The 49,526-nt window shown below is 44.5% G+C and carries 41 protein-coding genes and 3 tRNA genes; 15 read left to right on the top strand and 29 right to left on the bottom strand.

The window, feature by feature from the left end; genetic code table 11:
- Window positions 1-199 precede the first annotated feature (199 nt).
- Window positions 200-1,240, top strand: coding sequence for an acyltransferase family protein (locus VPNCDNU1_RS23360; protein ID WP_104402577.1), 1,041 nt, complete (start codon window positions 200-202; stop codon window positions 1,238-1,240).
- Between the two features lie 241 nt (window positions 1,241-1,481).
- The gene (locus tag VPNCDNU1_RS23355) at window positions 1,482-1,958 is read left to right on the top strand and encodes a helix-turn-helix domain-containing protein (protein ID WP_104402576.1); all 477 of its coding nucleotides are present in this window, start codon (window positions 1,482-1,484) and stop codon (window positions 1,956-1,958) included.
- A gap of 88 nt (window positions 1,959-2,046) precedes the next feature.
- On the opposite strand, the gene VPNCDNU1_RS23350 is transcribed toward VPNCDNU1_RS23355, so the two are convergent.
- The 8 genes from VPNCDNU1_RS23350 to VPNCDNU1_RS28885 all read right to left on the bottom strand — a co-directional run bounded on the left by VPNCDNU1_RS23350 (window position 2,047) and on the right by VPNCDNU1_RS28885 (window position 10,630).
- Window positions 2,047-3,306 carry a dicarboxylate/amino acid:cation symporter gene (locus VPNCDNU1_RS23350; RefSeq protein ID WP_104402575.1) on the bottom strand — a complete coding sequence of 420 codons (1,260 nt, stop codon included), beginning with the start codon at window positions 3,304-3,306 and terminating at the stop codon, window positions 2,047-2,049.
- A 350-nt stretch (window positions 3,307-3,656) separates the two neighbouring features.
- Window positions 3,657-4,463 carry a tryptophan synthase subunit alpha gene (trpA, locus tag VPNCDNU1_RS23345; protein WP_104402574.1) on the bottom strand — a complete coding sequence of 269 codons (807 nt, stop codon included), beginning with the start codon at window positions 4,461-4,463 and terminating at the stop codon, window positions 3,657-3,659.
- Complete coding sequence (gene trpB, locus VPNCDNU1_RS23340; protein ID WP_104402573.1) at window positions 4,463-5,653, bottom strand: tryptophan synthase subunit beta; 1,191 nt, start codon at window positions 5,651-5,653, stop codon at window positions 4,463-4,465. Before trpB ends, trpA begins: the two co-directional genes overlap by 1 nt.
- Before the next feature lie 38 nt (window positions 5,654-5,691).
- Complete coding sequence (trpCF, locus tag VPNCDNU1_RS23335) at window positions 5,692-7,089, bottom strand: bifunctional indole-3-glycerol-phosphate synthase TrpC/phosphoribosylanthranilate isomerase TrpF (protein WP_104402572.1); 1,398 nt, start codon at window positions 7,087-7,089, stop codon at window positions 5,692-5,694.
- 5 nt (window positions 7,090-7,094) lie between these two features.
- Window positions 7,095-8,093 carry an anthranilate phosphoribosyltransferase gene (gene trpD, locus VPNCDNU1_RS23330; RefSeq protein WP_104402571.1) on the bottom strand — a complete coding sequence of 333 codons (999 nt, stop codon included), beginning with the start codon at window positions 8,091-8,093 and terminating at the stop codon, window positions 7,095-7,097.
- Window positions 8,094-8,162: 69 nt separating this feature from the next.
- A complete protein-coding gene (locus VPNCDNU1_RS23325) occupies window positions 8,163-8,741 on the bottom strand; it encodes an aminodeoxychorismate/anthranilate synthase component II (RefSeq protein WP_104402570.1) in 579 nt (192 codons plus the stop codon).
- A 5-nt stretch (window positions 8,742-8,746) separates the two neighbouring features.
- The gene (locus tag VPNCDNU1_RS23320; RefSeq protein WP_104402569.1) at window positions 8,747-10,312 is read right to left on the bottom strand and encodes an anthranilate synthase component 1; all 1,566 of its coding nucleotides are present in this window, start codon (window positions 10,310-10,312) and stop codon (window positions 8,747-8,749) included.
- A 174-nt stretch (window positions 10,313-10,486) separates the two neighbouring features.
- Window positions 10,487-10,630 (bottom strand): hypothetical protein, encoded by a 144-nt coding sequence (locus VPNCDNU1_RS28885; RefSeq protein ID WP_167404870.1) that lies wholly within the window; start codon window positions 10,628-10,630, stop codon window positions 10,487-10,489.
- A 72-nt stretch (window positions 10,631-10,702) separates the two neighbouring features.
- On the opposite strand from VPNCDNU1_RS28885, the gene rnm reads away from it, so the two are divergent.
- The 3 genes from rnm to rluB all read left to right on the top strand — a co-directional run bounded on the left by rnm (window position 10,703) and on the right by rluB (window position 13,253).
- Window positions 10,703-11,578, top strand: coding sequence for an RNase RNM (gene rnm, locus VPNCDNU1_RS23315; RefSeq protein WP_104402568.1), 876 nt, complete (start codon window positions 10,703-10,705; stop codon window positions 11,576-11,578).
- Window positions 11,578-12,198 (top strand): L-threonylcarbamoyladenylate synthase, encoded by a 621-nt coding sequence (locus VPNCDNU1_RS23310; protein WP_104402567.1) that lies wholly within the window; start codon window positions 11,578-11,580, stop codon window positions 12,196-12,198. Before rnm ends, VPNCDNU1_RS23310 begins: the two co-directional genes overlap by 1 nt.
- 128 nt (window positions 12,199-12,326) lie before the next feature.
- Complete coding sequence (gene rluB / locus VPNCDNU1_RS23305) at window positions 12,327-13,253, top strand: 23S rRNA pseudouridine(2605) synthase RluB (RefSeq protein WP_104402566.1); 927 nt, start codon at window positions 12,327-12,329, stop codon at window positions 13,251-13,253.
- A gap of 59 nt (window positions 13,254-13,312) precedes the next feature.
- On the opposite strand, the gene VPNCDNU1_RS23300 is transcribed toward rluB, so the two are convergent.
- From VPNCDNU1_RS23300 to VPNCDNU1_RS23265, 8 genes are all read right to left on the bottom strand, one after another.
- Window positions 13,313-14,020, bottom strand: coding sequence for a FadR/GntR family transcriptional regulator (locus tag VPNCDNU1_RS23300; RefSeq protein WP_104402565.1), 708 nt, complete (start codon window positions 14,018-14,020; stop codon window positions 13,313-13,315).
- Window positions 14,021-14,032: 12 nt separating this feature from the next.
- Entirely contained in the window at window positions 14,033-14,776 is a 744-nt protein-coding gene (locus VPNCDNU1_RS23295; RefSeq protein WP_104402564.1) for an SDR family NAD(P)-dependent oxidoreductase, read from the bottom strand.
- A complete protein-coding gene (locus tag VPNCDNU1_RS23290; protein ID WP_104402563.1) occupies window positions 14,773-16,383 on the bottom strand; it encodes a GMC family oxidoreductase in 1,611 nt (536 codons plus the stop codon). The genes VPNCDNU1_RS23295 and VPNCDNU1_RS23290 overlap by 4 nt, the downstream gene beginning before the upstream one ends.
- A 9-nt stretch (window positions 16,384-16,392) precedes the next feature.
- On the bottom strand, window positions 16,393-18,105 hold the full coding sequence (locus tag VPNCDNU1_RS23285) for an IlvD/Edd family dehydratase (protein WP_104402562.1): 1,713 nt from the start codon (window positions 18,103-18,105) through the stop codon (window positions 16,393-16,395).
- The gene (locus VPNCDNU1_RS23280; protein WP_104402561.1) at window positions 18,102-19,187 is read right to left on the bottom strand and encodes an ABC transporter ATP-binding protein; all 1,086 of its coding nucleotides are present in this window, start codon (window positions 19,185-19,187) and stop codon (window positions 18,102-18,104) included. The genes VPNCDNU1_RS23285 and VPNCDNU1_RS23280 overlap by 4 nt, the downstream gene beginning before the upstream one ends.
- A 17-nt stretch (window positions 19,188-19,204) precedes the next feature.
- Entirely contained in the window at window positions 19,205-20,059 is an 855-nt protein-coding gene (locus tag VPNCDNU1_RS23275) for a carbohydrate ABC transporter permease (RefSeq protein WP_104402560.1), read from the bottom strand.
- The gene (locus VPNCDNU1_RS23270; RefSeq protein WP_104402559.1) at window positions 20,056-21,003 is read right to left on the bottom strand and encodes a carbohydrate ABC transporter permease; all 948 of its coding nucleotides are present in this window, start codon (window positions 21,001-21,003) and stop codon (window positions 20,056-20,058) included. Before VPNCDNU1_RS23270 ends, VPNCDNU1_RS23275 begins: the two co-directional genes overlap by 4 nt.
- 62 nt (window positions 21,004-21,065) lie before the next feature.
- A complete protein-coding gene (locus VPNCDNU1_RS23265; RefSeq protein WP_104402558.1) occupies window positions 21,066-22,445 on the bottom strand; it encodes an ABC transporter substrate-binding protein in 1,380 nt (459 codons plus the stop codon).
- An 889-nt stretch (window positions 22,446-23,334) separates the two neighbouring features.
- Between VPNCDNU1_RS23265 and VPNCDNU1_RS23260 the strand changes: the two genes are divergently transcribed.
- Entirely contained in the window at window positions 23,335-25,644 is a 2,310-nt protein-coding gene (locus VPNCDNU1_RS23260; RefSeq protein WP_104402557.1) for an immune inhibitor A domain-containing protein, read from the top strand.
- A gap of 111 nt (window positions 25,645-25,755) precedes the next feature.
- Here VPNCDNU1_RS23260 and VPNCDNU1_RS23255 read toward each other — a convergent pair whose 3' ends face one another.
- Together VPNCDNU1_RS23255 and efpL are read right to left on the bottom strand one after the other, a co-directional pair.
- Complete coding sequence (locus VPNCDNU1_RS23255) at window positions 25,756-26,076, bottom strand: HI1450 family dsDNA-mimic protein (protein ID WP_104402556.1); 321 nt, start codon at window positions 26,074-26,076, stop codon at window positions 25,756-25,758.
- 4 nt (window positions 26,077-26,080) lie between these two features.
- Window positions 26,081-26,647 (bottom strand): elongation factor P-like protein EfpL, encoded by a 567-nt coding sequence (gene efpL, locus VPNCDNU1_RS23250; RefSeq protein ID WP_104402555.1) that lies wholly within the window; start codon window positions 26,645-26,647, stop codon window positions 26,081-26,083.
- Window positions 26,648-26,872: 225 nt separating this feature from the next.
- On the opposite strand from efpL, the gene VPNCDNU1_RS23245 reads away from it, so the two are divergent.
- Together VPNCDNU1_RS23245 and VPNCDNU1_RS23240 are read left to right on the top strand one after the other, a co-directional pair.
- A complete protein-coding gene (locus VPNCDNU1_RS23245) occupies window positions 26,873-27,655 on the top strand; it encodes a nucleotidyltransferase domain-containing protein (protein ID WP_237324199.1) in 783 nt (260 codons plus the stop codon).
- Between the two features lie 180 nt (window positions 27,656-27,835).
- The gene (locus tag VPNCDNU1_RS23240) at window positions 27,836-29,929 is read left to right on the top strand and encodes a PTS sugar transporter subunit IIC/EAL domain-containing protein (RefSeq protein ID WP_104402553.1); all 2,094 of its coding nucleotides are present in this window, start codon (window positions 27,836-27,838) and stop codon (window positions 29,927-29,929) included.
- A gap of 67 nt (window positions 29,930-29,996) precedes the next feature.
- Here the strand turns inward: VPNCDNU1_RS23240 and VPNCDNU1_RS23235 are convergent, their stop codons facing one another.
- From VPNCDNU1_RS23235 to VPNCDNU1_RS23220, 4 genes are all read right to left on the bottom strand, one after another.
- The gene (locus VPNCDNU1_RS23235) at window positions 29,997-31,367 is read right to left on the bottom strand and encodes an L-serine ammonia-lyase (RefSeq protein ID WP_104402552.1); all 1,371 of its coding nucleotides are present in this window, start codon (window positions 31,365-31,367) and stop codon (window positions 29,997-29,999) included.
- A gap of 173 nt (window positions 31,368-31,540) precedes the next feature.
- Window positions 31,541-32,629 carry a succinylglutamate desuccinylase/aspartoacylase family protein gene (locus VPNCDNU1_RS23230; protein ID WP_104402551.1) on the bottom strand — a complete coding sequence of 363 codons (1,089 nt, stop codon included), beginning with the start codon at window positions 32,627-32,629 and terminating at the stop codon, window positions 31,541-31,543.
- Complete coding sequence (gene rimK, locus VPNCDNU1_RS23225; protein ID WP_104402550.1) at window positions 32,589-33,494, bottom strand: 30S ribosomal protein S6--L-glutamate ligase; 906 nt, start codon at window positions 33,492-33,494, stop codon at window positions 32,589-32,591. The genes VPNCDNU1_RS23230 and rimK overlap by 41 nt, the downstream gene beginning before the upstream one ends.
- The gene (locus VPNCDNU1_RS23220; RefSeq protein WP_101111394.1) at window positions 33,494-33,934 is read right to left on the bottom strand and encodes an ATP-dependent zinc protease family protein; all 441 of its coding nucleotides are present in this window, start codon (window positions 33,932-33,934) and stop codon (window positions 33,494-33,496) included. Before VPNCDNU1_RS23220 ends, rimK begins: the two co-directional genes overlap by 1 nt.
- A 467-nt stretch (window positions 33,935-34,401) precedes the next feature.
- Between VPNCDNU1_RS23220 and VPNCDNU1_RS23215 the strand changes: the two genes are divergently transcribed.
- Window positions 34,402-36,999 carry a CHASE3 domain-containing protein gene (locus VPNCDNU1_RS23215; RefSeq protein WP_145959481.1) on the top strand — a complete coding sequence of 866 codons (2,598 nt, stop codon included), beginning with the start codon at window positions 34,402-34,404 and terminating at the stop codon, window positions 36,997-36,999.
- Window positions 37,000-37,125: 126 nt separating this feature from the next.
- Here the strand turns inward: VPNCDNU1_RS23215 and VPNCDNU1_RS23210 are convergent, their stop codons facing one another.
- Window positions 37,126-39,489, bottom strand: a complete 2,364-nt coding sequence (locus tag VPNCDNU1_RS23210) for a DNA polymerase II (RefSeq protein ID WP_104402548.1) — start codon at window positions 39,487-39,489, stop codon at window positions 37,126-37,128.
- Between the two features lie 506 nt (window positions 39,490-39,995).
- Here VPNCDNU1_RS23210 and uvrY point away from each other — a divergent pair.
- The 3 genes from uvrY to pgsA are packed head-to-tail and all read left to right on the top strand — an operon-like array spanning window position 39,996 to window position 43,080.
- On the top strand, window positions 39,996-40,640 hold the full coding sequence (gene uvrY / locus VPNCDNU1_RS23205) for a UvrY/SirA/GacA family response regulator transcription factor (RefSeq protein WP_104402547.1): 645 nt from the start codon (window positions 39,996-39,998) through the stop codon (window positions 40,638-40,640).
- A complete protein-coding gene (gene uvrC / locus VPNCDNU1_RS23200; RefSeq protein ID WP_104402546.1) occupies window positions 40,640-42,472 on the top strand; it encodes an excinuclease ABC subunit UvrC in 1,833 nt (610 codons plus the stop codon). The genes uvrY and uvrC overlap by 1 nt, the downstream gene beginning before the upstream one ends.
- A 50-nt stretch (window positions 42,473-42,522) precedes the next feature.
- Window positions 42,523-43,080: a CDP-diacylglycerol--glycerol-3-phosphate 3-phosphatidyltransferase gene (pgsA, locus tag VPNCDNU1_RS23195; protein WP_104402545.1), complete on the top strand. Its 558-nt coding sequence runs from the start codon at window positions 42,523-42,525 to the stop codon at window positions 43,078-43,080.
- Window positions 43,081-43,143: 63 nt separating this feature from the next.
- Here pgsA and VPNCDNU1_RS23190 read toward each other — a convergent pair whose 3' ends face one another.
- Window positions 43,144-45,207 (bottom strand): GGDEF domain-containing protein, encoded by a 2,064-nt coding sequence (locus tag VPNCDNU1_RS23190; protein WP_104402544.1) that lies wholly within the window; start codon window positions 45,205-45,207, stop codon window positions 43,144-43,146.
- 436 nt (window positions 45,208-45,643) lie between these two features.
- On the opposite strand from VPNCDNU1_RS23190, the gene VPNCDNU1_RS23185 reads away from it, so the two are divergent.
- The 3 genes from VPNCDNU1_RS23185 to VPNCDNU1_RS23175 all read left to right on the top strand — a co-directional run bounded on the left by VPNCDNU1_RS23185 (window position 45,644) and on the right by VPNCDNU1_RS23175 (window position 45,973).
- Window positions 45,644-45,717 (top strand) — tRNA-Cys (locus VPNCDNU1_RS23185).
- Between the two features lie 3 nt (window positions 45,718-45,720).
- Window positions 45,721-45,796: transfer RNA gene (locus VPNCDNU1_RS23180), tRNA-Gly, on the top strand.
- Window positions 45,797-45,886: 90 nt separating this feature from the next.
- Window positions 45,887-45,973, top strand: a tRNA-Leu gene (locus VPNCDNU1_RS23175).
- Window positions 45,974-46,234: 261 nt separating this feature from the next.
- Here the strand turns inward: VPNCDNU1_RS23175 and VPNCDNU1_RS23170 are convergent.
- The 5 genes from VPNCDNU1_RS23170 to VPNCDNU1_RS23150 all read right to left on the bottom strand — a co-directional run bounded on the left by VPNCDNU1_RS23170 (window position 46,235) and on the right by VPNCDNU1_RS23150 (window position 49,522).
- A complete protein-coding gene (locus VPNCDNU1_RS23170) occupies window positions 46,235-47,083 on the bottom strand; it encodes a mechanosensitive ion channel family protein (protein ID WP_104402543.1) in 849 nt (282 codons plus the stop codon).
- A 102-nt stretch (window positions 47,084-47,185) separates the two neighbouring features.
- On the bottom strand, window positions 47,186-47,824 hold the full coding sequence (locus VPNCDNU1_RS23165) for a YdcF family protein (RefSeq protein WP_104402542.1): 639 nt from the start codon (window positions 47,822-47,824) through the stop codon (window positions 47,186-47,188).
- An 8-nt stretch (window positions 47,825-47,832) separates the two neighbouring features.
- Window positions 47,833-48,672 carry an NAD(P)H-binding protein gene (locus tag VPNCDNU1_RS23160; protein WP_104402541.1) on the bottom strand — a complete coding sequence of 280 codons (840 nt, stop codon included), beginning with the start codon at window positions 48,670-48,672 and terminating at the stop codon, window positions 47,833-47,835.
- A 2-nt stretch (window positions 48,673-48,674) separates the two neighbouring features.
- Window positions 48,675-48,917 (bottom strand): TIGR02647 family protein, encoded by a 243-nt coding sequence (locus VPNCDNU1_RS23155; RefSeq protein ID WP_104402540.1) that lies wholly within the window; start codon window positions 48,915-48,917, stop codon window positions 48,675-48,677.
- 386 nt (window positions 48,918-49,303) lie between these two features.
- Window positions 49,304-49,522, bottom strand: coding sequence for a hypothetical protein (locus VPNCDNU1_RS23150; protein WP_104402539.1), 219 nt, complete (start codon window positions 49,520-49,522; stop codon window positions 49,304-49,306).
- Window positions 49,523-49,526 lie beyond the last annotated feature (4 nt).

Below are 49,526 nucleotides of genomic sequence, written 5' to 3'. Positions count from 1 at the left end.
TTATCGAAATTTTTTGCCTTGTTCTCAAGCGTTTTTCCTTCGCTATTTATAATCACTTACTTACTGTGATTGGTATCAGGTTTATGTTCTTGCTCTTATTTTCTGAGCAGCTTCCTTAGCCAGATCACGCTCTTGAGATCTTCCCTTCCAACTTATTTCCCTTTTTGCCCCACAGGGCTTCTTTACTGAAGAACAAAAAATGAATAACGACAGACAGGAAATCGACACGCTTCGTGGCTTCGCGTGTATTTTACTTGTGGCATACCATGTAGTTGGTAACACACCTTTTAACGGATTGAGACTTGAAGAGGGTGTGTATCGGGAAGTTAATGATCTTCTAGGTTACGTTAGGATGCCCATCTTTACCTTCTTATCGGGGTTGGTTTACGCATATCGGCCTTTTAACGGTGATTATCGAAAATTTTTCTCTGGAAAAGCGCGAAGGTTGCTCTTGCCAATGCTGGTTGTCGGAACGAGCTTTGCGGTTTTGCAATCGTTGACCCCTAGCGCCAATGCTGAGCAATACAATTGGTCGATGTTGCATGTTTTACCTGTGGCACATTTTTGGTTCGTAGAGGCGCTATTCATCATATTTGCGTGTGTAGCAATATTTGAAACCCTGAAATGTCTGAGTAGCTTGCTGCTGTTTTCAGCCATTTTTGGACTGGTAACCTTTGTCTATACCTCTAGCTTTGATATGCCTTATTTTGCTTTGTCTGGTGCTGTTTATTTGCTCCCATTTTTCTTACTTGGCGTAGCGATACACAGGTTTAACTTAATTCGGCATCTTTCGATATGGCATGGCTGGATGTTACTAGCGCTGGTTTTTGCGTTACTTATACTGAATGCGCTTGGTTACCTTCATGTGCATGACAAACGAACTGTCTATGGGTTATTCGTAGGAGCAGTATTTTGCATTGGTGCATTGTCTGTTCGCGGAAGGAACAAGTTGCTCACAAGAGTAGGGGCGTATTCCTACTCAATTTATCTCTTTCATGTTTTCTTTACTGCCGCTTTCCGAATCATCCTCAACAAAGCTGGTGTTGAGAATACTCACCTGCTTTTTACCGCGTCATTGCTTGCCGGAATCGTGGGACCAATTGTCGCTGAAAAATTGTTGCTAGGGACAAACATTACCCGCTTGCTCTGTTTAGGAAAGTCAGTGACAAAAATTGAAAACCTCTGGTTCTCTAAACGCTTTAGGAAGAACAGAGAACTTGTGACGGTTAGCGATGTGTAAATCGCATACCGTCGAAATATCGAGCCAAGCTCAAGTTCAATTTTCGTATTATTCAATTCGACGTCTAGTCGAAATTCTGATGTTATCGTTTGAAATTGAGAAGTTCGTAATATGCACGGGTGTTACTTTACGTTAATCTAACTGGTTGAAAAACAAAGACTGTCACCTGAATGTCAGCAAAGTGTCGTTCAATGTCGGGTCTGAAATCGGATAAAGTTAGTCACATCAACAAGGCGTTGCTATGAATTTGAAAGCTCTAAGAAATGATCGAGGATGGTCGCAAGAACAACTTTCTCAAATGAGCGGGTTGAGTGTTAGAACCATTCAAAGAATAGAGCAGGGGAGTAAGCCCGGACTGGAATCCCTTAAGTCGCTAGCAGCGGTGTTTGAAGTAGACATTAAAACTTTACAGCAGGATACACCCATGACAAACGTAGAAACAGTAATAAACGAAAACGTTAATGTAGAAGAAGCGCGAGTAGCGAGAAAAGTGAAGCGTTTGAAAAGCTTTTACTCAAGCTTATTGTCTTATGGTGTGACAATTGGACTTTTGTTTATCGTAAATTTAGTAACTAGCCCTGAATATATGTGGGTATGGTGGGTCGTGTTTGGTTGGGGAATCGGCATTGTTTCGCAAGGGGTCCGAGCATTTGAATTGTTTAACTTTTTCGGCGATGACTGGGAAAAAAGAGAAATCGAAAAGCGAATGAAGAAGTAGACAATACGCAGGTGGAAAAATATTTAAGAAGAAGGAAGCCAATCAGCTTCCTTCTTTTTGCTTTCAGTCAACTTTTTTGAATGTTTAATTAGGTGTTTTGCACTTTATGTTGTGCATTGGTCTCGTCTTCATCGATAAGCGAATCCACGATAACAGCACAGGCTGCATCACCTGTAATGTTCAGAGCCGTTCGAATCATGTCGAAGATGCGGTCTAGTGCAAACAGCAGGGGCAAGCCTTCAATAGGGATACCGGCAGCCAATAGAACAGCAACAACAAGGAAAGACGGACCAGGTACACCAGCTTGACCTACTGCCCCCAACGTTGCCGTTACGATAATGGCAGCGTACGAAGCAAGGCTAAGATCCACATTGAACAACTGTGCAAAGAAAATGGCGACCAGACCGTAGTAAATGGCGTTACCGCTCATGTTGATGGTTGCACCTAGCGGCAATGCGAACGAGGCAGTGGAGTTTCGTACCTTAAGCTCGTGCTCTACAGTATCTAGTGTTACCGGCAACGTAGCCATTGAAGATGCCGTAGAAAGCGCGACGGCTTGAGGCTTCTTCATTGCAGAGATAAATTTCTTCGCCGAGGTTTTTGTAAAGACATGAACCAATGCTGGGTATACAACAAAACCAAAAATCAGAATGGCAGCAACGTATACAAAGAAGAGTTTAATCACAACGGTTAGAGCACTGAACCCGAAAGTACCCACAGCGTCTGCCATTAAGCCAAATACACCAATTGGTGCAATTTTCATAACGCAATTGATCATCCAAACCATGGCATCAACAATTGCGTTTACGCCATTGATAAGTGGTGTGCGTTTTTCTTTCTCTAATTTTGAAACCGCGATCCCGAAGAAAAGGCAAAAGACCAATATTTGAAGAATGTTCGCTTCATTCAAAGATTGGAAAACGTTGGTAGGGATCATGCCGATAACGGTCGCCCAGAAAGTAGGGAGCTCACCTTTAGAGGCGTACTGGTTTGAAAACATACTTTCGACACCAGACACATCAATACCGACGCCCGGTTGAAAAACGGAGCCCATTATCAATGCTAGTGCCACCGCTAGTGCAGAAGTGACAGCAAAAAAGCCCAGTGTGAATACGCCCACTTTACCCGCAGAATGGCTGTCACCTAGCCCTGCAGCTCCTGAAATCAGCGCTACTGCAACCAATGGGATCACTAGCATTTTAATTAATGCAATAAAGATCGAGCCCAAAGGTGCAAACAATGATGCAGAGCTTCCCATATAGGCGCCGACAACGGTACCTAAAACCATGGCAATAACAACTTGAACGCCGATATTGCTTAATAAACCCTTATTTTTTAACACTTCCATAACCTCTGTGCTGTATATGTTGCCGATGTTGGATTTTGAATCTGCATGGATAATAAAAAGCAGATGAAAATCTTGCTTGGCTTTTTACACCGAATTGGAAATGTGATCAATATAACCTAGGCGAATAAGTTAGAAAAAATAGGTGATCTGTGGTTTTTTGAATAAACATGCAGGGCAAACGTTTGCTAAGGATATGAGAGAGGTTGTTTATTCGAGTTCAAGCGAGTGAAACAAAAACGATTAAACAGAACGTAAAATAAACGCAACATTTAGCACAAATGTTGCGTTTTTGTTTAGTAGAGGGTGTAACAGTCGAGGTGAGCCGAACCTATTGGTTTGAGCTCGCTCGACTATTTTTCTGTTGCCGCTTTCATTGGTTCCACGAAGCGAGCAAGAGCTGAAAGCATCGCTGGTTCATCATTAACGTTCGCCTCAATGATTTTCACGACAGCAGAACCGGAAATAGCGCCAGCCGCTCCTGATTCTAGCGCCTCTTTAACTTGTGCTGGCTCGGAAATACCAAAACCAAGTAATGCTGGTGGTGCGTTAAACTGAGACAGTTTGCTCAACATGTCACCAACAGGCATATTCGCTTTTGTTTCTGCACCTGTTACGCCTGCACGAGAGAGTAAGTAGGTGTAGCCACCGCCCAATTCAGACACTTGTTGAAGCGTTTCATCGGATGCGGTTGGTGGTGCGATAAAGATAGGGTGAATACCATATTTGTGCGCAGCTTCTACAAACTCTTTGCTTTCGTTTGTTGGTACATCAGCGATCAGTACAGAGTCAATTCCAGCATCTGAGCAACGCTTGTAGAAACTCTCGATACCGTTGGCGTAAACCAAGTTGGCGTACATTAGTAATCCAATTGGCAAGTCTGGGTATTGCTTACGAATTGCTGCAATGCTTTCAAAACAAATATCGGGTGTTGTTCCGGAATCCAAAGCGCGGATATTCGCACCTTGAATCGTTGGACCATCCGCCAACGGATCGGAGAACGGGAAGCCCAGTTCAAGTGCATCGGCACCTGCTTCGACCAGCGTTTCCATTATTTTCAGAGATTGCGTTGGGTTTGGATCGCCAACAGTAACAAAAGGAACAAATGCGCCTTGGTTTTTTTCAGCCAAGCGGGCGAACATAGCTTGATAACGATCCATTACAGCGCTCCTTTTTTCTCAAGAATATCGTGAACAGTGAATATATCCTTATCACCACGACCGGATAAGTTCACAATCAAAATTTGTTCTTTTTCTGGGTTGTCATGTGCCATTTTCAAGGCATAAGCCAGTGCGTGAGAAGACTCTAACGCAGGAATAATACCTTCGTTTCGAGCGAGAGTTTGGAAGGCTTCCAATGCTTCATCATCGCTTATCGCCACGTACTCCGCTCGGCCTGTTGCGTTCAAATGTGCATGCTGAGGACCAACTGAAGGGAAATCCAAACCTGCCGAGACAGAGTAAGACTCTTCCACTTGTCCATGGCTGTCTTGCATTAACGGAGCTTTCATACCAAAGAAGATACCCGTTTTACCGTGTTTAAGTGGCGCGCCGTGTTGGTCAGTATCAATACCCAAACCAGCCGGCTCTACACCAATAAGTGCTACATCGGTTTCTTCTATGAAATCGGCAAACATACCAATGGCGTTCGAGCCACCGCCAACACACGCAATGACGGAGTCTGGTAGTCGACCTTCTCGAGCAAGGATCTGGTTCTTGGTTTCTTCACCAATCATGCGTTGGAATTCACGAACAATGGTTGGGAATGGGTGAGGACCCGCTGCCGTACCTAAAAGGTAGTGCGCTGTCTCGTAAGAAGCAGACCAGTCACGCAGCGCTTCGTTACACGCATCTTTCAGCGTGGAGCTGCCTGAATGCACAGGAATCACTTCCGCGCCCATAAGTTTCATACGGAACACGTTGGGGCTTTGACGCTCGACGTCTTTTGCACCCATGTATACGCGGCACTTCAAGCCAAGGAGCGCACAAGCCAGTGCAGTTGCCACGCCGTGCTGACCTGCGCCCGTTTCTGCAATGATCTCGTTTTTGCCCATGCGTTTGGCAAGTAATGCTTGACCAAGTACTTGGTTGGTTTTATGTGCACCGCCGTGAAGCAAGTCTTCGCGCTTAAGGTACAGTTTTGTTTTTGTCCCTTTAGTCAAATTGCGAGTCAGCGTTAGAGCAGTTGGGCGACCAGCGTACTCTTGCAGTAAGCCCATAAACTCGGCATGAAAATCGGGATCTTCTTGGGCATCAATAAACGCTTGTTCTAATTGTTCAAGCGCTGGCACCAAGATTTGTGGTACATACTGACCACCATATTCTCCAAAGTAGGCATCAAGTTTTGCCATGATAATTCCTTAACTTTAAACGAGTTTTTCGTTTGTGATCAGTAGTGTCTAATTTCTTTAAATGCTTCGGTTAGCTTGGCTTGATCTTTATGGCCCGGAGAACTTTCTACTCCAGAGTTTAGATCCAACCCGAGGCAACCAAGATTCGCGGCGTCTCTTACATTTTCTGGCGAGAGCCCACCAGCAAGCATGATGTTCTTTTCTTCACCAATGAGCGACCAATCAAATGTGACTCCTGTACCGCCAGACTGATTCCCAACTTTGGAATCTAATAGGTGTCGATTGATGTGTTGGTCTAAAAGCTGAGGTGCTTTATCGGTCACACCGTAAGCCTTCCAGATTTGGCATTGCTCAGGTAGGGCTGTTTTCAGTGTATTTACAAATGTTTGGTCTTCGTCGCCATGAAGCTGGACAGCCGCCAGCCCCAAGTCATTGGCAATAGAAGCTATATCTTGTACGGAATGATTTTGAAAAACGCCCACATAATGAAGCGGTGCGCCGCTCATGACTCTGCGAGCTTTGTCTGCATCAACGAATCGCTTGGATTTTTCAACAAAGATCAGGCCGCCATAAACCGCTCCAGATTGGTAAGCTTTTACAGCGTCATCCGCTTGAGTAAGCCCACATACTTTGTTTTCACCCAGTAAAACTCGACGAACAGCAAGTTCAAGATTGTCTTCAGACATGAGTGAACTGCCGATCAAGAAACCGTCAGCGTATTTTGCAAGATCGCGGACTTGTTGGTTGTTATAAATACCGGATTCAGAGATAACAATCGTACCCTCAGGTAACTTAGGTGCCAGTTCTTTTGTTCGATTCAAATCGATGGATAAATCCCGCAAGTTTCGGTTATTGATCCCGACAACTTTCGCTTTTAATGCAATGGCTCTTTCAAGTTCTTCGTCGTTACTGACTTCTGTAAGAATACCGAGGTTCAAACTGTCTGCGACCTCTGCAAGCGCTTTGTATTGGTCGTCATCCAGCACAGAAAGCATCAACAAAATGGCATCCGCTTGATAATGACGAGCGAGATACACTTGATAGACATCTATCATAAAGTCTTTGCACAGTACTGGCTGAGAAACTTGTTTTTTTACTTGGGGCAAGAAATCAAAGTTACCTTGAAAGTACTTTTCATCCGTTAAGACAGAGATTGCGCTGGCATGGTTGTTGTAAACCGAGGCAATGTAATCCAAATCGAAATCATCCCGAATGAGCCCTTTGGAAGGGGATGCCTTTTTACATTCTAAAATGAACGCGGATTTATCTTGCGATAACGCATCGTAAAAGCTTCTATCAGAAGGCACTAGCGCAGACTGATATGTCTCTAGAGGCTGAGATTTCTTACGCTCGGCAACCCAAACGTGTTTGTCATCAACAATTTTTGCTAGCACTTGCGCCATATCTCGGTTGTGCTTGGTAATGTGTTCAGACATTGTGGTTAGCCTCTCTCTGCCAATTGTTTTACGAGTTCATACGCTTTGCCAGAATTCATCGCATCTATGGCCTTCTGGGTGTTGGCTTTCAGATCTTCGTTTCCAAACAGCTTCAGTAGCAAAGAAACGTTAACCGCAACCGCCGACAGCTGAGCTTCTGTCCCTTTACCCGTCAAAATATCGGTAATAATCGCACGGTTTTCGGCTGGCTCTCCACCCTTAATGGCTTCCAATGGGTGAGTATTGACTCCGAAATCAGCAGGGGACAGCGTATATTCTTCAATCTTACCGTCTTTGATTTCTGCAACTAATGTATCGCCGTGGATCGCCACTTCATCTAAGCCACTGCCATGAACGACAGCTGCACGCTTCATACCCATTTGCAACATCGTTTCTGCGATAGGGCGTACCAGTGCTGCATCGTACACACCCATTAGTTCGATGTTTGGACGAGCAGGGTTGATCAAAGGGCCAAGAATATTGAAGATGGTACGAGTCTTCATGGTTTGGCGAACAGGCATCGCGTGTCGCACACCACCGTGATATTGGGGCGCAAATAGGAACGCGACACCTAAATCATCCACCGCTTTACGCGTATCTTCAGGACTCATGGCGAGATTAATGCCGAAAGAGTCTAGCAAGTCAGACGAGCCAGATTTGCTGGAAACGCCTCGGTTACCATGTTTTGCGATTTTTACACCACACGCGGCAGCAACAAACGCCGCTGTCGTTGAGATGTTTATGGTATTAGAGCCGTCACCGCCCGTGCCAACGATATCAGCGAAGTCATAATCTGGGCGTGGGAAAGGGTTGGCATTTTCCAGTAATGCTGAAGCCGCCCCTGCAATTTCGTTAGGTGTTTCGCCTTTGATTTTCAAAGCCGTAAGTACAGCAGCTAACAGAATAGGGTCCATTTCACCTTTGATGATGGCATCAAAAAGCTGCTGACTTTCGTCTTTGGTCAGAGATTGCTGGTCGTAGAGCTTGTTTATAATGTGTTCCATAAATTCTTCCTTCATTTTGCCCTGACTTTGATGGCAAGGCTGAGTATCCGTAATTTGTTTTTGTTCTTACTACGCCAGTGCCCAGTGAATGGTGTTTGCTAACAAGTTTGCGCCTTGCGTGGTCATGATCGATTCTGGGTGGAACTGAAAACCAATGACTTTATTTTCTTCATTTACCACGGACATGACAATCCCGTCGACTTCCGCGGTGATTTCCAGTGATTCTGGTACCGATGTCGCGACTAAAGAATGGTATCTCGCAATCGCAATAGGAGAGGGTAATCCTTGGTAAGCCGCATGATTTTGATGCGCCATCATGGACACCTTTCCATGAACGATGTCACCCGCGCCAGCGACCGTACCGCCATATGCCTCAACGATGGCTTGATGACCAAGGCAAATACCTATCATTGGTACTTTACCTTTCAGGCGTTGGATCAATTCCGGCATGCATCCCGCTTCAGAAGGTGCGCCCGGGCCCGGTGATAACACAACAACAGGGCTTTCTAATTTGCTAATGGCTTCTTCAATGACAGCAGCGGCAATATGGTTACGATAAATAATGACGTGATGACCAAGCGATCGAAATTGATCCACCAAGTTGTAGGTGAAGGAGTCAAAGTTATCTACAAATACTAAGTTCGCCATCTTCTTTACTCCTTATGCGCTGTTTGGATTGCTGAAATAACCGCCTGCGCTTTACCGCGAGTTTCGTCGGCTTCTGCTTGAGGGTTAGAATCGTAAACCACACCTGCACCTGCTTGTACTTGTGCAATACCATCTTCGATGTAAGCGGAACGAATAACGATACAGGTATCTAAATCCCCTTCACCAGTCAGGTATCCAACAGCACCGCCATAACTGCCCCGACGCGCTTTCTCTACATCACGTATCAGTTGCATTGCGCGGATTTTTGGAGCACCAGTTAATGTGCCCATATTCATGCACGCTTGATAAGCATGCAGTGCGTCTAAATCTTCACGCAGTTGGCCCACCACGCGAGACACCAAATGCATAACATGGCTATAACGGTCGACTTTTAGTAAATCGGCAACATGTCTGGTGCCAGCTTCGGAGATACGGGCGACGTCATTACGTGCTAAATCAACAAGCATCATGTGTTCTGCGTTTTCTTTCATGTCTGCACGCAGTTCTAATTCAATGCGGCTATCTAGGTCGAAGTCGATGCCACCATCAGCTCGTTTTCCACGAGGGCGTGTTCCTGCAATAGGGTAAATCTCGACTTGGTTGGTGGTGGTCTCGTATTTCAGAGCACTTTCTGGAGAGGCGCCAAATAAAGTGAAAAGCTCATCGTGCATGTAGAACATGTATGGGCTTGGATTGCTGCGCTTTAGTTCTTTGTATGCTGCTAATGGCGAAGGGCAAGGTAGCGTAAAGCGTCGTGATGGAACAACTTGGAAAACGTCACCTCTTACCACGTATTCTTTCAAGTCGGTAACGGTTTGGCAGAATACCTCATCAGAGATACTTGGAACGGCTTTTACGTCACCCAGCTTTTGGGCATCTTTTAGCGGTGCTGGCTCATGACTTTTTTCGGCTATATCCGCTAAACGTGCTTTTAACGTTTGTTCAGTCGAGCTGTCACCATCAAATTGCGTCGCTTGAACCGTGCACTGGCGAGTCTGGTGATCCACCACCATAAGGGTTTCCGCAACGTAGAATACGTAGTCAGGACATGCGTTCGTGGCTTCTGCATCACCGAGTGGTTCGAAGTTGGCCACGTGATCATACGCAAACAACCCGCCCATAAATATAGTGTGCTTATCCTTATTTTTAAGGTCGTAGCTGTGTTGCACAAGACGAAGCGCGTCAAAGCTTGAGGCTTCACGTAGGCGGCTGTCTTCATCTAAATTGGCATCAGGTTCTTCGAAATCCAAAACTAAGCTATCGCCACTTAGGGAATATTCAACATCGTGATGTAAATTGGTCGAAAGGCGTTTAATCAGGTGACGACCGTTTTCTGTTAGGGCTTCGTACACCACTTGGTGACCGCGACAGACAATTCGAACAGCCGCATCAACGAGCAACCAACTGCTTAGGTTTTCTTTGGAATCGATCTCAGCAGACTCAAGTAAGAGGCTGTTGGTTTTTTCTGAGCAAAGCACCTGAAAAAGGCGTGTAGGATCTTCGCTGTAAGGCACGGACATTGGGTGAAGTGTTACTTGCCCTTTCTCTTTTATCATTATGGCCTTATTCACAAGACCTCCTTTTGATTAAACACGTTTCTCAAAATACATACTCGCATATTCAACTCTTCGCCCCAATCTCGGAAAGCGTTGTTTTGCTGCATTGTTGTTCGGTTGAATGTGAGTAAGTCGACAAAACGAAAAAGCCCGCTCAGTGAGCGGGCTATTTCTTCAAGATTCTATAAATCAGGTTAACGCAATAGCCCGCGTAGGTTTTAACCAAACACGCCACCACGAAGCAACAACTATGTTTGCTACAGCCACTAAGCTTGCTACAACATTGTCTGCTGTTACTTTGTCGTTATGTTGTGAGTTAAATTCCTGTAACATGAGCAACCTTAGTGCGTAATCTGAAACTGTGTACTAGTTAACTAGTGCAAGGAAAAAAAGTCAAGCATAAATATGAAAATAGATCTTCACAGCCATACCACCGCATCGGATGGACGGCTGACACCATCACAATTAATAGACAGAGCCCTCGAATTTGGGTTGCATACCCTTGCGATTACCGATCACGATACAGTTGACGGCTTACCTATTGCGCATGAGTACATTCGAGAAAATGATCTGCCACTCACGTTGATTGATGGGATTGAGATATCAACGGTTTGGCAAAACAAAGACATTCATATTGTTGGACTCGGTGTGGATACGGATCATCCAGCACTCCAAACGTTGATCAAAGAACAAAAACAAAGAAGGACTGAGCGCTCAGAACTTATGGCGCAGAGGCTGGAAAAGGTCACACAAGAAGGCGTGCTAGAAGGTGTAAGAGCCATAGCTGGAGAAGCTTCGCTTACCCGAGCGCATTTTGCCAAATGGTTAGTGGATAATGGCTACGCGAAAACCATGCAACAAGTATTTAAGAAATACCTTACACGCAACAACCCTGGCTATGTCCCACCTGCATGGTGTTCTATTCCTGAAGCTGTAGATGCAATTCATCAGGCAGGAGGGCAGGCGGTACTGGCACATCCGGGTCGATATCAGTTAACGGCGAAATGGATAAAGCGCCTTATTACTGCGTTTTGTGAAGCGGGTGGAGATGCTATGGAAGTGGCTCAGCCACAACAAGCGCAACAAGAACGACGCACTCTTGCCGATTATGCTATACAATACAAACTATTAGCTTCCCAAGGTTCTGACTTCCATTATCCTTCACCGTGGATGGAGCTGGGAAGAAATCTATGGCTGCCCTCTGGCGTTGAGCCAGTATGGAAAGATTGGGGCCTCACCCCACACTCAAGAGACGAAGAGCTCGTAAGCGAGGAAGATTAATGAGCCAGTTTTTTTACATTCATCCTGAAAACCCGCAAGCACGTTTAATTACCCAATCTGTTGCGATTATTCGCAATGGTGGCGTCGTCGTGTACCCAACCGATTCTGGTTATGCCCTCGGCTGTCAGCTTGAAAACAAACAAGCGCTAGATCGCATCTGTCGAATTCGAAAACTGGACGATAAACATAATTTTACGTTGCTGTGCCGTGATTTATCGGAGCTTTCGCTTTACGCCAGAGTCGACAATACAGCATTCCGGCTTTTGAAGAGCAATACTCCCGGGCCTTTCACATTTATCTTCAAGGGCACCAAAGAAGTACCTCGTCGTTTGATGAACTCAAAGAAAAAAACCATCGGTATTCGTGTTCCTGATAATGTGATTGCATTAGAGCTGTTAGAAGCGCTAGGTGAACCTTTGATGTCTACGACATTAATTTTACCGGGCAGTGACGTAGCGGAATCGGATCCTGAAGACATCCGCGATAAGCTAGAACACGCGGTTGATGTGATTCTAAATGGTGGTTATCTAGGCGAGCAACCAACGACGGTGGTTGACTTTAGCGAAGGCGACCCTGTTATTGCTCGTCTTGGTGCTGGCGATCCGGCTGCATTTGAGTAAGAAATCATCTCGAAAGAGAAACAGACCCTAGATTTTTATGGTAGATATCTGCGATAATACGCGCCCATCAAACTGGTGGCATCAAATTTTGCACTCGACGTCTGTGAAGGCGACACATAGGTAAATAAATGAGCGAAAAGTTACAGAAAATTTTAGCGCGTGCTGGTCACGGTTCACGCCGTGAGATTGAGGCGTTAATCAAAGCTGGGCGTGTTAGCGTGAACGGTATCGTTGCTAAGCTTGGCGAACGCTTGGAAGATGAGAATGCAGTTGTTCGTATTGACGGACATAACGTATCCGTAAAAGCATCGGAAGAAGTGGTTTGTCGTGTACTAGCCTACTACAAACCGGAAGGTGAGCTTTGTACTCGCCACGACCCTGAAGGTCGCCGCACGGTATTTGACCGTTTGCCTAAAATTCAAGGTGCTCGCTGGGTATCAGTTGGTCGTCTTGATGCGAATACCTCTGGCTTATTGCTATTTACCACAGATGGTGAGCTGGCAAATAGATTGATGCACCCATCTCGTCAGGTTGATCGTGAGTACCTTGTTCGAGTGTTCGGTGAAGTAACCGAAAAAATGATCCAGAACTTGGTTCGTGGCGTTAAGCTTGAAGATGGCATGGCTCGCTTTGAAGACGTTGTTTACGCTGGCGGTGAAGGTATGAACCATACTTTCTACGTCGTAATCAATGAAGGTCGTAATCGTGAAGTTCGCCGTTTGTGGGAATCTCAAGGGCCGACTGTAAGCCGACTTAAGCGTGTTCGTTACGGTGATATCTTCTTAGACAAGAAGTTGCCTCGCGGTGGTTGGATGGAGCTTGAGCTAAAAGAAGTGAACTACTTGAGAGAGATGGTAGAGCTTCAACCAGAAAAGACTTCAATGATTGACCCACACAACTCGTCTCGCAACCGTGATCGTTCACGTAGCCAGAAAATCCGACGCGCAGTTAAGCGCCACGAAGAGCGTGTGAGCAAGCCAGCAGGACGAAGCAACCAGCGACGTAAGCCCGGAAAGCCTGCGAAACCAACCAAATCGACTCGTCGACAAGGTTAAGTCCAAACCTCACAGTTATCTATTCAGAGCCTCGCCAATGTGTGAGGCTTTTTGTTTTTCTAGCTTTGTTCTACCTGATTAGCCGTTGCTTGCTTGAGATCACTTAAGGCATTTTCCAGCAGAGACGACATCAAGTCACTTGCAAGTTGACCATTACCGGCCACAATCGCGTCGTAGACTTTTTTATGTTCCTCTACCCATGACTCGTCATCCAGATCTTTTTGAGCAAGTCGAAACGTATGCTGCAAAACCACAGATATCATGTCACCAAGAGAGCGATAAAACCGATTTCCCGTCGCATCGAGAATGGCGCAATGAAAGGCTAAGTCATGTCGAACTCTGTCTTCTTCGTCCAAGTACAAAGTCATGCCCTGTAATGTACGACGCATCGCAATGTCGTCGTCTTTTGAAAATCGGCTTGCAGCTAAATAAGCGGCTCTAGGTTCAAATGCCAACCTCAAATCGTAAAGTTCAACAATCAAATCACTATTCAGAGAGCTTTTTACCACCCAAGAGAGTACTTCACTGTCGAGCATGTGCCATTCCGAGGTGGGGCGAACTCTTAAACCTAGGCGCGGCACCGATTCCACCATCCCTTTGCCATTCAATACCTTAATAGCTTCTCGGACGGCTGTGCGCGATACATTGAATTCTTCAATAAGGTCTTGCTCATTTCCAAACATTACACCCGGAGGGTAACGACCACTTACAACACGCTGACCAATTTCTGTGGCGACGTGTTCATGTAAAAACTGCTTCTTGGTCAAATTCTTTTCATCCTAAGTTCTCCCACCATCTATCACCAGAGACTGCCCAGTGACCATTGAAGAAGTGGTTGATGCCAAGAACAAAGCCGCATTGGCAATGTCTTGCGGTTCCACCATTTGTTTTATGCACTGATTTTTCAACCACTCGGTTTCCAACTCTTCGGTTAGCCAGAGTTGCTTTTGCTTTTCCGTCGCCACCCAGCCTAGGGTAAGGGTATTGACTCGGATATTCCATTCTCCAAGCTCACGCGCAAGGGATTTTGTTAGTCCGTGGATCGCCGCCTTGGCAGTTGAATAGGCAGGATAACCGGAAATCCCAAGTAAGTGGCTGACTGATGACAGGTTAATAATGCTGCCTCCGGCTATTTCCATTCCTTTTTGTACGTGCTGTGCACTGTAGAAGTAGGAACGAAGGTTAACATTCATTAGGTTGTCCCAATCAGAGACGGTCAAATCAGCTAAAGAATGTCGTTGATCATTGGCCGCATTGTTGATGAGCACATCGACAGGACCAAACGTGGTTTCCAGTTTGGACATCGCTTGCTGCAACGCGTACACATCGCAAATATCGACTGAAACAAACCGACCATTTTTGAGTTCGTGCTGTAGCGCTTTACCTGCTTCGACATTGATGTCCAAATAGCTGACATTGCAGCCTTGCTGATCAAAAGCTAATGACAATGCGCGTCCGATCCCTGTTGCTCCTCCGGTGATCAAAACGTGCTTGCCTTTTAGATCAGGGTATTCGACGGTCATGGTGAACTCCTTTCAGGCTCGCTCATCATTCTGTCTATCGCATAATCCGCTATCATCATGGCAGGCGCATTGGTATTAGCGCTAATGATTATTGGCATAATTGATGCGTCGATCACTCGTAAGTTTTTTATACCGAAAACGCGAAGATGGCTGTCTACCACAGCCATGTCGTCCGCTTCTACTCCCATTTTGCACGTGCCCACTGGGTGGTAGTTAGTTTTCACGGTTCGTTTGCAATGTGCGATGATGTCCTCATCCGATACGCACTTTGGACCGGGAAAAATTTCCTCTTTCACTACGTCACAAAGAGGCGGTATTTTTAGTAGCTCCCGTGAATATTTAAAGCCAGCAACTTGCACCGCCATATCATCAGGGTGCTTTAAATAATTGGAATTTACGATGGGTTTGTCTTCAGGGTGTTTGGAAGCGAGGTGTACGCTACCGCGGGATTTGGGCTGAATAACACAGGCATTGAAAGTGGCACCGTGGGTGGGTTCTACATCCATAACGTCTCTGTCTAAGTACACGGTTGGTACACAGTAATGTTGAATGGTCGGTCTCGCTTTTGGATCGATAGGGTTGATGAACGAACACGTTTCGCATCCGTTGCTGGCGACAGGGCCATTTCCCAGCAGGAAAAACTGAAGACCATTTTTGAGCATTCTTAACCCTTTGTCTTCACCGAAATAACCCAGTTTTTCTTTGGTCGAAACGACAACCGGAACTTCATGGTGATCTTGAAGGTTTTGCCCAACCCCTGGAAGATGGTGGACAACGTCAATGTCGTGCTCGGCTAGATGTTTCTCGTCTCCTACACCAGATAGCATTAACAGTTGTGGCGTCACTATTGCCCCAGCAGCCAATAACACCTCTTTGTTGGCTTTTACCGTATAGTTGTGTCCCTTATATTGATATTCCACACCGATGGCGGTCTTGTTTAAGAAGAGAACCCGCGTCACCTTAGCACCAAGGCGTAATTCAAATTTTTCCTCATGTTTAATTTCAGAAAGAAACGCTTTTGAAGCAGAGCAACGGCGACCTTTGTAAGTTGTGGTCTGCATAAGACCAGTACCAAACTGCTCACCTCTATTGAAATCGAGTGTAAGGGGAACATCCATGGCTTGCATGGTTTGTAGGTATAAGTAACTCATGTCACATACTTGAACGGGATCCGACACTTTTAGTGGACCATCAATACCATGTACGTCGTTATTTAGGCTTTGGTTTCCCTCTTGTTGCATGTAAAAGGGTAAAACATCTTGGTAGCCCCAGCCATCGCCTTCAACAGCCTGATGCCAGTTTTGGTAGTCCTCTTCACACCCACGCATGTAGACCATGGCATTTACTGTGCTCCCCCCACCAAGTACATTGCCTTGTGGAATGTCATGTACGCGTTGGTCGAGTTGAGATTGGGGCTTGGTATGGTGAAAAGTAAGATATTTAGATCCTGCTAACATTTTTATAAATCCGGCGGGCATGCTAAAGAGCGGGTGATGATCCGGATAGCCTGCTTCAAGCATCAATACACTTGCACCGTACTTTTTCACTAGACGATTTGCCGCCACGCAAGCCGAGCTGCCACCGCCCACAATAATGTAATCCGTCACGTTTTCCTCCTAATGGCTTTCTCGTGGCACATCCGCGCCGCGACATCCCAATAAAAAATCCAAATCCGCCCCCTGATTCGCTTGCAAAACATGGTCGATATACAATTTTTGATAGCCGCTGGTGATTGGGCTATGCGTGATAACCTGACGTTCTCGACGTTTTTGTAGCTCTTCGCTCGATACCTCAAGGTGCAGTTTTCGTTGCTCTACGTTCAGTTCGATGACATCTCCATCTTCCACTAACCCGATAGCGCCACCTGCCGCGGATTCTGGGGCAACATGCAGCACCACGGTGCCAAACGCCGTGCCGCTCATTCTGGCATCCGAAATCCGAACCATGTCTCGCACTCCTTGCTCCAGAAGTTTCTTAGGTAGAGGCAAATTGCCCACTTCTGCCATTCCGGGGTAGCCTTTTGGCCCTGCGCCTTTTAGTACCAGAACGGAGTCTTTATCGATATCGAGCTCAGGTGAGTCAATTCGAGCTTTGAAATCTTCAATACTAGAAAAAGTGACGGCTTTACCGCGATGATTCATTAATTCTGGTGTGGCGGCAGACGGTTTTAGCACAGCACCTCGAGGAGCGAGGTTGCCTTCTAAAATGGCAATGCCCCCTTGCTCAACAAGAGGATTATGTAATGGGCGAATGACTTCATCGTTGTAGCATTGCGCCGATTTAATATTGTGTTTCAATGAGTCGCCCGTTACGGTCGTAACATCTAAATTTAATGACTCTTCTATACGTTTCATTACCGCTGGGACACCACCGGCGTAACAAAATTCTTCCATCAGAAAACGGCCACTGGGCAAGCAGTCAACAAGGGTAGGGATCTCACGTCCATATTCGTCCCAATCTTGCAAAGTTAGCGAAACTTCTGCACGCCCAGCAATTGCGAGGAGATGCACAACGGCATTGGTGGAACCGCCAATGGCTCCATTGACTCGAATGGCGTTTAAGAAAGCGTCTCGGACTAACACCTGATTTAGGCATAAGTTTTCTTCGACCATGTCGACAATGCGCCTGCCTGATAACCTCGCAATCCGGGCTCGGTTCGCATCAACAGCAGGATAAGTAGCATTGTAGGGCAAGGTGACGCCAAGGGATTCAGACATAACGGCCATAGTTGATGCGGTGCCAACCGTATTGCAATGCCCAGCGGATCGAGACATGGCAGACTCGGCGTCCATAAAGGTTTTAACGTCTATTTTTCCTGCTCTAACCTCTTCTGAGAATCGCCATACATCGGTGCCTGAACCAAGCGTTTCTCCTCGAAATCGCCCATTTAGCATAGGGCCGCCAGAGACAAGAATTGTAGGCAAATTGGCACTGGCTGCCCCCATTAGTAACGCCGGAGTGGTTTTGTCGCAGCCCGCCATGAGCACCACACCGTCTATTGGGTTACCACGGATGGATTCTTCAACATCCATAGAAGCAAGATTGCGAAACAGCATTGCGGTCGGCCGAAGATTCGACTCCCCACATGAAAATACGGGGAATTCCAGCGGATAACCGCCGGCTTCGAGCACGCCATTTTTCACTTCCTGAACCAGCTCTCGAAAATGCGCGTTGCATGGAGTGAGTTCAGAAAAAGTATTGCAGATACCGATGACAGGTCGCCCATCAAACATGTCATCTGGTGCACCGCGATTCTTCATCCAACTGCGATGAATGAATCCGTCTTTGTCCATTGGTCCAAACCAAGCTTGGGATCGTCTTTTCTTCATGTTTTGGCTCCCACATTACTGGCGTTACAAGTACCACGCAGCCGCAATCCTGTTTGGTTGTCGAAGTAGAGAATGCGTTCAGGATTTAATTGAATATGAATGTCTGAATCCAACTCTGGTCGGAAATGCTTGTCGGCTTTTAAGGTGATGGATTGCCCGTCGACTTTACACACCACTAGCGTGGAATCTCCGGTGGGCTCGACTGCGTACACTTTTCCTGTGAGGTGAGCGGGTTCGACAGATAAGGAGCAATCTTCTGGCCTTATACCTAGCACGACTGCGTTGTTATCTTCGATGCCTTGTGCCGGCAGGTTTCCTGCATTTGTTTGGAAAGATTGGTTTTGAATCTGACCTTGGACTTTGTTCATCGAAGGGGAGCCTAAAAAACCAGCTACAAATAGGTTGGCAGGGTTGTCATAGACCTCGTCTGGTGTGCCGATTTGTTGAATTTCGCCAGAAGACATAATGACCACTCTATCCGCCAAGGTCATGGCTTCGATTTGGTCATGGGTTACATAAATCATGGTTACTGCCATTTCACGTTGCAACCGCTTGATTTCGGCTCGCATATCGACTCTTAGTCTTGCATCTAAGTTAGACAAAGGCTCGTCCATCAAAAATACCGACGGGTTGCGAACAATGGCTCGGGCAAGCGCAACTCGCTGGCGCTGACCTCCTGATAAGGCTTTAGGCTTGCGGTCTAGGAAATCCAGCAACCCCACTTTTTCAGCGGCGTAGAGAGACTTTTGATAACGAGTCGATTTATCTACACCCGCAATTTTATGTGGGTAGGCGATGTTATCTCTTACCGTCATGTGAGGGTAAAGTGCGTAATTCTGAAACACCATCGCGATGTTTCTGTCTCGTGGGAGGCGATCAGTCATATCGGTATCGTCAAAGCGGATTTCACCTGATGTTGGTGTTTCCAGCCCAGCGATCATCCGCATGGTCGTGGTTTTTCCGCACCCAGAAGGACCAAGCAGAACAATGAACTCACCGTCCTCAATATCTAAGTCAAACTGATTGACGGCTTTGACCCCAGACCACTCTTTTTTGACGGCATTTAATGAAACTTGTGTCATCGGTTACTCCTAAAACACTAACGATATGAGCCCATCGTCAAGCCTCTTAGAAGGTGACGTTGGAAAATAACAATGAAAACAATAATTGGAACAATCATCAGTGCCGCAGACGCCGACAATTCAGCCCAGCGAATGGTTTGATACCCAATGAACCCGTATAAACCAATCGGCACGGTTCTTACTTCGCTGTCGCCGAGCACAAGAGCAAACAGAAATTCATTCCACGACAGCAAGAAAATTAAGATGCCGACTGAAGCGAGCCCCGGCAAGGCAAGGGGTAAGGTGATACGGAAAAATGCACTGAAATAGGTGTCGCCGTCTAGGTAGGCGGCTTCTTCAAGTTCCACTGGCAATTCAGAGAAAAAACCTCGAAGCAACCATACGACAATTGCCAAATTGAGCACGACATGGGCAATGATCAATCCAAAATGAGTATCCAAAAGCCCGAGCTGAAAAAATAATACGAAGAAAGGGATCAGCATGGCGACGGGAGGCGTCATCCGAGTGCTCAGAATCCAAAAACCAAAATCCCCACGCCCTTTGAAATGGAAACGAGCAAGGATGTAAGCCGTTGGTGCACCAATAAGTAAGCTCAGCATGGTTGAGCCTGCGGCGACGATGGCGCTGTCGATGAAGAAATCCAATATGGCTGGATTGCTCAATACTTTTTCAAAATTTTGCAGGGTGGCGTCAAACCAAAAACTCGGTGGGCGAGACATGGCTTGGATTGGGGTTTTCAACGACGTTAAAAAAATCCAATAGAGCGGAAATAGGCACCAAATGGCAAATAAATACAGTAAAACGCGGCGAGCCCATATGGAGCCGAAAAGGCGAACTATGATGGAACTGAGGGTCATTTTGTGTCCTTTCATGATGTGCTCCCCGTTTTCAAGTCGAATAGCCCAAGCTTTCGGAGAAAAACCTGACTGACGATTAAGGTGAAGAGCAGCATGACAATGGCAATAGCAGACGCGTAACCCATTTCAAGAAATTCGATGCCTTGCTTGTACGCCAAAATATTCAGCGTACGAGTGGTGATCCCGGGTCCGCCTCCGGTTAAAACAAAGATGATGTCGAAGGTTTTGAAAGCGTCGATCACTCGAAATAGCAAAGCGAGCGCAATGTATGGCTTTAACTGCGGCAGCGTGACATAAAAGAACGTTTGCCAGCCATTTGCGCCATCGACTTCGCTTGCTTCTTCGGGTTCGGAGGGCAGTGAGGCTAATCCTCCTGCGGTGATCAGCAAGATGAAGGGAGTCCATTGCCATGTGTCCACCAAGATAAGAGAAAGTAGCGCCGACTCAGGTGCTGCCGTCCAAGCGCTGGGTTCGAGCCCAATTGATGTGAGCATGTAATTAAACACGCCTAAGGAGGGGTTGAACATCAATCGAAAGGTAAACGTAGCAGCTACGGGAGTAATGGCAATCGGTAGCAAAAACAATAACCGAAGCCAAGGTGCTTGTTTGGATTCGTGGTGTAGAAGGGCTGCCATGCCTACACCTAAAACGGTTTGCAAAGAAACGGCCACGATGGTGAAAACTAATGTGACTTTGGTGGCAGACCAGAACTCATCGGATTGGAACAATTTGCTGTAGTTTCCAAAGCCAATAAAGCTTTTTTCACCGGCATTCAGTAGCGAGTAGTCGGTAAAAGACAAGTACAAACTGAGTAAGAAAGGAAACAATGTTGTTAAAAGTAGAACCGCAGTAGCAGGCAAAAGCATCGCCAAAATGAAGTTTCTACGGTGCTTTTTTGCTGAACGTAACGGTGCTGGGGGCTTGGTAACCGCCATATCCTTTGACAACATTGCCTTCATTTCCATTCCTTCCTTTATTTGTATTTTGGGTTTCCGTACCCAATTGAGGCGATTTGTGCGTACTACAAAATGTCGTTGATTTTGTTGGTCGCGAGAGTCATAGCGGATTTCGACGTTTTCGCCCCAGTTGACACTTCATTAATGGCGATACCCCACGCATCAAGAATCTGCGCGGCTTTTGGGTGGAACCAACACGCTTTGAACACTTCTGCATCACCAGAATTAAGATTGGCCAGCGCGGCTTTTGCGGCATCGGCACCAAAACGATCTTTAAACGCTTTAGAATCCCAAGCGGAATTACGAATAGTGGCCAACCCATTGGCAGAGGTCAGCGCGCAACCTGGCTTAGAGTTCAGGAACGTTAAGAGTAAGAATGCCGCTTGTTTCTTCTTAGAATGACGATTGATGCCCGCTTGCCACGTCCATATGTTGGCTTTCGCTGCATGGTTTTGATGGGTAGGCATGGCAGCATAGGTGGTAGAATCGTGCACCAGACTCTTTTCTGGGTTTTGGAAGTCGGTGGCAAAATTGGAAGAATCCATCGCAATGGCGGCAGCGCCCGCAGAGAAGTCATTCAACACTTCGTACCAGTGGTAATTTCCCACACCTAATGGTCCCGCATCTTTAAGCAATCGCCCATACATATCAATTGCTGCAATGGCTTCGTCGCTATCGAGTACACAGTGACCGTCTTTGATGACTTCGCCGCCATAGGAGAACAAGAACCCTCCACAAGGCCAAGTTCCTGCTGTGCCATCAGATTTTGAACGTAGGACGATCCCCGCCATTTGGTTGGATTTGAGTTTGGTGGCCGCGTTGTACAATTGGTCGTATGTTTTGGGGATGTCTATTCCCGCTTTTGCAAAGGCGCTGGTGTTGCAGAATAATGTCTGTGCTTCTGCGGTGACGGCCATACTGTAGCGAACTTTATCAGACCAAACTGGAAATTCATTTGCCATTGAAAAGATATCGCTGGCGTCATACCAATTTGCATCAAATAGCGCGGTGTTTGCGTAGTAATCTTCAAGTGGCTCTAACCAGCCAGAACTGATGAATTGCCCCAGAGCGTGTACCATCATGACATCCGGCTCTGGCGACCCTGCACCGAGTTTTACGGGCATCTCACCCACGTATTCTGTTTCCGATTGCTTTTGAAGTTTGACTTTAATGCCTGTTAGTTTTTCGAAGAGAGGGAGGGTTGGAGCAATGGCTTGTGCCCAAGGGTGCTCCATAGCGCCCAGAACGATGGTTTCACCAGCATAAGCTTTCCAATCCACATCTGCGGCAAGGAATGTACTCAGCATGTGGTCATGCGCATCTGCCCATGACATTCCAGGCAACCCAAACGCCAAAGCAACACTGGCGGCTGTAGAGGTTTTTAAAAAAGTTCTGCGGTCCATACCTTTAGGGTAAGGGTTCAGTTTGCTGTTTGAACGGTCCATTTCAATCTTCCTTTTGTTAACTCATTTTCCTTACATCTGCCAAATCACCATACTATTCAGGCTGATTCATATCTATAAGTATTACTTAATGGTGATTAAGTAATACTGTTAACAATATATTAAACATTTGTACAAAAAATGATCAATAAGCGTTTTTGAAAAAACAGAATTAGAGCTAGGATTTTAAGAAATGAGACAGGAGTTGAAGTGAGTGCTAATAAATTCTTTTCTTCTCTGATTACAAAAATAGCATTACATTAAATGTTATGTAATAACATACCAATATTGTGCTATTCTAAATTGAATAAGAATAAAGTTTATAGTCTTAATAATTTTGAATTACTACTTTATTAATTTCAACTGAATGAGATCATTATTCAATATTTAATAATTGTACTTCTGTTATATTTTTATTGATAAAAAGTGAATAAAAAATAACACTCTAGTGTTAAGTTTTTCTCTTTATTATATTTAAGTTTATCATTACAAGCAGCCATTCATCTCAATACCATGATTTTAATGAATATTAGTTTTATTTTAGTCTTGTTAACCTTTTATGTTGAGCATTCTTTTGGTCTATAAATGTGAGTTTTTTCAATCATAAACTCTGAACTAAGTAATTACATTTAGATTAATAACAGGTTTATTTTAATTTCTTTTGTTTTATTCAAAGTGGACAGATTTCTATCTTTGTATTACTTAATAGAGTCAGATTCTAAGGGAATATTAATGCATTTAACTTTTAGAATTTAGATATATAGGTTTAGAGATAATCTATAAAATTAACGATATGGAATTGTTTGCTATATATCGCCTTTTTTAATAAATGGAATTTTGACCAATTCAGTTGGCAAATATGTATTAAATAATCAGGGAAAAAAGGCTTGTAATGAGTTCACATGTATTACCAATAAAAAGTAAAGCAGCGGTAGGCATTTTATGCTCACTGCTTGGATTTTCTACTATCGCGCATAGCGCGCCTTCGTCTCACGGCGTAGATTTTGGTGTGGTTAATCAGGATAGATTGATCACAATGCTGAAAAAGACCGGTGTTATTTCAAAAGAAGCAAATGAAACTGAATCTGAAAGGGCGCTTTATGCATACCTTTCTTCTATTCATGTTCAAAAGCCTGAAGAAGGGGAGTTAGTCACCTACGAGGAAAAAAGAAATAAGCGCTTATTGGGGCTAATGTCTTCTGATATTTCAGACAATATACCGGCATCAATTGCGAGAGCGATGCCTGAAAGTGAATGGGCTGGTCCTATTACCCAAGACAAAGTTCTCGCTATTTTAATTGAGTTCCCAGACTATCCAGCCAATATGGTTACTCCAGACGAAACGTCAAATTACTACGACGATTACACACCTTCACACTACCAAGATATGTTATTTGGTCAAAGTGGTTACGTGGGAAGCAATGGCAAAAACCTCATTTCTATGGTGCAGTTTTATGAACAGCAATCTGGTGGTTCATATACGCAAATCGGAGGGGTCGCAGGATGGTACAAAGCACAGCATCCCGCCGCATATTACGGTGCTCAACAAGGAAGCACGAATGATGTAAACGCTCGTGATTTGGTTAGGGAAGCATTAGTGGCTGCTGCCGCAGATCCAAATGTAAACCTGAGCGATTATGATCTTGAAGACCGTTATGATCTTGATGGTGATGGCAACTACCGCGAACCCGATGGCTTGGTCGATCACATCATGATTTTCCATTCCGGTGTTGGGCAAGAAGCAGGGGGCGGTAATTTGGGCTCCGACGCGATATGGTCGCATCGATGGAATTTGGGTAAAGTCTTTGAACTTGAAGGCACATCATCGTCAATTCCTAACTGGGGCGGTTTGATGGCCGCATACGATTACACTATTCAACCAATTGACGCGGCTGCAGGTGTTGCGGCGCACGAGTATGGTCACGATCTTGGTCTACCAGACGAATACGACACGGTTTATGGTCAGGATGAATGGGGAAGCACACCAGGGGAACCTGTTTCTTACTGGTCTATCATGTCATCTGGTTCTTGGGCTGGGCTGATCCCTGGTACTGAGCCAACAGGCTTTAGCCCATGGGCTAGACAGTTCTTGCAAAACTCTTTGGGTGGAAATTGGCTACATGGTAAAACAGTCGAGTTTAACCAGCTGAATACTGTGCCTCAATTGATCACGCTTGATCAGGCGAATTCGAAAGGTGCAAACCATGACTATTTGCGGATTAATCTTCCAGCGAAAATCGTGAAGTTAATGGATGTTGTAGGGGCTCAATCGTTTTACTCTCAGCGAGGGGATAACCTAAACACCAATGTTCACTTTGATGTAGCTATTCCAAACGCAGCATCGGCAGCGTTGACGTTTAAGGTGAACTACGACATAGAAGACGAATACGATTTTGGTCGGGTTTTGGTTAATGGCTCCCCAATTGCAGGTAACATTACAACCACTTACGATCCGCACGAAATTGGTTATGGTATCGGCTTTACAGGTGTTTCAAATGGTTGGGTAGATGCGACGTTTGACTTAACCGCATACGCAGGTCAGACAGTAACCATTTCATTCAACTATCTAACTGATGGCGGATACGTGAAGAATGGGTATTGGTTTGATGAAGTCACCGTTAGCGCGGATTCTCAAACTTTGGCTTACTTCAACGCGGAGTCTAACGCACCTGAACTAACCCTTGACGGCATGGCACTGAATGACGGTAGCTTTGAACACGAGCACTACTATCTTGCTGAGTGGCGTCAACATAAAGGTGTCGATAAAGGTCTTGCGCACATCAACCGCAATAACCACATTATGACGTTTGATGAGGGATTAGTGCTTTGGTACGTGGACACTTCTCACACAGACAATGGTGTTGCTTCTCACCCAGGTGAAGGTTGGTTAGGAGTGATAGATGCGGATCGCAACCCGCAGTTCTGGAGTGACGGTACGCCAGCGACTTCTCGCTATCAAGTACGTGATGCTGCGTTTAACACCAAAACGGGTAAGCAAATTCACCTTGTGGATAAGAAGGGGCTAACATTAGACGACCCATATATTGTCGCAAACCCAATGTTTGCAGACTGGGAAGATTACTCGAACCCAATTCGCCCAGCGACGGGTAGGTTGACCCCACACTATGGAATTGTACTTCAGGTTGCGGAACAAGCAGAAGATGGCAGTACGGCAACGGTTAATCTAATGAAGCTTTGGTAACTTAGCGATGTAATGGCTCTGTAGCAATTAAAAAGCTCATTAGCGATTAAAAAGCCCACCGACATAATGTTGGTGGGCTTTTTTGTTAGAGCGTGTTGCTAAAGGAAAAAATCAGTCTCTTTTCCAAAGTATATGGCAGAATTTGTTATCTGGGTCTCGGCTAACCAGTAGGCGAGCAAACACATCGTCGAGCTCGTCGCTTTCTTCGTTGACCAAGCCAATTCTCACTTCAGCGTAAACTTCTTTATCTACATCGAATCCAACATGACCAACCCAGTCGTCGCCTGTTTCGACTAACTCTGCAGCGCCACGATCTTCGAATTGAGCCGTAAAGATGATGACATCGGCTGGCTCTAAATTGTCGGGTGCCATTTCGAGGAAAATATCGTATGCGGCATCGATGACATCATCAAAAGAAATTAAATCGGTCATATTATTAAGCTCGGTTCATGTATTTGCGTTCGGTTGTATGCACAACGATGCGATCGCCTGTGGAAATGTATTCAGGGACTTGTACCGTCAAGCCTGTAGCAAAACGAGCAGGCTTGGTACGGGCAGACGCTGAAGCGCCTTTAATTGAAGGATCGGTTTCTTCAATCACTAGTTCAACGGTAGATGGTAGCTCCAGACCAACGGGTTGGTCATTTACAACCAATACTTGTAAGCCTTGAGTTTCTTCATTAATAAACAATAGCTCGTCGGCAATTTCGTCTTGCTTGAAGTTAAACTGAGTGTAGTCTTCGTTGTCCATGAAGATGTACTCATCGCCGTCGATGTAAGAGAAGACAACATTGCGTTTTGCCATGTCGGTCGTATCAACAACATCGTCAGATTTAAAGCGCTCATCAACACGTGAGCCATTTGATAGGTCAGTACAACGTAGCTTGTAGATTTTTGCGCCGCCACGTCCACCTGGTGTTGTCACTTCAATGTCTTTAATTAGCAATGTTTTACCATTTGAGATGATGGCAAAACCTTTTTTTAACTCGCTAGCCCTTGGCATATAAGATTCCTAAATATTTCTACAACCTGAAATTATACTCAAGTAACTTCAATATGCTAGGTTCAACGCACCAGTTTAAGAGGGTGGGAGCATACTCAAGCTACCCGGTGTAAGAGGATGGGGGTATAAGTTGGTATTATTTCTACGAGTAGACTTGATCGAATGCGAATGCTGGGCGAATATGATTGAGTTTACATACTCCAGTCAAAAATGCGGAATACTCTTTTGAACACAGCCACTTCACTGCCGGTTATCGACCCTAAACAGCCTTTCCAACCCGACTTTCAGTCGGTTATTAATGAAGTCCTTGCTTTCCTAACCAGAGGGTTAACCTCTAACCTTCACAGTGTTTATATTTTCGGCAGTGTTGCTCGTAAGACGGCAAAAGTAGGGCATTCCAATCTCGATATTGTTATCGTGACCCAAAGACCACTCTCCGATAAAGAACACACCATAGTAAAAACCATTAAATGGCGATTCTCTAAGCAATACAACCATTTGATTACCGGAATTCAATTCCAGTTTGGCATGATGCCAGAAATTCTGAGTTTAGATGGCATCTTTACATGGGGCTTTATGCTTAGGCATTGCTGCGTATGCGTACATGGTGAAGACCTTTCACAAAGCTTTGGGGATTTTGAACCTAGCTGGGAAATTGCTAAACATTGGAACATGGATGTAGGTGACTGGGTAACGCTTTACAGAGAAAAAATTGCAAAAGCGAATGCCGATATTGAAGTGCGTTACCTTCAAAAAGTGATTGCAAAGAAGCTGCTTAGAGCCAGTTATTCGTTGATTATGTACAAAGATAAACAATGGATAGAGAACCCAGTAGAATGCGGGAAACAATTTCTGCGTTATTACCCAAAGAAAAAAGTTGAAATTCAACGCCTTGTTATTCTATTGCAAGGTAAACCAGTACCTAAGCGTTCTATCGTTGGGATACTCGATGGCTACGGAAAGTGGCTAGTGAAAGCGTATGAAAAAACCGAGTTTCGAATTGGGTAAAGCGTCGGAAAAGTTGAGTAGAAAACGCCACTGGATGTGGCGTTTTTTTTGATTGGTTTGAATTTTTCTCCTTGAAATCAAAAGGGTATAGAACGAAACAAAGAACTGTCTCATTTTCGGGAAGAGGCTCATAATGACCTTGTGCTAATGTTAGTTAGGGTGATTTTGTCGAGATTTGACATGCAGATATGGAATCGAGCAGACAAGCTAAAAATGCTGATACTTTGGGGGAATCAGGAGTCCTTCACTAAGCATTTGTGGTCTTCGTTGCTTGCGCTGCGTGAAGGATTGCTATGGATGGTTCCTTGCCTAATGCTGTCGTCCTTCGTCTTATTTATTGCCTCGATAGGCGACTTTTTATACGATGACAGACCCGCTTGGGTTGACGCTAGTTTTACGGTTTACTCCGAGCTTACCGCAATATTCCCGTTTCTTCTCACCGCCGCAATATCTTACATTCTTGCGATGCAATACCGCTTACCAAGACCGCCAGTATCTCTACTGTCCATGGTGTATTTGGTGGTTGTTAGAGAACTTGTCCCCAGTGAGCAAGTCATGTTGATGTACAGCGTCATCATGGCGGTTGCGACGCCTTTGTATTTTGTCCCCATATTGAGTTGGTTAGTAAAACAGAAGTGGCTAGCGTTAACCAACTTAGACAGTGCGGGCCAGATAGTGAAAGAGTCACTAAATCTAGTATTACCAGCCATCGTGGTTGGAGGCTGTACCATTCTTATCAACACGGGCTTTATTGCCTTTGTATCCAACATCATATCTTTAGATATGAGCTTGCTCGACTATGCCAATGAACCCTATGCATTTGGGTTAATTTTTAGTTTCTTGAATTCAATTTTTTGGTTTTTTGGTATTCATGGATATTACGCGCTGTTACCAATGGTTGAAATGCTAACCGAGGCGATTAACCTCAATTATTCGGTTGTGATTTCTGGTGGAGAAGCTTTCTATCATATGAACCTGTCGTTTATGGGAAGCTTCGTGTTTATTGGTGGAAGTGGCGCAACATTTTCGCTGATTATCGCTTTGCTGATGGTCGCCAAACAACAGTCTTTAAAAGTGATCGCGTTAGCCAGTATTCCTATTGCCGCCATTAACGTGAACGAGCTTTTGCTCTTTGGGCTCCCGATTATTTTCAATCCAAGACTAATCGTACCTTTTATCTTGGTTCCTATGATGAATGTCGCCGTGAGTATGTTTGCTATTGAAAGCGGCTGGGTGTCTTCGCCAAGTGTCTCCTTGCCTTTCAATAGCCCCATTATTGTGAACGCATGGATTGCTACTCATGGTGATATCGCAGCTGTTTTCTTACAAGTTTTCAACATCATTCTAGGTGCTTTAATCTATCTACCATTTGTTCTGGGCTTAGAACGTTCGTATTCACAGCATGCAATTTACTTTTCTGCGCTTGATACAAGCTACACAAGGAGACAAGAAGAAGCACTGACATTGAACGATGACCCTATATCAACCATGCAGTCCCGTGTGAGAAATGAAGTTCACTTAGAAAGCCACCTCGAAAATATCAGTACCAAAGAGTTTTGCCTTGAATATCAGCCTCAGATAGATATTGAAACCTTGGAAATTGGTGGGTGTGAAGCACTTGTTAGAGCTAAAGATAAGCATGGAAATGTCGAATACCCTAATCGATTTATTCCATGGCTAGAGCAAGCCGGAATGATGAAAGAACTGGATATGTGGGTTGTTAAAAAGGTGGTTGACGATTTAGATTACTGGATCCGAAAAGATGTGAACGTAGAGGTAAGTATTAACATTACACCTCAATCACTGATGGACGAAAAGACGCTACAAGAAATCGAGCGCCTCGTTACACCTTATGCAGGTAACATTCATTTTGAAATTACAGAACAAACCCTCCTTTCTGATCAACGTAAAATGACGATGGCTTTGAATCGACTACACCTTTTAGGGGTTAAGATTTACATCGATGATTTTGGTACAGGATTCTCTTCTTTAAGTTACCTCAATAAATTTGAGATAGACGCCATTAAAATTGATCGCAGTTTTGTCATCGCGCTAGACAGTGATAAAGGAAAGAAAGTGTTTAATAGCTTATTGGGAATAGCAGCGGAACTGGATCTCAATGTAGTGGTAGAAGGCGTAGAGAAAGACAATCAACTCGAAGCGGTACCCTTAAATTCCGATATTTCAGTACAAGGTTGGTATTTCAGTAAATCACTCTCTCGGAAAGAGTTTGTCCGTTACTACCAAGAGAGCAAAATAAAAATTCGTGTTTAACGCCATTCGTTTTCGTGTGTTGTTTCGCTACCAGCTAACCGAATCCATCTTAGTTACCCGAATTTCGTTATTCACACGGGGGCGCGAGATGAATCATCGCCAGACCACCCAGTGATGTTTCGCGGTATTTTTTATTCATATCTTTACCAGTGCGGTACATGGTATCGATAACTTTATCCAAAGATATTAAACATTTACTGGTTCGTTTGAGTGCCATTCTGGACGCGTTGATCGCTTTAACCGCACCCATAGCGTTTCTTTCAATACAGGGAACTTGAACGAGCCCTCCAATTGGGTCGCAGGTCATTCCTAGAGAATGTTCCATTGCAATTTCTGCTGCAATGCAAATTTGTTCATTACTGCCACCTCTTAGGGCTGTTAATCCAGCGGCCGCCATAGAAGATGAGACGCCTATCTCGCCTTGGCAGCCGACCTCGGCACCGGAGATGGAAGCGTTCATTTTGTAGAGCATACCAATTGCGCCAGAAACGGCTAAAAAGTCTCGGATCTGCTTATTGTCTAATGGGCGCAAAAATTGGTGGTAATACATTAATACGGCCGGTATAACACCAGCCGCACCGTTGGTAGGGGAAGTCACCACTTGTCCGCCAGCTGCGTTCTCTTCACTGACGGCGAAAGCGAATAGGTTTATCCAGTCCATGACTTCCATTGGATCCGTTTCTATCGACGCATTGGCTTCCAGCTTTTTGAGCAACGCAGGGGCACGTCGGGTTACGTTGAGCCCGCCATCCAATATTCCCTCGGTTTCAAAACCTTTATCCATGCACTGGCTCATTACTTCCCAGATTTGTTCAGCTTTATTTTCTAAATCGACTTCGGAGCGATATGCCAGCTCATTTTTTTGTATCAGCCCACCAAGACTTAAGCCATTTTTCTCCGCTTGGGTTAATAATTCTTCTGCACTCGAAAAAGGGTAGGGGACGTCATGCTTTTCGTCGCTGTTGGGGTTATTTAATTGCGCTTCTGTGGCGATGAATCCACCACCAATAGAGTAATACGTTTCTTTGGTACATTCGTTATTATCAATATCGTACGCGGTAATGGACATGCCATTCTCATGGAGGGGTAAAGCGCTTTTATGAAACAGGAGATCTTCATCTCGAATAAACTTGATAGAGTGCTTGCCGCAAAGCAAGAGCTTGTTCTTTTTCGAGCATTCTACGAGTAGCTGGTTTGCGTCAGAAATGTTGATATTAGAAGGTTCATTTCCCATTAAACCCAACAATACCGCTCTGTCTGTGTGATGCCCAACTCCCGTGAGAGAAAGAGAACCAAACAGGTCAACTTGTATTCGAGATATCTTGTGTAAAACCGGTATCAACTTCTGACCAAATTGATAACCCGCAATCATAGGACCATTTGTGTGCGAGCTAGATGGTCCTACACCTATTTTGAAGATATCGAATATAGAAAGCATACATTACTCACTGTAATTGTTATTAATATGTTAACTATAATTGTAATTTTGAGTTTGCGTATATTCAAAGTTAGAGGCAGAGCAATGGTTTAGATCGGGAGCTAGAGCCAAAAAATACCCAGTCATATTGACTGGGTATCATAATTAAGGCCTATCTGGAAGTGTGTTAAATCTCAAGTTAACGCTAACTGACCCGTTGTGATGATATCGCTTTCAACATCGCTTATTTCGTCAATGTAACTTTCAACAGCTTGTTCAACTAATTCAGTATCTTGAGTAAAGAACGCAAGATGGAATACGGCATCACCTTCATTGACTAATGGTAAGGTTTGTTGCCCGATAACAATGCCTTCTTTGGGGGCAATGATGCATGTTTCTGTATCACCAAGAGGCGAACTTATGTATGCCAGTACCTGATCTTTCGCTACTTTTTCACCCAAAGTAACAACTGTGCGTAACATGCCATCGCTATTCGCTCTGATCCAGTTTGTTGATTTCGCAATCACAGGCTCTGAGTATTTCTTCCGGCTTTCTCTTAACATGCCTGCTGCTTGCATAACTCGCTTTATACCAAGCAAACCTGCGCTGATAGATATAGGCTCAAATCGGAGCGCTTCGCCAGCCTCGTAAGTTAAAGTTGGAATACCAAGCCGCTCCGCTTCACTACGAAGCGAGCCATCGCGCAGTGCTGCATCGACAACAACGGGTGTATTAAACGCTTTAGCAAGCCTTAGCGTTTCTTCATTGTCCAAGTTCGCTCTAATTTGAGGTAAATTGGTTCTGTGTATGGCACCCGTGTGAAGATCCAAAATGATATCGCAGCGAGTCGCCACCTTACTAAAGAACGAATACGCCATTCTAGAAGCGAGCGACCCTTTTTCTGAACCCGGAAAACAGCGATTCAAGTCACGGCGATCAGGCAAATAGCGAGACTTATGAATAAACCCGAATACGTTCACAATAGGCACAGCGATTACCGTGCCTTTGAGTTTAGCGGGATCTATCGTCTTCGATAGCTGGCGCACCATTTCTACACCATTGAGCTCATCACCATGGATAGCAGCATTCACCATCATAACGGGACCCGCGTATTTACCATTGATCACCTCTATTTGAATCGAGAGCGGTGAATGGGTATACAGTTTCGCCGCTTCCAGTTCAAACGTGGATCGTTCACCTGGTTCCGTAATGTGATTGAGCAATTCAAAGCTCTGATTTCTTTTAGCCTTTGCCACGTGTCTTGGTTCCTTTAATTGCTGCATTTTTTTCAATGAAATCAATGATCATTCCAGCCACGTCTTTGCCTGTTGCTTTTTCAATGCCTTCAAGACCAGGAGACGAGTTAACTTCCATTACTAAAGGGCCACGCTCAGAGCGCAGCAAATCTACACCTGCAACATTTAAGCCCATCGCTTTAGCCGCTGCGACGGCTGTTTTACGTTCTTCAGGGGTGATCTTCACCAACGATGCCGTTCCCCCACGATGCAAGTTAGAGCGAAATTCACCTTCAGCGCCTTGACGCTTCATAGCCGCGATCACTTTGTCACCGATGACAAAGCAACGGATGTCTGCACCGCCAGCTTCCTTTACAAACTCTTGAACCATGATGTTGGCTTTCAGCCCCATAAAAGCTTCGATAACACTTTCCGCTGCTTTTTTGGTTTCTGCCAAAACCACACCAATACCTTGAGTTCCTTCAAGCAGTTTGATCACAACAGGCGCACCGCCCACCATGTCTAATAAATCTTTTACGTCATCGGGCTTGCTTGCAAAACCCGTTACAGGCATACCAATGCCTTTGCGAGAAAGCAGCTGCAGCGAGCGTAACTTGTCGCGTGAGCGAGTAATTGCCACTGACTCGTTTACAGGAAACACACCCATCATTTCGAATTGGCGCAACACTGCTGTACCGTAAAACGTTACAGATGCGCCTATTCTTGGGATAACAGCGTCGAACCCAGTCAGTTCCTCACCTTTAAAGTGCACTTCAGGCTTATCTGAGTTGATATTCATGTAACAACGCAGGGCATCAATAACCTTAACTTCATGACCACGCTCCTTTGCCGCCTCAATTAAACGGCGAGTAGAGTACAAAGACGCGTTACGAGAAAGGATGCCAATTTTCACTATTTTTTCTCCTCAAGTGGCACTAAAAATGATTCGGTTGGGTCAACAATGATTCGGTCTTGCATGGCAGTTCTGCCGAGCAACATTCTGAATCGCATGTTTTCTCTGTTTGTTAATGTAATTTCGATGGGCCATTGCTTCCCACCAAGTGAAAGTAGAGTTTCCACGACGTATCGTTTCTCTTCATGGCCGCCAGAATCCCGTACAATCCGTTCATCGATGACTTTGGCTTCACAAACCTGGCTAAGCTCCGTGTTGCCTTGCACTGGGTGCATCCAAAATCGTACCCAAAGCGTGCTGTTCTGAATGAACGTTTCCAACTTATATGCGTGCAAGCATGAAGTCCGCGCACCTGTGTCTATTTTCGCTTTGATACGATCTAGGCGAAGCTCAGGTAGGCTCAGCACTTCTCGCCACCCTACGATGATCTTCTTATTCATTTCGATTACTTAATGTAAGGGCTGGGAACAGCCATGAAGCGATGTACTTAGTCGGTAGACCTTTATAGTACGGCTAACTAATCTGAGTAGAGGAGAATGATTGTCCTCTTGGGTACTCAGTGGTGGCGAATGTAACAAGGAATATTCCACGCGTCATACAAACATTTTTGTCTTCAGGATTAAAAAAAATGATGGCTAACGGAAAGTCGATTTTGTTTCTATTACATTGAGCTCAGCAAGTTAGCTGATACATCAATCTTTAGTGGTCAGATGACAGCTTAATTAAGCCACTTAAGCATTGTCTAAAACACGATTCATGGTCTATATCTTTATTGGGTAGCTCAATTGCCCATAGTGTTTGCATGGATTATTTCAACGACTATTAACAGGCATAGGGCAGTTGCTACATCACCTTATTGATAAAACAACATCTGCGAAGCGCTCAACGGCAAGGCTAAGGATTCATTATGTTTAAGAACTTACCACTTACTTGGAAAATATCGCTGGGTACAGGTATCCCACTTGTGTTGCTGGTTTTTCTTTCTGTTGTTGCACTTAATAGTTCAAATAACCAAGATGAATCAGGTCATATGGTGGACCACACGCATAAAGTCATACAGCAAGCCATGAAAATTGAAGGGGCTGCGGTGGATATGGAAACCGGGATGCGAGGTTTTCTGCTTGCGGGTCAGGAAGCATTTTTAGAGCCCTATGTTAATGGACGAACTCGCTTCGGCAATTTAGTTTCTGAATTGCAACAAACCGTTAGTGACAACCCTGCGCAGGTTCAACGCCTTTCCGAGATACAAAGCAACATCAATGGGTGGATTTCCAATGTGACAGAACCGGCTATATCACTACGTCGGGATATTGGCAGTGCCAAAACGATGGATGACATGGCCGACTTGGTTGGAGAAGCGAGAGGCAAGGTATTTTTCGACAAGTTTAGAGAACAAATTGCTACCTTTATCAGCCGTGAAAATAAGTTGTTGCAGGCACGACAAGAATCGACACGAGAGGTTTCAGCCAATGCCTATCAAACCATTTCAGATTTAGAAACAAACAATTCATGGGTGAACCACACCCATGAGGTGATTCGACTTTCCTTAGACCTTACCGCTGCTGCCGTTGATATGGAAACAGGGATGCGCGGGTACTTGCTTGCAGGAAAAACTGAATTTTTAGAACCGTACAACAGTGGGAAAAGTCGCTTTTTCGACATCAGTAAAGCACTGAAAGAAAAGGTAAGCGATAACCCAATACAAGTTTCCAGAATCAGTGCTATTGAAAAAAACATCAGAAGCTGGAATGAGAATATCACAGAGCCCGCCATTGCAGATAGAAAGCGAGTGGTCTCTGGGGCGCTATCAATGGATTACATTGCCAATTTGGTCGGGCAAGCGCGAGGCAAGCAATATTTTGATAAATTCCGAGCGCAAATTGGCGAGATTATTGCCGAGGAAGAAAAGCTCATTATCGAAAGAAGCAAAGAATCAGCACAAAGTTTCGAAGGAATGAATACGGCGATTAATGAGTTGAATGAATCGGCTAAATGGGTAGAGCATACTCACACGGTTATAGAGCAAGCACTCGATATTCAAGCAGCAGCCGTGGATATGGAAACAGGTATGCGCGGCTATCTATTAGCCGGAAAGGTGGAATTCTTAGCACCCTATGAGCAGGGTTTTCAGAATTTCAACAAAGGCATAGATTTACAAAAGAAAACGGTGAGAGATAACCCGGCACAAGTTAAATTGCTTGAAGAAATCAGAACAACGATTTCAGAGTGGAGGTTGAATGTCACCGAGCCCGCAATTGCGCTTCGCTCTCGAATTGGTGATGCCAAAACAATGAATGACATTGCGAAGTTGGTTGGAGAGGCTCGCGGCAAAGTCTATTTTGATAAGTTTAGAGGGCAAATTGCTGAGTTTATTCAAATAGAAGAAAGTTTGATGATTCAAAGACAAGCAGCCGCAGAAACAGCGACAGCAAATACGACATACACAATTGTCATCGGTACGTTGGCAGCGGTGCTTATTGGTGGGGTCGTATCTTGGGTTGTGCTAAGAAACATTGTTCAACCTGTTGAGGAGGTCGCAAACGGGTTGCGTAAACTTGCAGGTGGGGATTTAACCGTGAATATTGCCGTGGACTCTCAAGATGAGTTGGGCAAAATGTCAGAAAACTTCAATCAAGCGGTTTCTAAAACCAAACAAGCCATGCAAGAAGTCCTTTCAACGACAAATCAAGTGGCTGAAGGGACGCATGAAATTGCGCAGACAAGTGAGCAAATGGCACGAGACCTCGACCTTCAAGCTGAACAAGTGGAACATATTTCAACGTCGATCGATGAAATGATGCAAAGCGTTGCCGAAGTCGCTAAGCAATCGACTGACGCAACAAGCAGCGCAAAAGAAGCTGGGGTTACCGCAAATTCAGGTGGTGATATTGTTCGAAATACCATACAGGGTATGAGCTCCATTAACGAAGCGGTAATGGCGTCTTCGAAAAGCGTGGCTGAATTGGGTAAACGCGGTTCCGAAATTGGCGATATTATTAACGTAATCAATGACATTGCCGAGCAAACCAACTTGCTTGCTTTGAATGCGGCTATCGAGGCGGCACGTGCAGGCGAAGCAGGGCGAGGTTTTGCTGTGGTTGCGGATGAAGTGAGAACGTTGGCTGATAGAACCACGACAGCGACGGAAGAAATTGCAGGCTCAATCGAAGCAATTCAAAGTGAAACTAAGCTAGCAGTTGACAGAATGAATGCTGGCACAAGCCATGTTGAAGAAGGGGTGGAACTGGCAGGTAAAGCAGGAACAAGCTTAGAAGATATTGTTGCAGGTGCCGAAGCGGTTGCCACGATGATAGACAGCATCGCGGCGGCGTCGGAAGAACAAGCCAATGCAAGTGCAGCAGTACGTGAAAGCGTTGAAACGGTTTCCGAAGTGTCTAAAAATGCCAACAGCCAAGCGAATCAAGCGGCGTCTTCGGCGAGAGATTTGTCTTCTCAAACTGATAAGCTGAAAACGCTGGTGGCACAGTTTAAAGTAGGTGCTTAATTTTAACGCATTTACGCTGAGTTAGTTTTTCGATTAAGTGTAGAAGAGCCAGACATTGTCTGGCTCTTCTACTTGTATTTTTTGGCTTTCGCACTCTTATGGCTATAGCTCTTTTGAGGCTGGCCCCTAGAAAAGTCCAAGCTGCGGCGCATTCATGCTTTCAAAGTCTAAACCAATAAATGGGAGAATAGCGTCTGCTACAGGTTTTAGCTGCTTGTCTATGTAGTGCTGATAGTCGATAGGGCTTTGTAAATACTCGTTTGGCTCAGGACCATTCAATGTAATGACGTATTCAATTCTACCTTTGTTTTGATATTGCAGTGGTCGACCAAGGGCAGCGTTTTTTTCATCGGCTAACCGTGCAGCTCGAACTTGAGGAGGAATGTTTTTTTGATAATCCGCCAGTTTTCGACGCAATCTTTTTTGGTAAACAAGTTGATGGTCGAACGATCCATTTTGAGTTTTTTCAACGTACTCACGAATGTAATCTTCCGGATCCTTGTCATGGAACACCATATCGTACAAGGTTTGCTGGAATTCTTGAGAAAGTGGCGTCCAGTCGGTTCTGGCACTTTCTAGACCTTTGAAGATGATTTTCTCGTCGAGCCCCTCACCAATCAAACCAGCATAACGTTTTTTGGATCCGGCTTCCGACCCCCGAATCGTGGGCATCAAGAATTTCCGATAATGCGTTTCGTATTCCAGTTCTAAATGAGAGGTTACACCGAATTCTGACGTGAGATGAGATGTCCACCATTCATTAATATGGTTAACGAGAGTATGCCCAATGACGTCGGCATCTTTTTGAGAGTGCGGTTTGTTTAAGGCTACAAATGTGGAGTCTGTGTCACCATAGATAACTTGGTAACCTTTTTCTTCAATTAGGGTACGAGTTTGCTTCATGATCTCATGACCGCGCATAGTGATAGAGGAAGCAAGACGTGTATCAAAAAAACGACAGCCAGAAGAACCGAGCACTCCGTAAAAGGAGTTCATAATAATTTTAATGGCTTGCGAGAATGCTTTCTCATTATTCTTTTTTGCTACGTCTCTTGCCGCCCATAGCTGTTCGATCATTTTAGGTAAAAAGTGTTTTTCACGATGAAACTGCCCACCGCGAAACCCTTCAACGGCGGAATCTTGAGTATTACCAATATCGAGTTTAAGCCCTTCAATTAATCCCAATGGGTCGATAAGAAAGCTACGAATAATGGAAGGGTATAGACTTTTGAAATCGAGAACGAGTACAGAGTCGTATAGTCCTGGAACCGAGTCCATGACATAACCGCCAGGGCTTGCGAGCCAATTCTCTGCCTGAAGGTTTGGGGCTGTATAGTTAGCACGATGAAGTCGAGGTAAGTATAAGTTGGTAAACGCTGCTACCGAACCGCCAACCCTATCTAGCTCGACACCCGTTAGTTTTGAGCGTTCTATAGCGAATTCGAGCAAATGGGTATGTTCAAAAATTCGATTAACCAGCTTACAGTCTTGCAAATTGTATTTGGCTAGCGACGGCTTATCTTCTCTAAACATTCTGTTGATTTCATCCATACGATCATGGACGTTATGAATGTCTTTCCCTTCTCCAAGCAATTCTTGTGATACGGACTCTAACGACCAAGAACGAAAGTGATACGTTGCCGTTTTTAGAGTGTCGATTCCATCGAGAACGACGCGACCGGGTATGCGGATGAAGCTTTGGTTTGTGGTATTCGATTGACGGAAATGTGCCGTTTGCCCACCGCGCCCGATTCTTAATGGGAGGTTGTGCCATTCACAACGTTTATGCAGTAATCGAAAATCAAAATCGATGACACTCCAACCAACAATGATGTCTGGATCAAATTGGGTAAACCATTCACACATAGCTTGCAGAAGCTGAAATTCATTTTCTACCCATTGAACCGCAGTGTCACAGGGTTCGGGCGTTCCAATCATGATTACACGGCTATCCATGACACTGTCCAATCCAACGGAATAGAGAATGCCTTTCTCGCTGCATTCTAGATCGAGCGATACTTGAGTCAGAGTAGGGTGATAGGTGCCGTTTTTACACTGAGCACTCAGGTATTGGTTGTGATCTCGCTTCGGTACTAATTTCCCTTGAAACTGAATACTACCTTGTATGAAGCGCTCCATGAGGTATCGGTCAGCAAGTCGTACATCCGATTCGTACGTAATCAGCTCATTACTAGCAAGAATTTGAGAAGCGGCATTGGCATTTTTGATAGAAGAAAAGTAAACGCCAGATGTGGGTATTTGGTCGAATGTTTTGAGTGGCAATGGCTTAATTTGATGTTCAATATGAGCATCGCTGATTAGGTCGGAGGCTAATATGCTCTGTTCAGTCTCAATAAAAAAGACAGGCTTCTGGTTGGGGATGACAACATGAACGGGACCAGTATCTGTATTTAGCCATAAATCGACTTGCGCCTTTCCAGACACATCACGTGCTTGTCTTGTTAAAACAAATCCATCTTGAACGGTCAAACTTTGTGCCTTTGTAAATGGGCTATACAGATACTGAAGAAGTATACCTGAGTCCACTAAAGGTGTGCTACCCATGAGATTTTGTCCGCGCGACAGGTAAGAGCATGGTTGCATTTATTTAGCAGACATAACATCTGTGCCATCTGGTTTTTGTAGTTTGGTTATAAATTAGAATTTTAATTTATGAGGTCTGCGTCGGATTATTTAATGGAATTTAAGACGTTAACTTGGTATTACTGAAACATCAATAAAGTGTTAATTCGCATTCTCTTCCATAGGTGACTAAAATTCCTACAACAAACGGTGGAATTTGATTCAAATGGAGGGCGACTTAACGCCTCTGATTATAAGTTATGACTAAAGTTTGCGTTAGGACGCATATTCGTTGTAATTTTTAAGCCAGAATTGCGATATGATGAGTTCATCTGATATTTATGTGATTGGTTCACTGGATGGTGAATTAAAAACATAGCTAGAACCAAAAAAATTAGTGTGGAGATACAAGTTTGATTAATGTTTTCCTTGTAGATGATCACGAGCTGGTTCGCACAGGGATACGACGTATTATTGAAGACGTCCGTGGTATGAACGTAGCAGGGGAAGCTGACAGCGGTGAAGAAGCCGTCAAGTGGTGCAGAAGTAACCATGCTGACGTTGTTTTAATGGATATGAACATGCCAGGCATTGGCGGTTTAGAAGCCACAAAGAAAGTGCTTCGATTTAACCCCGATGTAAAAATCATTGTACTAACAGTGCATACAGAGAACCCTTTCCCAACCAAAGTAATGCAGGCGGGAGCGGCAGGGTATCTGACAAAAGGAGCAGGACCAGACGAAATGGTGAACGCCATTCGAATGGTGCATTCTGGACAGCGTTATATTTCACCTGAAATAGCGCAACAAATGGCGTTAAGCCAGTTCTCTTCCGCATCTGAAAATCCTTTTAAAGACCTTTCGGAACGAGAGCTTCAAATCATGATGATGATTACTAAGGGGCAAAAAGTAACTGACATTTCAGAGCAATTAAGTCTGAGTCCTAAAACGGTGAACAGTTACCGATACCGTCTTTTCAGCAAGCTGGATATTAGCGGCGATGTTGAATTGACCCACTTAGCCATTCGTCACGGAATGATCGACACTGAGACGTTGTAGTGTCTCAGACGTTCGATTCCGGTTCCTTTCTTAATACCGTTACCAGTCAACCCGGCGTATACAGAATGTATAACGCCGAGTCGACGGTAATTTATGTCGGTAAAGCTAAAGATCTTAAGAAACGCCTCTCAAGTTATTTTCGCAAAAAAGTCGATAACGAAAAGACGCGTGCGCTAGTCAGCCACATTGACAAAATAGACGTCACGGTTACTCACACCGAGACAGAAGCGCTCATCTTAGAGCACAACTATATAAAACAGTATCTTCCCAAGTACAACGTACTGCTTAGGGATGATAAGTCCTACCCATACATCTTTTTGAGTGGTCATAAGCACCCTCGGATATCAATGCACAGAGGATCTAAAAAGCGTAAAGGCGAATATTTTGGTCCTTATCCAGATTCTGGTGCCGTTCGAGAAACATTACACCTGATCCAAAAGATTTTCCCCGTTAGGCAATGTGAAGACACGGTATACAGCAACCGAACAAGACCGTGCTTGATGTACCAAATCGGTCGTTGTGCTGCGCCTTGTGTATCAAGCATCATTTCCGACGAAGAATACGCAGAGATCGTCAATTACGTGCGTCTGTTCTTACATGGGAAAGATAAGCAGGTTGTCGAAACCCTTGTTTCCAAAATGGAAAAAGCCAGCATGGAACTGCGGTTTGAAGATGCCGCTTCACTTCGTGATCAAATTCAAGCTATACGGCGCGTGCAAGAGCAACAATTTGTGTCTGAAGATTCGATGGATGACTTAGATGTTCTTGGCTTTGCGCAAGAGAATGGCGTAGCTTGCATCCATATTCTCATGGTTCGCCAAGGTAAGGTGTTGGGAAGTCGTAGCCATTTTCCAAAAATTCCAAACAATACTGATAGGCATGAAGTCTTCCATAGCTTTTTGAGCCAATATTACTTAAGCCATAACGAGGCGAGAACCATCCCTTCACGGCTTATCTTAGAGCAAGACTTGTTTGAAGATGCAGAGCCTTTCCAAGACATACTTTCCGAGATTGCCGGTAGGAAAATCACGATTCAAACTAACCCTAAAGGGACGAGATCTCGTTACCTTAAGTTGGCGAATACCAATGCACTAACGGCAATTACGACCAAAATCAACCACAAGATGACCATTAACCAGCGCGTTAAAGCGCTGCAAGAACATCTCGGTATGGATTCTATTCAACGTATGGAGTGTTTTGATATCAGCCATACAATGGGGGAGAGTACCATTGCATCTTGTGTCGTATTTAACCGAGAAGGACCCGTGAAGCAAGAATACCGCCGTTATAACATTGAAGGGATTACTGGCGGAGATGACTACGCAGCAATGGGGCAAGTACTTGAGAGACGTTACTCAAAGCAATTGGATGTGGAAAAAATTCCCGATATTGTCTTTATTGATGGCGGTAAAGGGCAGCTTAATCGTGCTCACGAGATCATTTCACAACATTGGGGTGATTGGCCAAAGCGACCAAGACTCATTGGCATAGCAAAGGGGATAACGCGTAAACCAGGTTTAGAGACCATGATTACGACCGATGGTGATGAATTTAACATGGCGACAGATGAGCCAGCGCTACACCTTATTCAACACATACGAGACGAAAGCCACAACCATGCCATTGCTGGGCACAGAGCCAAGCGTGGAAAAACCAGAAGAACCAGTGCACTTGAAGGAATTGAAGGTGTTGGACCCAAACGACGCCAAGCATTACTCAAATACATGGGTGGATTACAGGAGCTTAAACGTGCAAGTGTTGAAGAAATAGCCAAAGTTCCCGGTATTAGCCTTTCTTTGGCAGAAAACATTCATCAAGCATTGAAACAATAACCGTTTTGACGCACCATTAAGCGCGCAATGTCTAAGAGCCTAAAAAATATATGCGTTTTACCATACCGAACATCCTTACCTTACTTCGATTAGTACTGATTCCTGTATTTGTCATTGTGTTTTATATCCCCGCATCGTGGGCTCCTTTTGCTGCGGCAATGGTGTTTTGGGTTGCTGGATTCACCGATTGGCTTGATGGCATGCTGGCACGTAAGCTAGGGCAAACTTCACGTTTTGGTGCGTTCTTAGATCCTGTTGCCGACAAAGTGATGGTGGCGACAGCACTCATTCTCATAACAGAACATTACGCTACGTGGTGGATTACTATTCCGGCCATTACCATGATTGCCCGAGAAATTATCATTTCAGCGCTACGCGAGTGGATGGCTGAGATAGGCAAACGTTCTAGTGTTGCTGTCTCTTGGGTAGGTAAAGTGAAAACGTTAGCGCAAATGTTTGCTCTATGGGTTCTTATTTGGCGCTATGACGACTGGATGGTATGGCTAGGCTACGCTGCTCTGTACTTCGCGACGATCCTAACCTATTGGTCAATGATGCAGTATTTAGTTGCGGCAAAAGATGACTTACTGGACGAGAAGCATCAATAGAGTTCAATTGAATTATTGGTGGTCGAAAGTCGGTCTCTAAAAAGATTCAAAAAAAGCGGATGATTAATCCGCTTTTTTAATTTGTGATACTGCAAACTGATTTCTTCCACTACGCTTGGCGTGATAGAGAGCCGTGTCGGCGTGATGTAACGAATCAGAAAGACTAACGTCTAATGCGCTGTGAAAAAAGTGTGCTACACCAATAGAGAGCGAAACACGATCAGCGCAGTAAGAATGTTTATTCGGTATTTTCAATTCAAACAAAGAGTGTTGTATGTTCTGGACCGTTTGAGTCACAGATGCTACGTTCTGATTCGGAATAACCACAACAAACTCATCGCCGCCATAGCGATAACATTTGGCATCTAACAGCTCAAAATTTCCCTTTATCAACTGTGTTAGCGCCACTAATACCTTATCTCCTTCCACATGCCCGTAGTAATCATTTAATTGTTTATAACAATCAATGTCGATCATTACGATGCTGTACTCAGCAACACTCTGTTTTTGCAGATCGAGATAATGGGCGTCAAGCGATTGGCGATTCCAAAGCCTTGTTAAGTGATCGGTTTGAGAAAGCAGTGTCAACTTCTTTCGGTTTATCTGGTTCTCAAGTGCAATGGAAAGGTAATTTGTTAGCTGGAGAAAAAGTTCATACTGATAAGTTTGATACGCATAACAATCACCAGCTTGGATGGTAAATATTGCGTTTACCTCACCACTTATTGTAATAGGGGCGAATAACAACGAGTTTTTGTTTCCGTGTTTTGCAGAGCTGCCTAACATGGCTACTTTTTTATCTATGGTCATGTCGTTGAAGTAGAGAGGGCACTTGTTTTTCCCGCAGTATTCGAAAAATGTTGCTTGCTCTGAGAAGTCGATGTAATGCGAGTCTTTTATTTCGCTGTCTTCATAGTAATGCTCAACAAAAATACGATTGCGTTTTGGTTGATAAAAACCGATGGCCAAAGTGCCGACTTTAAACAAGCCTTTTAAGTCTGCTACTAGTTGAAAGATAACATCTTTAAAATTGTCGCATGTGCTGAGGTATTGCCCGATTTTATTGATTAAACGAAGGTTCTTATTGATGTCTTGCGCTGATTCTAATGCCAGCCTGTCCATATTTAACTGGTATATCTGGCTTAAATAGTCACGCTCTCGTGTTATCGCCGACTCGCGAGATTTTTGAAGCGATGCAAACATCAATTGATAGTGCTGATCTCGCTCTTCGCCAGATGGCATCTGTTCAACTCGAGATAACAGGATATGATTGAATTTATCAATCAGCTTGTTGGCACCAATCTCTCGTGCTAATGAAAGCCCGTCTTCTAGATGATTGTCTAGCTCGTCCCAATTGGATTGTGCAAGTAAAAGCTCACAATAATCGAGCGTCATTTCTGATAAATAGTAATCGTTTTTGCATTGTTTAATGGCTTCTAATGCAAAGTCGAGCTGTTGCTTCGCCAATTCAATTTCTTTAATTGAGATGTAGTACTTTGCTTTTCTTTGATAGTAAAAGCTGAGATATCGAACATTTCCAGAAGCATGAGTTTCAATGATATCGAAAATGGATTTCGCTTCTTCGTATTGATTCAATTCGATATGAGATCCCGCTAAATTTATGTAGGAAATCAGTGAAAATTGGAACTCGTCCTCTTTCAGGCCTTTAATGGCCTCAGTAAAGTATTTAATCGCATTCTGGTGTTGCCCTACCGCAGCAAATAGATCGCCAATATTGTTTTTAACTAGAGATACTAGGCGCTTGTCACCGTACTTATGAATCCTCTCAGCCTTAGTTAGAAATTCGCTGGCATGAGAGTGATCGCCGAGTAACCCAAATATGGTCCCAATATTGAAGTAGGCAATAAGAAGAAGGTAATGCTGTTGGTGGGTTTGGCAAAGGGATACACAATCAAAGAATTCCTTTAGTGCGGGAATTAACTTACCGCCTCGATAAAGAGCGTAGGCACTAAAGAAAGATTGAAACTCTACAGGAATAGAATGACCGTACTTTTCTGATAACTCGCGAATTTTTTGCTGCCGTTCTATCACTTCTTCTGCTGAGGCAGAGGTGAAAACATTGCGTACACGTTGCAGAAGATCCGTTTGCCATTGCGAGTTATTCATTGACGGTCCCTATCATAATAAGGCGCAGATTATAGCACCTCGTACTTTTAAAAATATAAGATTGGTCGAAAAACTCACAATTAATACTTGGCTAATGAGCTGATTGATGAAATCGACATTGTTAACGGCGAAAAGGTTCTAAATTTCGGTGTTATCGATTGTTGGTACTCCGCAGCTTCACTGAGTAATCTATACCCGGTACAAAGCTTATCTCTTTGCCTTCTATACTGTGATGCAAAATGCCTGAGGAGTACTCTCGTAAGGTCAACAGAGCCTAGCCATGCGATGATTAAAATGATTGTTTTGCGTGTTTTGACTGGAAAATAGCCAAACGAATCAAAAAACTAAAAAATACAGTTGACGCTCTCGCGGGAATGCGTAGAATGCCTCCCCGTACTCAAGAGGAACTGATTCAAGTTCTTCGAATTGAGTTGAAGGCGTGTTGGCAGAGTGGCTATGCAGCGGATTGCAAATCCGTGGACCTCGGTTCGACTCCGGGACGCGCCTCCATTTGCGACACTAGCTCAGCTGGTAGAGCGCAACCTTGCCAAGGTTGAGGTCACGAGTTCGAACCTCGTGTGTCGCTCCAAATTTTTGTTTGATGATGTTTCATCAAATTAAAATGATATGGCTTTACTGCGATATCAAGATGGTGTCTCCATCACAATGAATATTGTGTGCCCTGGTGGTGGAATTGGTAGACACAAGGGATTTAAAATCCCTCGGCGTTCGCGCTGTGCCGGTTCAAGTCCGGCCCGGGGCACCATCTCTTGAATATTTGCGACACTAGCTTGGCTAGTAGAGCGTATCTTTTCCAAGGTTAAAGTCATTCTTATACCTTGAAGAACATACACCATGTGTATTGTTCCAAAGTTTTGAAACCTCGACAGAAATGTCGAGGTTTTTTTGTTTTGAACTATCCAAAAAATTAAACATCAGTACAACAAAAAAACCAAGCGACTGGCTTGGTTTCTTATATGTAGCACGCGGTATTCCAATCGAAGTATCGCTAATGTTTTAGCCCGAGTTACGCAGTGTTTTTCTGACCGAAATGGCGTTGGTACATGGCCATAAAATCTTCACGAATCAGTTGCTCAATTTCAAATGCACGATCTGTTGGGCAAAAAAGCATGAAATGAACAATTTGTTCGCCAGTATTCGCGCTAGATATGGAGATATGTGGCTCCGCACCGGGTAAATCGACGCCAGCATGACGTTCGATGACAACGTTGTATCGTTTAGCGACGTCTATAAAGTCTTCGCAGTGGTCATCAATTTTTGCCAATAGGCTAGGGAACATAGGGTAAAGATTGCGAAACTCGCCAACCACAATATTAAAACTGTGGTAAACATAGCGTTTCATGAAATTTAGGTTTTTCACGGGAACACTGAAAAACATGCTGTTTGGTAGTGTTGCCGTTTTTCCTGTGTAGTTATAGTTACCGTGGTGCAAATCGATTTCTTGAATCACCGTTGCCATTAAGTTGTGCTCAATCACTTCCCCGCAAAGGTTACCAACCTCAATCCAATCACCAATTCTAAATGAACGAGAGCTTGCCCTTTGAATCGATCCTGTGAAACACAGAATAATTTCTTTAGATGCGACAACAACTGCAACGGCAATTGCGGTAAGTGACAGTGCAAATTCACTGATTTCAGATTGCCATAATAAAAACAGCGTAATAATAATGACTGAAAAGGCACTGTTTTTAGTACGAGAAATCCATTTTCTTTGGTCCTCGGTGAGGAAGTTGACGTCACCTCGGATCAAAGAAATGATGATTCTTCTAACCAATACAATGAGCAGAATCAGCAGTGCACTAGATATGAGTTTATTTTCTGCAAGAAAGCCGACAGCTTGATTCAAGACTTCCATTAAATTTCTCCTGCTATGCGCCTTCTGTATGACTTCACTTCTTTTATACTCTGCCCAAACCTCAAACGAGGTTTGGGCAGAATTGTGATTATCACTTTTGCATTAAGAAAAAGAAGGTCGCGCTTTTATATTTTTATACGCAAGCATCACCCCATCTGGGATGTCTTGTTCGATCTGGTATCCCTTTTCAGGGTAAGTTTGCAAACGCTCAAAATCTCCGAGCATGGTTTCGATAACTAAATTGGAGGGTATCGTATCTGTAAAGTAGTCTGAAAACTTACCTCCAGACGATGTGACATTCACCTCTACGTATGGCAAGTTCCATTGTTTTTTGAACGTGGCGTATGCGCGCCTTTCCATGTAAGGCTTTTGAACCAATAAAACCCGGTCTGGGGAAAAATCAATTTCTCTAAACAAGTTAGCAGTAAAGACCACATTCTCACCTGAATTGGTCGCGTGTGTTTCTAGCAATATATGTTCGGAGGGAACGCCCATTTGCTTGGCGATTTCTGCAAAATGTTCCGCTTCACTTAGGTCAAACAAGCCTTCAGTTAGACGACCTTGTGCACCGGAAAACACCAATTTTGGAGCGATGCCTTTTAAATAGAGGCTAGCGGCGTATTCCGCCACTCTTTCATCATTGCTACACATACAAAATATGCAATCTGCATTTTCAATACGTTGGTGCATTTGCATGTAATACCAAACAGTTTCTATGTCTTGATATAACCGGGTTGCCATAAACTCTCCTATAGCGCGTCTAAAGTACTCGGATAGAGGTACTGATAGCCCAAAGAAATCAGTTTGTCCGTCACGATCATTTTACCGGGTTGGTCTACCACGGGTGGTAATGAAAGGACACTATCTGAACTCACGGATTCAATGGCTCGTTGATAGTATTCCGCTTTACTCACGGTTGACGGGCTGGTTGCGTTGACAACGGTATTTTGGAGATTGGTCACAGCGAAAGCGACGACGCCTACAGCATCATCCTGGTGCAGCATATTTGCGGGAGCAGAAGAACTGACCGATTTCAGCCTAGCGGCAAACCGGGATGGGTGTCTGTCTGCGCCAACTAACCCACTGCATCGAACCACAACGTAGTCCAAGCCAGAATCGATAATGACTTGCTCAGCTTTCAACATGATGACAGCTTTTTCAGAAAATGAATTATTTTCTAAAGCGATAGATAGTGACGCGCGTGTTTCATCCATTTTGCTCGCTTGTTCAGGGTAAACTGTCGTGGAGCTGACTTTTATTATTTTCTTAACACCGGCGTCGGTTGCGGCTTTAGCCATTGCTTGCCAGTAATTCAAATAATGCTGACCGTTTCCTTTGCGAAAACCAGGTGGAAATGCGCCTATCAAAACGTCAACGGCATGGCTTTTCAAGTGTTGGGTGAGCTGGTTAGCGCATTCCTGTTCATTTTCAGACAAACGGAACAGAAACGCTTCAATGCCTTCTTGTTTAAGTTGCTCACAACCCTCAAGGGTTGTTTTACTTGCAATAACCTCGTGACCGGCTTCTTTCAGCAATTTGGCTAGGGGAAGTCCTAGCCAGCCTGCGCCTACAATGGCGATTTTTCTCATGTTTAAGCACCTGCAGTGCTTAAAACGCGAAGGACTTTGTCGGCGTGTTCAGCCACTTCGATACCTTCATCCGTTAAATAGCCACCATCGGCTTGTGTACATAGACCTTTCTCAAACAATCGCTGGACCGCTCCTTGTACCGACTCTGATGCGTCTTGATGAACTTTAATGCCAGTGGCTGAGCTACTGATATCGAATTGAAGAAGAAGGTTCAATTCGTCGAGATGATCTTGTGTGTATTTCATGGAACTACCTCTTAGCGTTTAATCTGTTCTCACCTTAAAACGCTGTTTAGGCATGTACAACCACGGGAATAAAGATCTGTTAGGTTGAATCAAATTGGTCGCAATGTAGACACATTCTTTGTGCTTGTTTTGCTAGTCAGACAGTTTGTTCCGACTGAACTGATGCCTGAAAGCCTGTTAGCTATTCCTTGGTAGAGAAGCCGCTGAACCAAGCATCTTACGGCTACTTGAGTATATGGAAGAATCAGTATTGTTCAAATTTGGTAGGGTTAGCAACGAGCGAAAAGGAGAGCTCTCTGAGGAGCCCTTGACCTCTGGTGTTACCAAGGAAACGCCAGATTATAGATAGCAAATCAACTGCAGTTAGATTTTATATTGCTGTGGTTCTAGTACCAGACAATACTTTCCGGCGTCATGACGCCAGCAATTGTTTCTGTTGGGCTGCCAACAAAGCCTGTTGCAACCCCTTCTTCGGGATTAACGCGCAAAGCTGGTTTGACAATCGCTTTTACGGGCTCTTTAAGCCAATTTTTGTTATCAATAGAGGGCTCTGAGCCCAAATTACTTTTTACTGATGGTCTAGCCAGATGATTTTGAATTTCCATATGC

The sequence above is a fragment of the Vibrio penaeicida genome (assembly GCF_002933855.1).
GTDB classification, from domain to species: Bacteria; Pseudomonadota; Gammaproteobacteria; order Enterobacterales; family Vibrionaceae; genus Vibrio; species Vibrio penaeicida_A.
This window is presented reverse-complemented; position numbering and strand designations above follow the sequence as displayed.

Coding starts and splice junctions, on each gene's coding strand:
- VPNCDNU1_RS23360 (WP_104402577.1), top strand. CDS start 200: ATGAATAACGACAGACAGGAAATCGACACGCTTCGTGGCTTCGCGTGT.
- VPNCDNU1_RS23355 (WP_104402576.1), top strand. CDS start 1,482: ATGAATTTGAAAGCTCTAAGAAATGATCGAGGATGGTCGCAAGAACAA.
- VPNCDNU1_RS23350 (WP_104402575.1), bottom strand. CDS start 3,306: ATGGAAGTGTTAAAAAATAAGGGTTTATTAAGCAATATCGGCGTTCAA.
- trpA (WP_104402574.1), bottom strand. CDS start 4,463: ATGGATCGTTATCAAGCTATGTTCGCCCGCTTGGCTGAAAAAAACCAA.
- trpB (WP_104402573.1), bottom strand. CDS start 5,653: ATGGCAAAACTTGATGCCTACTTTGGAGAATATGGTGGTCAGTATGTA.
- trpCF (WP_104402572.1), bottom strand. CDS start 7,089: ATGTCTGAACACATTACCAAGCACAACCGAGATATGGCGCAAGTGCTA.
- trpD (WP_104402571.1), bottom strand. CDS start 8,093: ATGGAACACATTATAAACAAGCTCTACGACCAGCAATCTCTGACCAAA.
- VPNCDNU1_RS23325 (WP_104402570.1), bottom strand. CDS start 8,741: ATGGCGAACTTAGTATTTGTAGATAACTTTGACTCCTTCACCTACAAC.
- VPNCDNU1_RS28885 (WP_167404870.1), bottom strand. CDS start 10,630: ATGTTACAGGAATTTAACTCACAACATAACGACAAAGTAACAGCAGAC.
- rnm (WP_104402568.1), top strand. CDS start 10,703: ATGAAAATAGATCTTCACAGCCATACCACCGCATCGGATGGACGGCTG.
- VPNCDNU1_RS23310 (WP_104402567.1), top strand. CDS start 11,578: ATGAGCCAGTTTTTTTACATTCATCCTGAAAACCCGCAAGCACGTTTA.
- rluB (WP_104402566.1), top strand. CDS start 12,327: ATGAGCGAAAAGTTACAGAAAATTTTAGCGCGTGCTGGTCACGGTTCA.
- VPNCDNU1_RS23295 (WP_104402564.1), bottom strand. CDS start 14,776: ATGACCGTCGAATACCCTGATCTAAAAGGCAAGCACGTTTTGATCACC.
- VPNCDNU1_RS23285 (WP_104402562.1), bottom strand. CDS start 18,105: ATGAAGAAAAGACGATCCCAAGCTTGGTTTGGACCAATGGACAAAGAC.
- VPNCDNU1_RS23280 (WP_104402561.1), bottom strand. CDS start 19,187: ATGACACAAGTTTCATTAAATGCCGTCAAAAAAGAGTGGTCTGGGGTC.
- VPNCDNU1_RS23275 (WP_104402560.1), bottom strand. CDS start 20,059: ATGAAAGGACACAAAATGACCCTCAGTTCCATCATAGTTCGCCTTTTC.
- VPNCDNU1_RS23270 (WP_104402559.1), bottom strand. CDS start 21,003: ATGAAGGCAATGTTGTCAAAGGATATGGCGGTTACCAAGCCCCCAGCA.
- VPNCDNU1_RS23265 (WP_104402558.1), bottom strand. CDS start 22,445: ATGGACCGTTCAAACAGCAAACTGAACCCTTACCCTAAAGGTATGGAC.
- VPNCDNU1_RS23260 (WP_104402557.1), top strand. CDS start 23,335: ATGAGTTCACATGTATTACCAATAAAAAGTAAAGCAGCGGTAGGCATT.
- VPNCDNU1_RS23255 (WP_104402556.1), bottom strand. CDS start 26,076: ATGACCGATTTAATTTCTTTTGATGATGTCATCGATGCCGCATACGAT.
- efpL (WP_104402555.1), bottom strand. CDS start 26,647: ATGCCAAGGGCTAGCGAGTTAAAAAAAGGTTTTGCCATCATCTCAAAT.
- VPNCDNU1_RS23240 (WP_104402553.1), top strand. CDS start 27,836: ATGCAGATATGGAATCGAGCAGACAAGCTAAAAATGCTGATACTTTGG.
- VPNCDNU1_RS23235 (WP_104402552.1), bottom strand. CDS start 31,367: ATGCTTTCTATATTCGATATCTTCAAAATAGGTGTAGGACCATCTAGC.
- VPNCDNU1_RS23230 (WP_104402551.1), bottom strand. CDS start 32,629: ATGCAGCAATTAAAGGAACCAAGACACGTGGCAAAGGCTAAAAGAAAT.
- VPNCDNU1_RS23220 (WP_101111394.1), bottom strand. CDS start 33,934: ATGAATAAGAAGATCATCGTAGGGTGGCGAGAAGTGCTGAGCCTACCT.
- VPNCDNU1_RS23215 (WP_145959481.1), top strand. CDS start 34,402: ATGTTTAAGAACTTACCACTTACTTGGAAAATATCGCTGGGTACAGGT.
- pgsA (WP_104402545.1), top strand. CDS start 42,523: ATGCGTTTTACCATACCGAACATCCTTACCTTACTTCGATTAGTACTG.
- VPNCDNU1_RS23190 (WP_104402544.1), bottom strand. CDS start 45,207: ATGAATAACTCGCAATGGCAAACGGATCTTCTGCAACGTGTACGCAAT.
- VPNCDNU1_RS23170 (WP_104402543.1), bottom strand. CDS start 47,083: ATGGAAGTCTTGAATCAAGCTGTCGGCTTTCTTGCAGAAAATAAACTC.
- VPNCDNU1_RS23165 (WP_104402542.1), bottom strand. CDS start 47,824: ATGGCAACCCGGTTATATCAAGACATAGAAACTGTTTGGTATTACATG.
- VPNCDNU1_RS23160 (WP_104402541.1), bottom strand. CDS start 48,672: ATGAGAAAAATCGCCATTGTAGGCGCAGGCTGGCTAGGACTTCCCCTA.
- VPNCDNU1_RS23155 (WP_104402540.1), bottom strand. CDS start 48,917: ATGAAATACACACAAGATCATCTCGACGAATTGAACCTTCTTCTTCAA.
- VPNCDNU1_RS23150 (WP_104402539.1), bottom strand. CDS start 49,522: ATGGAAATTCAAAATCATCTGGCTAGACCATCAGTAAAAAGTAATTTG.